The organism is Halolamina sediminis (assembly GCF_001282785.1).
In the GTDB taxonomy this organism is placed as follows: domain Archaea; phylum Halobacteriota; class Halobacteria; order Halobacteriales; family Haloferacaceae; genus Halolamina; species Halolamina sediminis.
The window spans coordinates 2,714,063-2,769,195 of record NZ_CVUA01000001.1 but is presented as its reverse complement, the minus strand read 5'-3'; the positions used below and the strand labels follow the sequence as shown (position 1 = coordinate 2,769,195).

56 protein-coding genes, 1 tRNA gene and 1 pseudogene are annotated in these 55,133 nt (G+C 68.1%); 31 read left to right on the top strand and 27 right to left on the bottom strand.

Annotation, left to right across the window (positions count from 1 at the left end; all coding sequences use genetic code 11):
• Positions 1-62 precede the first annotated feature (62 nt).
• Positions 63-1,274, top strand: a complete 1,212-nt coding sequence (gene ilvA / locus BN1959_RS13885) for a threonine ammonia-lyase (protein WP_053949212.1) — start codon at positions 63-65, stop codon at positions 1,272-1,274.
• On the opposite strand, the gene BN1959_RS13880 is transcribed toward ilvA, so the two are convergent.
• Positions 1,271-2,149 (bottom strand): hypothetical protein, encoded by an 879-nt coding sequence (locus BN1959_RS13880; protein WP_053949211.1) that lies wholly within the window; start codon positions 2,147-2,149, stop codon positions 1,271-1,273. The genes ilvA and BN1959_RS13880 overlap by 4 nt on opposite strands.
• 86 nt (positions 2,150-2,235) lie before the next feature.
• Here BN1959_RS13880 and BN1959_RS13875 point away from each other — a divergent pair, with 86 nt between their 5' ends.
• The 4 genes from BN1959_RS13875 (at position 2,236) to BN1959_RS13860 (ending at position 3,482) form a co-directional block, all read left to right on the top strand.
• Positions 2,236-2,745 carry a M50 family metallopeptidase gene (locus BN1959_RS13875; protein ID WP_053949210.1) on the top strand — a complete coding sequence of 170 codons (510 nt, stop codon included), beginning with the start codon at positions 2,236-2,238 and terminating at the stop codon, positions 2,743-2,745.
• 39 nt (positions 2,746-2,784) lie between these two features.
• Positions 2,785-3,165: a Rid family detoxifying hydrolase gene (locus tag BN1959_RS13870; RefSeq protein ID WP_053949209.1), complete on the top strand. Its 381-nt coding sequence runs from the start codon at positions 2,785-2,787 to the stop codon at positions 3,163-3,165.
• A gap of 1 nt (position 3,166) precedes the next feature.
• On the top strand, positions 3,167-3,373 hold the full coding sequence (locus tag BN1959_RS13865) for a hypothetical protein (RefSeq protein WP_053949208.1): 207 nt from the start codon (positions 3,167-3,169) through the stop codon (positions 3,371-3,373).
• A gap of 27 nt (positions 3,374-3,400) precedes the next feature.
• Positions 3,401-3,482, top strand: a tRNA-Ser gene (locus BN1959_RS13860).
• A gap of 731 nt (positions 3,483-4,213) precedes the next feature.
• On the opposite strand, the gene BN1959_RS13855 is transcribed toward BN1959_RS13860, so the two are convergent.
• Both BN1959_RS13855 and BN1959_RS13850 read right to left on the bottom strand, forming a co-directional pair.
• Positions 4,214-5,395, bottom strand: coding sequence for a 3-dehydroquinate synthase II (locus tag BN1959_RS13855; protein WP_053949207.1), 1,182 nt, complete (start codon positions 5,393-5,395; stop codon positions 4,214-4,216).
• Between the two features lie 58 nt (positions 5,396-5,453).
• Positions 5,454-6,752, bottom strand: coding sequence for an MFS transporter (locus BN1959_RS13850; protein ID WP_321164393.1), 1,299 nt, complete (start codon positions 6,750-6,752; stop codon positions 5,454-5,456).
• 259 nt (positions 6,753-7,011) lie between these two features.
• On the opposite strand from BN1959_RS13850, the gene BN1959_RS15165 reads away from it, so the two are divergent.
• On the top strand, positions 7,012-7,182 hold the full coding sequence (locus BN1959_RS15165; protein WP_202594695.1) for an HVO_0758 family zinc finger protein: 171 nt from the start codon (positions 7,012-7,014) through the stop codon (positions 7,180-7,182).
• 42 nt (positions 7,183-7,224) lie between these two features.
• Here the strand turns inward: BN1959_RS15165 and BN1959_RS13845 are convergent, their stop codons facing one another.
• Positions 7,225-8,136: a PhzF family phenazine biosynthesis protein gene (locus BN1959_RS13845; RefSeq protein ID WP_053949206.1), complete on the bottom strand. Its 912-nt coding sequence runs from the start codon at positions 8,134-8,136 to the stop codon at positions 7,225-7,227.
• A 92-nt stretch (positions 8,137-8,228) separates the two neighbouring features.
• On the bottom strand, positions 8,229-8,423 hold the full coding sequence (locus BN1959_RS13840; protein ID WP_053949205.1) for a DUF7312 domain-containing protein: 195 nt from the start codon (positions 8,421-8,423) through the stop codon (positions 8,229-8,231).
• Between the two features lie 97 nt (positions 8,424-8,520).
• On the opposite strand from BN1959_RS13840, the gene BN1959_RS15390 reads away from it, so the two are divergent.
• The gene (locus BN1959_RS15390) at positions 8,521-9,120 is read left to right on the top strand and encodes a winged helix-turn-helix transcriptional regulator (protein WP_053949204.1); all 600 of its coding nucleotides are present in this window, start codon (positions 8,521-8,523) and stop codon (positions 9,118-9,120) included.
• Between the two features lie 70 nt (positions 9,121-9,190).
• The gene (locus tag BN1959_RS13830) at positions 9,191-9,487 is read left to right on the top strand and encodes a DUF7577 domain-containing protein (protein WP_053949203.1); all 297 of its coding nucleotides are present in this window, start codon (positions 9,191-9,193) and stop codon (positions 9,485-9,487) included.
• Between the two features lies 1 nt (position 9,488).
• Here the strand turns inward: BN1959_RS13830 and BN1959_RS13825 are convergent, their stop codons facing one another.
• Positions 9,489-9,737: a DUF7123 family protein gene (locus tag BN1959_RS13825; RefSeq protein WP_053949202.1), complete on the bottom strand. Its 249-nt coding sequence runs from the start codon at positions 9,735-9,737 to the stop codon at positions 9,489-9,491.
• A 205-nt stretch (positions 9,738-9,942) separates the two neighbouring features.
• On the opposite strand from BN1959_RS13825, the gene BN1959_RS13820 reads away from it, so the two are divergent.
• Positions 9,943-11,817 carry a flippase-like domain-containing protein gene (locus BN1959_RS13820; protein WP_079978713.1) on the top strand — a complete coding sequence of 625 codons (1,875 nt, stop codon included), beginning with the start codon at positions 9,943-9,945 and terminating at the stop codon, positions 11,815-11,817.
• Positions 11,818-12,546: 729 nt separating this feature from the next.
• Here BN1959_RS13820 and yjjX read toward each other — a convergent pair.
• Both yjjX and BN1959_RS13810 read right to left on the bottom strand, forming a co-directional pair.
• Complete coding sequence (yjjX, locus tag BN1959_RS13815) at positions 12,547-13,065, bottom strand: inosine/xanthosine triphosphatase (RefSeq protein WP_053949201.1); 519 nt, start codon at positions 13,063-13,065, stop codon at positions 12,547-12,549.
• Between the two features lie 44 nt (positions 13,066-13,109).
• Positions 13,110-13,859: a cobalamin-binding protein gene (locus BN1959_RS13810; RefSeq protein ID WP_053949200.1), complete on the bottom strand. Its 750-nt coding sequence runs from the start codon at positions 13,857-13,859 to the stop codon at positions 13,110-13,112.
• A gap of 79 nt (positions 13,860-13,938) precedes the next feature.
• On the opposite strand from BN1959_RS13810, the gene BN1959_RS13805 reads away from it, so the two are divergent.
• Positions 13,939-14,631 (top strand): type I 3-dehydroquinate dehydratase, encoded by a 693-nt coding sequence (locus BN1959_RS13805; RefSeq protein ID WP_053949199.1) that lies wholly within the window; start codon positions 13,939-13,941, stop codon positions 14,629-14,631.
• A 24-nt stretch (positions 14,632-14,655) separates the two neighbouring features.
• On the opposite strand, the gene BN1959_RS13800 is transcribed toward BN1959_RS13805, so the two are convergent.
• Complete coding sequence (locus tag BN1959_RS13800; protein WP_053949198.1) at positions 14,656-15,237, bottom strand: DUF7344 domain-containing protein; 582 nt, start codon at positions 15,235-15,237, stop codon at positions 14,656-14,658.
• A 456-nt stretch (positions 15,238-15,693) separates the two neighbouring features.
• Here BN1959_RS13800 and BN1959_RS15305 point away from each other — a divergent pair, with 456 nt between their 5' ends.
• The 4 genes from BN1959_RS15305 (at position 15,694) to prs (ending at position 19,087) form a co-directional block, all read left to right on the top strand.
• The gene (locus tag BN1959_RS15305; protein ID WP_237560350.1) at positions 15,694-16,440 is read left to right on the top strand and encodes a hypothetical protein; all 747 of its coding nucleotides are present in this window, start codon (positions 15,694-15,696) and stop codon (positions 16,438-16,440) included.
• Positions 16,441-16,486: 46 nt separating this feature from the next.
• Positions 16,487-17,119 carry a hypothetical protein gene (locus BN1959_RS13790; RefSeq protein ID WP_237560349.1) on the top strand — a complete coding sequence of 211 codons (633 nt, stop codon included), beginning with the start codon at positions 16,487-16,489 and terminating at the stop codon, positions 17,117-17,119.
• A 187-nt stretch (positions 17,120-17,306) separates the two neighbouring features.
• Positions 17,307-18,167, top strand: a complete 861-nt coding sequence (locus tag BN1959_RS13785; RefSeq protein WP_053949196.1) for an HVO_0234 family beta-propeller protein — start codon at positions 17,307-17,309, stop codon at positions 18,165-18,167.
• A 53-nt stretch (positions 18,168-18,220) separates the two neighbouring features.
• Positions 18,221-19,087: a ribose-phosphate diphosphokinase gene (gene prs, locus BN1959_RS13780; protein ID WP_053949195.1), complete on the top strand. Its 867-nt coding sequence runs from the start codon at positions 18,221-18,223 to the stop codon at positions 19,085-19,087.
• 1 nt (position 19,088) lies between these two features.
• Here the strand turns inward: prs and BN1959_RS13775 are convergent, their stop codons facing one another.
• Positions 19,089-23,123 carry a pentapeptide repeat-containing protein gene (locus BN1959_RS13775; RefSeq protein WP_053949194.1) on the bottom strand — a complete coding sequence of 1,345 codons (4,035 nt, stop codon included), beginning with the start codon at positions 23,121-23,123 and terminating at the stop codon, positions 19,089-19,091.
• Positions 23,124-23,296: 173 nt separating this feature from the next.
• Here BN1959_RS13775 and BN1959_RS13770 point away from each other — a divergent pair, with 173 nt between their 5' ends.
• Positions 23,297-23,887: a YqhA family protein gene (locus BN1959_RS13770; protein WP_053949193.1), complete on the top strand. Its 591-nt coding sequence runs from the start codon at positions 23,297-23,299 to the stop codon at positions 23,885-23,887.
• Between the two features lie 3 nt (positions 23,888-23,890).
• Here the strand turns inward: BN1959_RS13770 and BN1959_RS13765 are convergent, their stop codons facing one another.
• Positions 23,891-27,298, bottom strand: coding sequence for a pentapeptide repeat-containing protein (locus BN1959_RS13765; RefSeq protein WP_053949192.1), 3,408 nt, complete (start codon positions 27,296-27,298; stop codon positions 23,891-23,893).
• A gap of 171 nt (positions 27,299-27,469) precedes the next feature.
• Between BN1959_RS13765 and BN1959_RS13760 the strand changes: the two genes are divergently transcribed.
• Entirely contained in the window at positions 27,470-27,892 is a 423-nt protein-coding gene (locus tag BN1959_RS13760) for an HIT family protein (RefSeq protein WP_053949191.1), read from the top strand.
• A 9-nt stretch (positions 27,893-27,901) separates the two neighbouring features.
• Here BN1959_RS13760 and BN1959_RS13755 read toward each other — a convergent pair whose 3' ends face one another.
• Positions 27,902-29,068 carry an acyl-CoA dehydrogenase family protein gene (locus BN1959_RS13755; RefSeq protein WP_053949190.1) on the bottom strand — a complete coding sequence of 389 codons (1,167 nt, stop codon included), beginning with the start codon at positions 29,066-29,068 and terminating at the stop codon, positions 27,902-27,904.
• Positions 29,069-29,141: 73 nt separating this feature from the next.
• The gene (locus tag BN1959_RS13750; RefSeq protein WP_053949189.1) at positions 29,142-29,540 is read right to left on the bottom strand and encodes a universal stress protein; all 399 of its coding nucleotides are present in this window, start codon (positions 29,538-29,540) and stop codon (positions 29,142-29,144) included.
• Between the two features lie 127 nt (positions 29,541-29,667).
• Here BN1959_RS13750 and BN1959_RS13745 point away from each other — a divergent pair, with 127 nt between their 5' ends.
• From BN1959_RS13745 to BN1959_RS13715, 7 genes are all read left to right on the top strand, one after another.
• A complete protein-coding gene (locus BN1959_RS13745; RefSeq protein WP_053949188.1) occupies positions 29,668-30,915 on the top strand; it encodes an ABC transporter substrate-binding protein in 1,248 nt (415 codons plus the stop codon).
• Positions 30,915-31,757 carry an ABC transporter ATP-binding protein gene (locus BN1959_RS13740; protein WP_053949187.1) on the top strand — a complete coding sequence of 281 codons (843 nt, stop codon included), beginning with the start codon at positions 30,915-30,917 and terminating at the stop codon, positions 31,755-31,757. Before BN1959_RS13745 ends, BN1959_RS13740 begins: the two co-directional genes overlap by 1 nt.
• A complete protein-coding gene (locus BN1959_RS13735; protein WP_079978751.1) occupies positions 31,757-32,593 on the top strand; it encodes an ABC transporter ATP-binding protein in 837 nt (278 codons plus the stop codon). The genes BN1959_RS13740 and BN1959_RS13735 overlap by 1 nt, the downstream gene beginning before the upstream one ends.
• Before the next feature lies 1 nt (position 32,594).
• The gene (locus BN1959_RS13730) at positions 32,595-34,640 is read left to right on the top strand and encodes an AMP-binding protein (RefSeq protein WP_053949186.1); all 2,046 of its coding nucleotides are present in this window, start codon (positions 32,595-32,597) and stop codon (positions 34,638-34,640) included.
• Positions 34,640-35,593 carry a branched-chain amino acid ABC transporter permease gene (locus tag BN1959_RS13725; RefSeq protein ID WP_053949185.1) on the top strand — a complete coding sequence of 318 codons (954 nt, stop codon included), beginning with the start codon at positions 34,640-34,642 and terminating at the stop codon, positions 35,591-35,593. Before BN1959_RS13730 ends, BN1959_RS13725 begins: the two co-directional genes overlap by 1 nt.
• A gap of 102 nt (positions 35,594-35,695) precedes the next feature.
• A complete protein-coding gene (locus BN1959_RS13720; RefSeq protein ID WP_053949184.1) occupies positions 35,696-36,739 on the top strand; it encodes a branched-chain amino acid ABC transporter permease in 1,044 nt (347 codons plus the stop codon).
• An 84-nt stretch (positions 36,740-36,823) separates the two neighbouring features.
• The gene (locus tag BN1959_RS13715; protein ID WP_053949183.1) at positions 36,824-37,969 is read left to right on the top strand and encodes a phenylacetate--CoA ligase family protein; all 1,146 of its coding nucleotides are present in this window, start codon (positions 36,824-36,826) and stop codon (positions 37,967-37,969) included.
• 15 nt (positions 37,970-37,984) lie between these two features.
• Here BN1959_RS13715 and BN1959_RS13710 read toward each other — a convergent pair whose 3' ends face one another.
• Together BN1959_RS13710 and BN1959_RS13705 are read right to left on the bottom strand one after the other, a co-directional pair.
• On the bottom strand, positions 37,985-38,476 hold the full coding sequence (locus tag BN1959_RS13710; RefSeq protein ID WP_053949182.1) for a PaaI family thioesterase: 492 nt from the start codon (positions 38,474-38,476) through the stop codon (positions 37,985-37,987).
• 71 nt (positions 38,477-38,547) lie between these two features.
• On the bottom strand, positions 38,548-39,396 hold the full coding sequence (locus BN1959_RS13705; protein ID WP_053949181.1) for an amidohydrolase family protein: 849 nt from the start codon (positions 39,394-39,396) through the stop codon (positions 38,548-38,550).
• Between the two features lie 142 nt (positions 39,397-39,538).
• Here BN1959_RS13705 and BN1959_RS13700 point away from each other — a divergent pair, with 142 nt between their 5' ends.
• The gene (locus tag BN1959_RS13700; protein ID WP_053949180.1) at positions 39,539-40,321 is read left to right on the top strand and encodes a hypothetical protein; all 783 of its coding nucleotides are present in this window, start codon (positions 39,539-39,541) and stop codon (positions 40,319-40,321) included.
• Here BN1959_RS13700 and BN1959_RS13695 read toward each other — a convergent pair.
• Entirely contained in the window at positions 40,318-40,815 is a 498-nt protein-coding gene (locus BN1959_RS13695; protein WP_053949179.1) for a DUF7858 family protein, read from the bottom strand. The two genes, BN1959_RS13700 and BN1959_RS13695, sit on opposite strands and share 4 nt — an antisense overlap.
• A 169-nt stretch (positions 40,816-40,984) precedes the next feature.
• Here BN1959_RS13695 and BN1959_RS13690 point away from each other — a divergent pair, with 169 nt between their 5' ends.
• Positions 40,985-41,839 carry a transcription initiation factor IIB gene (locus BN1959_RS13690; protein ID WP_053949178.1) on the top strand — a complete coding sequence of 285 codons (855 nt, stop codon included), beginning with the start codon at positions 40,985-40,987 and terminating at the stop codon, positions 41,837-41,839.
• Positions 41,840-41,853: 14 nt separating this feature from the next.
• Here BN1959_RS13690 and BN1959_RS13685 read toward each other — a convergent pair whose 3' ends face one another.
• From BN1959_RS13685 to BN1959_RS13655, 7 genes are all read right to left on the bottom strand, one after another.
• Positions 41,854-42,510: a P-loop NTPase gene (locus BN1959_RS13685; RefSeq protein ID WP_053949177.1), complete on the bottom strand. Its 657-nt coding sequence runs from the start codon at positions 42,508-42,510 to the stop codon at positions 41,854-41,856.
• Positions 42,507-43,238, bottom strand: a complete 732-nt coding sequence (locus tag BN1959_RS13680; protein ID WP_053949176.1) for a DUF7857 domain-containing protein — start codon at positions 43,236-43,238, stop codon at positions 42,507-42,509. The genes BN1959_RS13685 and BN1959_RS13680 overlap by 4 nt, the downstream gene beginning before the upstream one ends.
• Before the next feature lie 38 nt (positions 43,239-43,276).
• The gene (locus tag BN1959_RS13675; RefSeq protein WP_053949175.1) at positions 43,277-44,101 is read right to left on the bottom strand and encodes a DUF7856 family protein; all 825 of its coding nucleotides are present in this window, start codon (positions 44,099-44,101) and stop codon (positions 43,277-43,279) included.
• On the bottom strand, positions 44,101-44,439 hold the full coding sequence (locus tag BN1959_RS13670) for a DUF7855 family protein (protein ID WP_053949174.1): 339 nt from the start codon (positions 44,437-44,439) through the stop codon (positions 44,101-44,103). Before BN1959_RS13670 ends, BN1959_RS13675 begins: the two co-directional genes overlap by 1 nt.
• A 26-nt stretch (positions 44,440-44,465) precedes the next feature.
• Positions 44,466-45,116 (bottom strand): DUF7504 family protein, encoded by a 651-nt coding sequence (locus BN1959_RS13665; RefSeq protein ID WP_053949173.1) that lies wholly within the window; start codon positions 45,114-45,116, stop codon positions 44,466-44,468.
• 71 nt (positions 45,117-45,187) lie between these two features.
• Entirely contained in the window at positions 45,188-45,463 is a 276-nt protein-coding gene (locus BN1959_RS13660) for a DUF7854 family protein (RefSeq protein WP_053949172.1), read from the bottom strand.
• 196 nt (positions 45,464-45,659) lie between these two features.
• Positions 45,660-48,308: a hint domain-containing protein gene (locus BN1959_RS13655; RefSeq protein ID WP_053949171.1), complete on the bottom strand. Its 2,649-nt coding sequence runs from the start codon at positions 48,306-48,308 to the stop codon at positions 45,660-45,662.
• A gap of 133 nt (positions 48,309-48,441) precedes the next feature.
• Here BN1959_RS13655 and BN1959_RS15385 point away from each other — a divergent pair, with 133 nt between their 5' ends.
• Complete coding sequence (locus BN1959_RS15385; protein WP_272913568.1) at positions 48,442-48,573, top strand: hypothetical protein; 132 nt, start codon at positions 48,442-48,444, stop codon at positions 48,571-48,573.
• A gap of 50 nt (positions 48,574-48,623) precedes the next feature.
• Here the strand turns inward: BN1959_RS15385 and BN1959_RS13650 are convergent, their stop codons facing one another.
• The gene (locus BN1959_RS13650; protein ID WP_053949170.1) at positions 48,624-50,021 is read right to left on the bottom strand and encodes an MATE family efflux transporter; all 1,398 of its coding nucleotides are present in this window, start codon (positions 50,019-50,021) and stop codon (positions 48,624-48,626) included.
• A gap of 157 nt (positions 50,022-50,178) precedes the next feature.
• On the opposite strand from BN1959_RS13650, the gene BN1959_RS13645 reads away from it, so the two are divergent.
• Positions 50,179-50,520 carry a hypothetical protein gene (locus tag BN1959_RS13645; protein WP_053949169.1) on the top strand — a complete coding sequence of 114 codons (342 nt, stop codon included), beginning with the start codon at positions 50,179-50,181 and terminating at the stop codon, positions 50,518-50,520.
• A gap of 67 nt (positions 50,521-50,587) precedes the next feature.
• Here the strand turns inward: BN1959_RS13645 and BN1959_RS13640 are convergent, their stop codons facing one another.
• A complete protein-coding gene (locus BN1959_RS13640; protein WP_053949168.1) occupies positions 50,588-51,892 on the bottom strand; it encodes an RNA-guided endonuclease TnpB family protein in 1,305 nt (434 codons plus the stop codon).
• 60 nt (positions 51,893-51,952) lie between these two features.
• On the opposite strand from BN1959_RS13640, the pseudogene tnpA reads away from it, so the two are divergent.
• The 4 genes and pseudogenes from tnpA to BN1959_RS13620 all read left to right on the top strand — a co-directional run bounded on the left by tnpA (position 51,953) and on the right by BN1959_RS13620 (position 53,745).
• Positions 51,953-52,335: pseudogene (gene tnpA, locus BN1959_RS13635) on the top strand (IS200/IS605 family transposase).
• A 76-nt stretch (positions 52,336-52,411) separates the two neighbouring features.
• Positions 52,412-52,888, top strand: a complete 477-nt coding sequence (locus BN1959_RS13630) for a TRAM domain-containing protein (protein ID WP_053949167.1) — start codon at positions 52,412-52,414, stop codon at positions 52,886-52,888.
• Between the two features lie 56 nt (positions 52,889-52,944).
• Positions 52,945-53,187 carry an amphi-Trp domain-containing protein gene (locus tag BN1959_RS13625; protein ID WP_053949166.1) on the top strand — a complete coding sequence of 81 codons (243 nt, stop codon included), beginning with the start codon at positions 52,945-52,947 and terminating at the stop codon, positions 53,185-53,187.
• 48 nt (positions 53,188-53,235) lie between these two features.
• A complete protein-coding gene (locus tag BN1959_RS13620; RefSeq protein WP_053949165.1) occupies positions 53,236-53,745 on the top strand; it encodes a Tfx family DNA-binding protein in 510 nt (169 codons plus the stop codon).
• Between the two features lie 22 nt (positions 53,746-53,767).
• Here BN1959_RS13620 and BN1959_RS13615 read toward each other — a convergent pair whose 3' ends face one another.
• Both BN1959_RS13615 and BN1959_RS13610 read right to left on the bottom strand, forming a co-directional pair.
• Positions 53,768-54,793, bottom strand: coding sequence for a mannose-1-phosphate guanylyltransferase (locus tag BN1959_RS13615; RefSeq protein WP_053949164.1), 1,026 nt, complete (start codon positions 54,791-54,793; stop codon positions 53,768-53,770).
• A gap of 60 nt (positions 54,794-54,853) precedes the next feature.
• On the bottom strand, positions 54,854-55,132 hold the full coding sequence (locus BN1959_RS13610) for a DUF7091 family protein (RefSeq protein WP_053949163.1): 279 nt from the start codon (positions 55,130-55,132) through the stop codon (positions 54,854-54,856).
• Position 55,133: the final 1 nt, after the last annotated feature.

The window sequence follows — 55,133 nt, the reverse complement described above, 5'->3', positions numbered from 1 at the left end:
TTTCCCCCCTTTCCCTTTCAGCATCGAAACGCCTTAGCGCCAGCCGTGGGACTGTCGAGGGTATGCTCTCGCTCGCCGATATCGAGGCGGCACGCGACCGCGTCGACGAGGTCGCACGGACGACGCCGCTCGAGTACTCCCACAGCTTCTCCCGGATGACCGGCGCGGACGTGCGCCCGAAGCTCGAGAACTTCCAACGCACCGGCTCGTTCAAGATCCGTGGCGCGGCCAACCGGATCGCCACCCTCTCGGAGGCGGAGAAGGCCGCCGGCGTGATCACCGCCAGCGCCGGCAACCACGCACAGGGCGTCGCTCTCGCGGCGACCCGGGCGGGCGTCGACGCCAAGATCGTGATGCCCGAGCACGCGCCGATCGCGAAAGTCGACGCCACCGAAAGCTACGGCGGGGAGGTGATCCTCTTCGGCGCCGACTACAACGACGCACAGGACCGCGCCCACGAGATCGAGGCGCTCGAGGACCGGACGTACGTCCACGCGTTCGACGACGAGTACGTGATGGCCGGCCAGGGGACGCTCGGCCTCGAGATCGCCGAGCAGTGTCCCGACGCCGACACCGTGGTCGTCCCCATCGGCGGCGGCGGACTCATCTCCGGGGTCGCGACGGCGCTGAAGGCTACGCTCGACGACGTGCGCGTGATCGGTGTACAGGCCGAGGGCGCTTCGAGCGTCGCCCGATCGCTGGAGAAAGGGACGCGACACGAACTCGACGCCGTCGACACGATCGCCGACGGGATCGCCACCCGGTCGGTCGGCCAGAAGCCGTGGGAGATCATTCAGGAGCGCGTCGACGAGGTGGTGACCGTCTCCGACAACGAGATCGCGCTGGCACTGACGTACCTGCTCGAACGCTCGAAGACGCTGGTCGAGGGCGCCGGCGCGGTGGCGCTGGCGGCGGTGCTGAGCGAGGCGTTCGCGTACGACGACGAGGAGACGATCGTCCCGGCGCTCTGTGGCGGCAACATCGACCTCAACGACCTCACGACGGTCGTCGTCCGGGGGCTGGTCCAGATGGGGCGGTACGTGAAGGTCCGGACCGAACTCAAGGACAACCCCGGGTCGCTGGAACGCCTGGTGGAGATCATCGCCGACCACAACGCGAACATCTACGGCATCCAGCACGACCGCACCTCCCGCGACGTGGCGATGAACGCCGCGGAGGTGGTGCTGGATCTGGAGACCCACGGCCACGACCACGTCGACGAACTGCTCGCCGCGATCGAAGCCCACGGCTACGAGACCGAGAGGCTGGTCTAGGCGCGCTCGATCTCGTACTCGACGGTGAGAAACGGCTGTCCGAGTAGCCACATCTCGTGGGTCGCGCGGAGCCGTGGCTCGCCCTCGGTCTCGCTGTCCACGGGCCACACGTCGAAGCGCTGGCCGCCCGGCACTGCAAACGGGCCCGCGGGCGTCCGGAGGAACAGCCCCGGATCGCCGGCTACCTCGGTGGTGAGGCGGATGCCGGTGCCGCCGTCGACTCCCTCGACGGGCAGGTTCTCCGGGCGCAACACGGTGTCGACGCCGCCGTCCGGCACCGGCACGGAGATGTTCGCGAAGCCGTCGCCGTCGCGGTGATGGGTGGCGTAGAGGGCGACGAACACCGCCTCGTCGGTCTCGGGATCGGTGCGGATCCACGCTCGCACGTCCTCGCGGGCGGGCTCGGCGGGGTCGTCGTCGATCGCGACCGAGCCGGGCTCCCGGACGTCGAGAAACCGGCTCTCCAGCCGGTGCCACGACTGGTCGCCCGGCCCCGGCAGGTTGAGCTGCTCGATCCGGCTCGTGAGCCGGCTCGCGACGGCGGCGCCGGTCCGGAACGGCCGGTGCCAGTTCGCCCGGTAGCGCATCTCGGACGCCGCGGTGCGTTCGTAGAACCGACGCACTTCAGGGTGGAGTCGGTCGGGATCGAACGCCTCGCCGGCGAAATGGGCTACGTCGGCGACCTCGCCGGCGGGCTCCTCGCCCGTCGTCAGTCCCTCGCGTTCGACGAACCCCGACCCGACGTACCAGCCGGCGGTGATCGGCGAGAGCGGGACCTCGCGAGCGCGCTTCCGGGCGCGCCGGAGTGCGAACGCGAGGAGGGCGACGACGGCGAGCGCCGCTGTACGGAGGGCGCCGGCGACCGTTCGGTTCACGGCCGTCGTTGGCGCGCTATCGTACTTGAAACGTCGGTCGCGGCGCGCCGACAGCTATTTGCCCGTGCTGTGTCTGCTCCCGCCCGATGGATTCGGTTTCGACCCCTGCCGTCGTCGTGCTCTGTGTACTCCTCTACGTCGGGGTGCTTCCGGCGCTGGTCGCAGTCCACGAACTCGGCCACGCGGCGGTCGCGCTGGCGGTTACTGACGGGTCGGTCGGGATTGTACTCGGCACGGAGGCCGACCGCGAGTGGACTGTCGGTCGACTCACGATCGGTGTGTCGGCGCTCAGTGGTTGGGTCGGCTTCTACCGCGCCGCTGGGGAGATGACACTCCGGCAGCGTACCCTCTGCTCCTTCACCGGACCGTTGACCTCCCTGTCTGTCTGTCTCGTGGCGCTTGTGACGCTCCGGTCGGTCGACGTTAGTCCCGTCTCGGAGCTCCTCGTTACCGGCGTCGCGCTCGGGGCCGGTTGGCAGTTCGTGGTCACTGCCGTGCCGGTCCGCTACCCTGACTGGTGGAGCAGCGCCTACGCCGGGCGCCCAAGCGACGGCTACCGGACGGTGCGTTCGCTCCGAAAGCTACTCGGGTCGTAGTCGAGAGGAATTAAGGGTCGTCACACCGGAGCAACGGGTGTGAAAGAGACTATCCACACCGACGACGCCCCCGAAGCGGTGGGCGCGTACAGTCAGGCGACGACTAACGGCGAGATCCTGTTCACCGCGGGCCAGATCCCGATGACGCCCGAGGGCGAACTGCTGGACGACGAGGACATCGCGACCCAGGCCGAGCAGTCGCTCTCGAACCTCGAGGCGATCGTCGAGGAGGCCGGCGCGTCGATGGACGACGTGCTCAAGACGACGGTGTTTCTGGCCGACATCGACGACTTCGAGGAGATGAACGAGACGTACGCGAGCTTCTTCGACGCCGAGCCGCCGGCCCGCAGCGCCGTGCAGGCCGGCGCGCTCCCCAAGGGCGTCGGCGTCGAGATCGAGGCCGTCGTCAGCGTCGAGTGAGGTGACCCCGCGAACGAAGTCGGCGCTGCTGTGGGGGGCGGTGGGCCTGCTGGCCTTCCTCGCGGCGGTGCAGGGGTACCAACTGCTCGTCGCTCCGGTGCCGGTGTCGATCCCGGCGATCGGTGCCGTCGCGGTCGGCGTCGGACTGCTGACCGCCGGCGTGGCGTACGCGACGGAGCACCGCCTGCGGACGAAAGGAAGGACTTAACCCACACAGGGCGGTAGATTCGACCGAGCCAGGATGGCCGAACGGTAAGGCGCACGCCTGGAAAGCGTGTTCCCTTATGGGATTCTGGGTTCAAATCCCAGTCCTGGCGTTTCTGTCGACGCCAACCGCGAGCGGAGCGAGCGCTGGCGTCGACGAACCGCTGTCGGATTTGAACCCCTATCAGTCGCAGCGACCGAGCAGCGCGAGGTCGACCGTCTGATTCCGGTTCAAATCCCAGTCCTGGCGTTTCTCCCGTACTCCTGCGTGAGACGTAGCGCTTCGTACAGCGACCACGAACGGCACCGCGGAGTTCCCATGACCACTTGTGACCGCAGTGCGCCGGACACGAGGGCCGTCATCAGAAACCGGAGATTTCTGATTGTCACCGGAAGCCGACGGCTTCCGGGTGCCCGAGGGACGGAGTCCCTCGATGGCTAACGGGAGCTTCGCTCCCGTGAACGGCGCAGCGCCGAGTCCCTACCCCTCCCCCCGCGCCGTCGACGAGAATCGCAGATTCTCGTCTGCCAACCAGAACGCTTCGCGTTCTGGTGACGGCGACAGGTCGCCGACGCGAGGCGTCCACCGCTACCGCACCGCGGTCGCTGTCGGCGCGAAGCGCACGCAGCCTCGTGCCGCGTGTCAGCGCGAGGGACGAGTGACTGAGCGATAGCGAAGGAACGAGTCGGTTGGGGAGGTTCGAGGACTGTACTGGGCGGTGCGGTCACAAGTGGTCAACGATCAAGTTGCCGTTGCTGGGCGAGTCGCTGCCTCCGCAGTCAATGATCCCGACACCTCCGACCACCTCGGACCAACCTGACCGAAAAGATCCGACAACCGAACCTACTTCTCGATGATGCTCTCCTCGATCTTCTCGCCGAAGTGGCGCCCGCCCGCCTCGTAGTACAGCAGCACCTCGTCGCCGGCTGCCAGATCCGTCACCGCCTTCCGGCCCTCCTTCGTCGCGACTTTCACCGTCTCGGCGTTCTGCAGCAGCGTCTCGACCACGTCCGGGCCGTCCTCGGTCTCGACTTCGGCCTGCACGCGGAACATCGGGCGCCGCTCGATCTTCACGCGGCCGACGATCGCCTCGCGCGTGTGGCCGGCGGTGTCGGCGACCTGCACGCGGTCGCCGGACTGGAGTTCGGCGAGGTACTTCGTCTCGCCCTCAGGCGTCCGGACGTAGGCGTGGACTGCGCCGGCGTTGACTCGGAACGGTCGGGAGGCGACGTACGGCGAGTCGGCGGTCTCGCCGTGGACGAAGAAGAGGCCGCGGGAGAGCGAGCCGACGAGCATCCCCTCGTCGTCCTCGAGCAGCGAGCCCGTGTCGATGCAGACGCGGTCGGCGGCGCCGGTCTCCTCGACCTGCTGAACCTCGGCGTAGCGCAGGTCGAGCCGCTCGCGCTCGCTGCGGTCCCGGACCTCGACGGTCTCGCGGATCACGTCGGGGTCGTCGGTGTCGAGCAGCACGTCGTCGACGCCGATCTCGAGCGTCTCGAAGGCGGTCGCGGCCTCGTCGGCGGAGTCGACGCCGGCGACGAGATTCGTCGTTTTGCCCACGCGGGCGATCAGGTTCTCCAGCGGGATGATGTCCCAGTCCTCGGTGGCGACGATAGTGTACTCGGCGTCGCGGGCGGCCTCCTCGGCGAACTCCTCGTAGTCCTCGTCGAACACGCGGACGTAGGAGCCCTGCGCGCGGTCGTCCGAGCGCCGGAGCGTCGTCAGATCCGCCGAACCCGAGAAGTCCGAGGGGAGGTCGACCGTCCCGTCGCCCTCCCCCTCCTTCCCGACGACGGAGATGTCCGGTTCGGTGTCGCGGCTGGCGTCGACGATCTCCGCCTCGTGGTCACCGGCGCCCTTGAACGCGGCGACGTTGACGCTGCCGAGCTCGCGAACCCGCCCTACGTCGGCCTCGTCGACAAGCACCCAGTCCACCCCGGCTTCGAGGCCGGCGGTGATCCGTCGCTTTCGCGCTTCCCAGTCCCCGACCGCGTCGTCGGCTTTCAGCCACACGGAACGCGTCATGTCGGGACACTCTCCGTGAGGCGGCTTGAACGTGGCGAATCCTGTAGCCTGCCCGACCTCAGTTCGGCAGCCGACCCGCCCACTGGAGCGCCAGCAGCAGGACGGCGACCCCGCCGACGACGGCGGCCAGCCCGCGGAACGCCGTCACGTAGGCGACGCCGGACTCCGCGAGCGTCCCGACGAACCACGACCCCGGCGCCTGTGCGAGCATCATCGCGCCGCTGTACACCGCGTAGGCGCTGGCGCGGTTGTGGTCGGGGAACGACCCGAGCAGGAACGAGTCGATGACGGGGTAGATACTGTGGACCGTATACCCGAGCAGGGCCGACACCGCGAGTAGCGACGCCGTCCCCGGCGCGAGGGTGAGCGCGAACACCAGCACGACGAAGGCGGTGACCAGCCCCAGCAGGTACGGCACTTTCGGGAGCCGATCCGCGAGCGAGCCGCTGACGGCGAACGCCGGGACCCCGGCGACGAACACGAGCGTCAGCGTGTTCCGAGCCACCCCGGGCGCGACGCCGCGGGACTCCATGAACAGCTGGTAGAAGTTGAACACGCCCTGCCACGCGAAGCCGAGCGTCCCCATCACGGTGACGCCGAGCAGCACCGTCCGCCATTCAGCCCGGACGGCACCGACGAGGTCGCGGTCGGCGGCGCCGGCGTCGGGGAGGTCGACGCCCCGGGAGAGCACGAACGCCGCCGCGGTCGTGAGCAGCCCGCCCGCCGCGAGCGCGACGAACACCAGCCGCCAGGGCTCGTCGACGGGGAGCCCCAGCACGGCCAGCACGGGCGTCCAGTCGACGGTCGCACCGACGGCGAGTGTCACCACGGGCGCGGCGATGGCGGCGGCGACCTGGTTGGCGGTGCCGTGGATGCCGATCATCCGGCCCACCCGGGCGGGAAACAGCTCGCTGACCAGCGTGTTGCCCGTGACGAAGTAGAGGCCCGAGGCCAGCCCCGCCAGCCCGGAGCCGAGGATCAACAGCGGGACGCTTCCGGCGACGGCAGCGACGCTTGCGCCGACCGCGAGCACGAGCCCCGCCGAGAACACGACGGTCAGCCGCGACAGTTTCGTCAGCAGGTAGCCGGTCGGGATCCGGGGGAGCGCGCTGCCGATCCACGCCGCCGAGGCGACGAGCCCGGCGGTCCCCTCGCCGACGCCGAACGTCGCGATGAACACGCTCACCAGCGGCGCCATCACCACCCGCGCGAAGTTGACGAGGAAGGCGTAGCCACAGAGCGCACCGAACAGCCGAGAGCGAGACACACGCGTCGCTTGCTGGTGGGTGGGGTCAAGCGTTCCGGATCGCTCGTCGTCGTCGATCGATATCGAGGTGTCGTCGTCTGGCTCGTGCATTCGTATCAGCCTCCGATCGGGGGCCGACGTGCCGTCACCTGCTTTCCGCCCGCTACAGCGTTCGCTTCGTTCGAAATCCGTCGTGGAAAACCGAAAAACACCCCTCGAACTTTCACACAGTGAAAAGAATCGAATGTGTTCGTCCAACGCCGTTCGCGTCTCGATAGCGCGGCGGTGTCAGTTCGAGTCGATCGACCGGCGCCCGAGCGAATGGGAATCCGTGCGGGGCCTTTTTGCGTTGGCACCCGAACCGGGAGGTATGAAGAGCACGCGGAAGGGGCTGCGAAACGACGAACTCTACAAGGACACCTACCAGCGGCTCAACTGTGCGGGGTGTGAGAAGACGCTCGCCACCGAGAACCCACCGGACGAGGTGTACAACGTCCGGAAATGCCCGGACTGCGGGACGGAGTGGAAGGAGCTCCCTTAGCCCGAACCGGCCCGCCGACGGCGGCGGCACACCGAGCAAGCCTCAGGCTTCGATGATCTCGTCCTCGTCGTACTCGGGTACCGTCAGCGATCCGTCCAGCGACACGATCGCGTCGCCGCCGACCTGCACCGTCCGGCCGTCAACGCGCACGCCGACGTAGCCCGGCCGGTCGAGGAAGTGGCCCTGCTCGAACGTCATCCGCTCGGGGAACTCGTCGTCGAACGCCGCGAAGTGGTCGAGGTAGGCGCCGCAGGCGCCGGAGGCGGTGCCGGTGACGGGGTCCTCGTCGACGCCGAGGCCGGGGACGAACGCCCGGCCGTGTAGCGTCGAGTCCTGACTCCGGCCGATCGCGTCGAACGTGAACGTGTAGATCCCCTCGGTGTCGTGTTTCGCCGCCAGCGCCTCGACAGCCTCGAAGTCGGGCTCCATCGCCGAGAGGTGTTCGAGGAAGTTCACCGGGAGGATCAGGAACGGCAGCCCGGTCGAGGCGTACGCGGGCGGGAGATCCGCCCCGACGTCCTTGAACGCGGCCTCGTCGATCCCCAGCGCGTCGGCGGCCGCGCCGTAGTCGAGGTCGATCTCGATGACCTGCGGGGCGTTCTGGGTCATCCACACTGCGCCCGTGTCGGTCACCTGAATCTCCAGCACGCCGACCTCGGTCTCGAGCGTGTAGCTCCCGGCGTCGATCGTTCCGTCGTCGAACAGCGCGCCGTGGGCCGCGATCGTCGCGTGGCCACAGAGGTCGACCTCCTGTGTCGGCGTGAAGTAGCGCACCTTCCGGTCGGCCGCCGTCGAGGGGAGGAGGAAGGCGGTTTCGGAGACCGACAGCTCGCGTGCGATCGCCTGCATCTGCTCGTCGCTCAGCCCGGCGGCGTCGGGCACCACCCCGGCGGCGTTGCCCGCCAGCGGCTCCGTCGTGAACGCGTCGACGAGAAGCGTCCGGTAGCTCTCCATGAGCGGAGGTCGGTCCGGCCCGGTTTAGACGTGACGGGCCGTGGGTCCGCCGAGGCCGCGGCGGTCGTGTGGTCGCCGCAGGTGTGGCGGGCTCAGAAACCGGCGAACAGGAGCACGAGCGTCAGCGCGGCGCCGAGAACGACGAACCCCACGCCCTCGGCCGTGGGGTTACCGGGCTCGATCGGCCCGGGCTCGTACCGCGCCCCCTCCTCCTCACCCTCTTCGAGGTCGGCGAGGCTGATCGCCCATTCCTCCTCGCCCTCGTCGGTATCGCGGGCGTCGCTCATCGACCGAACGGAGGCCGTCGGCGCGGAAAGCCGTTTGGGTGGCGGCCGTTCCCCGGGCGTCGAAACCTCTTTGTCCACCAACATCCCAAGAGAACACGTGACACGCGGCGTCGACGAGAAGAAACGGGCGACGCTCAAGCGGTTCGCCGCCGCCGGCGCGGCCGCGCCGTTTGCGGCGTTCAGCGGCGACGCCGGCGACAGCGACACCCGGGACGCCATCGTCGGCTACGTCGCCTCGACGCCCGGCGCGCACTTCTCGAAGCTCCGGGACGACCTCCAGTTGGGCACCGGCGAGACCCAACACCACGTCGAGCGCCTGCTCTCGGAGGGGAGCCTCGTCTCCCGGCGTGACGGCGACTACCGGCGCTTCTACCCCGCCGACCGCTTCTCCGAGTTCGAGCGGACGGCGCTGGGCTACCTCCGGCGTTCGACGCCTCGCGGGATGGTGATCGCGCTGCTCCGGGACCCCGACGCGACGGGCGCCGACCTCGCGGACGAGCTGGGGGTCTCCCGGGCGACCGTCAGCAGCCACGCCGCCGCGCTGGAGTCGGCGGGGCTGCTCTCCCGGGCGGACGGCTACGCGCTCGAAGAGTCCGAGACGCTGCTCTCGCTGCTCGTGCGCTACGCCGACTCCTTCGACGCTGCCGCGGACGCGTTGGCGGCCGATGCGGCCGACTTGATCAGCCACGACCCGTGACCGCGGTCGAACGTCTCTCCGTGTGGACAGTTCCCAACCGATAAGACAGTGGCTCTCTTATCGCCCACGTATGCCCGACACAGCCGTACTCTGGCTGTTGTTGGTGATCCCCATCGCGATACAAGTGCCGCTGCTGTGGTTCATGATGTCCCGGATAGAGATCGACGAGGCGCCGGATCAGGCCGGCTCCGAGATCTGGGGCGGCGAGGACGAGGACGGCGCGGCGTACCGGCGGCGGCTCTCCGAGAGCGGCCCCGCCGCCGCCCGAGAGGCCGCCGCCGAGGGCGGGACCAGACGCTGCAGCCACTGCGGGACCGAAAACGATCCCGCCTACCGCTACTGTCGTGGCTGTGCGCGGCAGCTCTGAGCTACTCCGCCCGCGTGACCTTCCACGTCGTGCCCGAAGAGTAGCCCCACTTCTCGATCTCGAGGCCGTGGTCCGCCGCGAGCAGCGCGCGCATGTTGGCGCCGACCTCCTTGGCGGTCATGTCCAACTCCTCGGCGACCAGCCGTGACTTGAAGTACGTCCGCTCGCCGGCCGCCGATCGCAGGTGGTTCAGGATGCGGGTCTGCTTCTCCGAGAGCTCCGCGGTCGCCGCCACGCCTGCTTGGCTCATACCTCCACGGTCGGGCCGTTCCCCCTTCAGGGGTTTGGTACGGCGGATTAATCCCACTGCAGTCGTGCGGTTTTCGCCCCAACCACGGCCACTCCGACCGCCCTCGTGGCGCCGTCAGGTACGCTCGGCTAACGGCCGGCCGGTCGCGCTCCCCGTTTCGGCCCCGTTCAGAAGCTACTTACCCGCGCCCCGGCCAACGTCGGCCATGAACGACCCCGCCGACGGGAGCGACGCCGCCGAGCGGGCGGCGGGGGCCGACGGCGCGGCGCCGCCCGAGCCGACACGGGTCGAGGTGAGCGTCGTGCTCCCGGCGTACAACGAGGCGGACACGATCGAGGGGACGGTTCGGACCACCGTCGACACGCTCGAAGCGTTCCTCGACCCCGGAACGTTCGAGGTGATCGTCGCCGAGGACGGCTGCGAGGACGACACGCCCACGATCGCCGACCGTCTCGCCGACGAGATCCCCGGAGTCAGACACTTCCACAGCGACGAGCGGCTCGGCCGCGGCGGCGCGCTGGAGCGCGCGTTCGACGCCGCCCACGGCGGGACGCTGGTGTACTTCGACACCGACCTCGCGACGGACATGAAGCATCTCGAAGAGCTGGTGAACACCGTCAGGCACGGCGAGGCAGATGTGGCGACGGGCTCGCGCTGGATGCCCGACAACGTCGCCGACCGGCCCGCGAAGCGCGGCATCCCCTCGCGGGGGTACAACGCCGCGACGCGGCTGTTCCTCCGGACCGGCCTGCGGGACCACCAGTGCGGCTTCAAGGCGATCTCCCGCGAGGCGTTCGACGCGGTTCACGACGACGTGGAGGACCGCCACTGGTTCTGGGACACGGAGTTGCTCGTGCGCGCCCAGCGCGCCGGGTTCGAGGTGCGGGAGTTCCCGGTCGACTGGGAGCCCAAGGGTGACTCGAAAGTCGACCTCGTGCGGGACGTGTTCGGGATGGGGAGCCAGATCCTCCGGACGTGGTGGCAGCTCTCGGTCCAGCCGCGGGTGAACAAGTGGGTGACGCTTGGCGCCAGCGCGCTGCTGGTGCTGTTCGCGTTCCTGCTCTCGACGCTGTACATCGACTACGGGACGGTGCTGGACCGCATCTCCGACGCCGACCCGACGCTGATCGCGGTCGCGGCGGTCGTGTACGCGCTCTCCTGGCCCCTCCGGGGGCTCAGGTACCGCGACATCCTCGCGGAGCTGGGGTATACGGAGAAACTGGGCTTTCTCACGGGTGCGGTGTTCATCTCCCAGACGGGGAACCTCGTGTTCCCGGCCCGCCTCGGCGACGGTGTGCGGGCGTACGTCGTGAAGGCCCGCCGGGGCATCCCCTACCCCTCGGGCTTTGCGTCACTGGCGGCCGAACGCGTGTTCGACCTGCTCACGATCACCGTCCTCGCGGGGCTGGTGCTGCTGGGCTACGCAGCGACGGGCGATCTGGCCCGCGTCGCCGAGTCGGTGACGGGGGCGTCACAGAGCGGGCAGATCGCGGTGCTCGTCGCGGTCGGCATCGCCGTGGTCGCGATCGCCGCCGTCGCGGGGATCGTGCTCTCGGCGCGCTCGGACCGCAACCGTATCCGGGGCCTCGTCGAGCGGTTCTCCTCGGACTCCTACGCGGACTACGTCGCGGGCGCGCTGGAGCGGTTCGTCGGCGACGTCCAGCAGGTCGGCGGCGACCCGAAGGCGTTCACCCGTGTCGGCGCGACGAGTCTGGTGATCTGGACGCTCGACGTGATCACCGCGGTGTTCGTGCTCGCGGCGTTCGGGACGGGACTGGAGACAGCGACGCTGGTGACGATCTGTTTCTTCGCGGTGTCGGTCGGCAACCTCGCGAAGGTGCTGCCGCTGAGTCCCGGCGGCGTCGGGCTGTACGAGGCCGCCTTTACCCTGCTCGTCGCGGGGCTGACGCCGGTGACGGCGTCGGTCGCGCTCGGTGCGGCGATCGTGGATCACTTCCTGAAGAACGTGGTGACGATGATCGGCGGCGGCGTGTCGATGCTCGCGCTGAACGTGTCGCTGACGACCGCGGTGGAGGAGGCCGAGGAGATGGAGGAGGTCGAGTCGGTGGACTCGGCTTGATTCGGATACTGGCTTTTCAGAGGTTTCGTTGTGGTTTGGTTCGTTGATGGCGGCGTTTCTGCTCGGTTCGAACGTTTCGGGAGAGGGGTCAGCAACACCGTGAAAGCCCCTGTCCGCTCCGGTCGGGGGCCTCGCTGCGCTCCTCGGTTCGCTTCGCTCACCTGCGGTGCTTACGTCGGCCGCCTTCCCGGAGCGGACAGCCCCTTTCAGTCCCACCCAGACTGCACAGCCCACGAGCCTCCCCAGCCGACTCGTTCGCTCCCTGCGGTCGCTCACTCGTCCCTCGCGCTGAGGCGTCGACGAGAGCGAAGCTCTCGTCTGCCAATCAGAAATCGAAGATTTCTGATGACGCGGCACGAGGCCGCGCCCGCTTCGCGCCGATCCGCGGTGGCGCGTGCGGGCAGCCGCTCCGTCAGCTGCCCGAGTACGCGCGAGGTCCTCGTGAGTGGAACGAACGAGGGCACGAGGGAGCTTGCTCCCTCGGAGGACGCTGCCCGCGCCGGCGAACCCTCGTGGTGAGCCGCCAGCGCGGCAGCGTCGGCTGGGGAGGGTGTGGCCGCGGTTACGGGCGGGACTGAAAGGGGCAGGGGCTTTCACGGTGTTGCTGACCTCTGAAACAAGCGAGAAATGTCCAAGCCGGGCCGGGCGACCGAGGTCTCTAACAGAGCTGCTGCTCCCAAACCTGACTGAACTCACGAAAAAGCCGACTCCGACGCACCCAACCCAGACTCAGTACCGATCCGTCACGAACGGCCCCATCGCCGCCGCCACCCCCGCGGCCAGCGCGTCGTCGCGATCCACCACGCCCGCCGACAACGCCCCCGCGGCGCCCTGCTTCTCCGCCACGTCGTCCTCCCCGAGCACGTCGTCCATCACTGGACCGAGCTCCTCGCCCGCGGCCACGCGGTCGCCGATCGACGCCGGCAGGCGGAACGCCGGCCCCGAACCGAGCCCCACCTGCTCGCCGTCGGTCACCGCGACCCACATGATCAGGAACAGCCCCTCGGTCTCGGGCACCTCGGCGACGCCGCCCTCCAGCCCGACGCCGAGATCGTACTCGCCCGCCGCGAGCGCGTTCCGGGCGCGGTTCTTCGCCCCAGCGACGGTTTCCTCGCGGCCGCGGGGCTGCTCGCTCACCCCGGAGTCGACGGAGACTGCCTCGACCGTCGAACCCTCGAGCGTCCCCTCGATAGCCTGTTCGACTGCGCGCCGCTTCACCGGGTTCCCGCTGCCGACGGCGAGTCGCATGGGTTCGCTCGGGGACGGGGGGACGTTTCCTTTGTGGCTCCGGTTCAGTCAGCCGGCTCGTCGATCCCGTGCAAGATCCCGGCCAGTCGCTCGACCCCGGCGAGCAGGTTCGGGCTCGGCTGGTTCAGCAGCGAGTCGTCGACGACGTGGATCTCGGCGTCGAGCCCCCAGTCCCGCTCGCGGAACTCGTCCGGATCCGCGCGGTCCCCTTTCCCGCAGGGGTGGAGAATCACGTACTCGGGGTCGGCCGCGGCGACCTCCTCTCGGCTCACCTCCCCGGAGCGCTCGCCCGGGTCGGCGAAGGGGTACGCGCCGCCGGCCGCGTCGACCGCCTCCGGCACCCAGTTCCCCGCGGCCATCGGCGGGTCGGCCCACTCCTCGCAGTAGACGGTGGGCCGCGGCTCGTCGGCGACGGCCTCGCGGACGCGTCGGAGGCGCTCGCGCGCGTCGGCCGCGAGCCGTTCGCCCGCCGCGGCGTGGTCCACCGCGCGACCCAGCGCAGCGAAGCCGTCGACGGCGTCGTCGAGCGTCTCCGGTTCGGCGTGGTAAACCTCGAGTCCGCGCTCGCGGAGGTCGTCGCGGGTGTCACGCTGGAGGGGGTCGCTGGTGAGCACGAGATCGGGGTCGAGCGCCGCGACGGCGTCGAGATCCGTGTTGAGCCAGCCGCCGACGCGCTCCGGCGCCACGGCCGCGTCCGAGAGGTCGCAGTGGTGCGTGACGCCGACCAGTTCGTCGGCGGCGCCCATCGCGACGAGCGTCGCGGTCGCGCTCGGGGCCAGCGAGACGAGTCGCATTGGCGGTGGTGGGGGCCGGATCGGGAAATACCCCGCGGGAGCCCGAACCCGTATGATCCCCCGGCCCCACTCCCCGACCGTGTTCGACTCGTTCACCCGCGTCGCCGCCACGGCCGACCTCGCCGACGAGCGGGCGGCCCGCGGCGTCGCCGACCTGGTGGAGTTCCGGATGGACCTCGCGGCCGACCCCTTCGAGCAGCTGGCGGCCTACGACGGCGAGCTCCCGCTACTGGTGACGAACCGTCCTGCGTGGGAGGGCGGCGAGGCCGACGGCAGCGACGCGGCGGCGGAGGCTGCCCGCCTCGACGCGCTCGCCGACGTGCTGGGCAACGACGCCGTCGCGGCGGTCGATATCGAACTGGCCGCACTCCGACGGTCCGAGCGCGCCGTGGCGGTCGCCGACGAAGCAGAGTCCCGCGGCGTCAGTGTGGTCGTCTCGGTCCACGACTTCGAGCGGACCCCCTCGGAGCGGGCGATGGGCTCGCTGCTCTCGGCGGCCGCGGCCGCCGGTGACGTGGGCAAGCTCGCGGTGACAGCGACGGATCGGGAGGACGCGCTGGCGCTGCTGTCGGCGACCCACGCCGCCGACGCCGCGGGCGAACGTGTGGCGACGATGGCGATGGGCGAGGCCGGCCGGCACACCCGCGCCGTCGCGCCGCTGTACGGCTCGAAGATCGGCTACGCGCCCGTTCACGCCGCGGACGCTACCGCACCCGGGCAGTACGATCTGGAGACGCTGGCGGCGCTGGTCAGCGGGCTCCAGTCGGAGTAGCGACGCCGCGTGGGGGCCGCCGCCTCACTCCCGTTCGCGTAGTTCGGGCGGTTTCTCCGTGCTCCCGAGACGGGTACGCCGGCCAACGACGTAATGCACGACCGACGACACACCGAACACGGTCGTGACGAACACCCCGACGCGAACCGAATCGAGCGCGGCGAAGATGGGCGTCCCGGTGACGACGGCGAGCAGCAGCGCCGCGGCGACGCCCGCGAGCCCAACGTAGTAGAGGCTCCAAGGGATCTCCCGACTGTCGAGGACTTCGACGTAGACGTCGAGATCCTCCAGCGCGGGCGTCGGCTCGACGAGATGGGCCTCGTCGTCGATCGCCACGACGTTCTTCTCCGCTAACTTCGGCAGGTGAGTTCGTTTGAGCGTGCTGTACACGTTCCGCCGGTCGTCGTAGGTGACTCGGGTCGGTTCGACGCCGAGCTCCCACGCGGTGACGTCGGTGGAGAGCTCCGAGATCTCCACCGGCCCCTCCGCGTGCTTAAGGGCGTGGATGACGAAGCGCCGACGGCGGTTCGAGAGCATCTCGAAGACGTCGTCCTCGGATAGCTCCGCCCGCTCCGACTCCGCCCCGTTTGCGGTGATGGACACCATTGGTTTCGACCTCCCCGCCAGAAACCGGATCTCCCCAGTCCGGAACCGGCGAATCTCTCGAGTAAGTGTGTGAAGAGGTACCATAAATTGATTGGATAGTTTAACTGTTAATCTATGTATAGTGAGAGGAGATGGGCCCCCTCGTCGCCCCCAAGAGGAGCCGTTGATCAGTTGTACGTATTCACCGAGGGCGTCGCCGTCTCTCCCTTCCAGTTTCAGCCTGGACTGTTGATCCTGACGAGCGGCCCCTTCGAGTCAACACACTGCCTCAGTGTCCCCTCGCTGTCGCCGACGAGAACGGCCCGTCATCCAGCGATCAGGCCCTGCCATCCATCGAGCCAGCCCAGCGAACATGTTGAGGATCTCATAACCAAGTGTCACCCTCCATATGGGTTATTCGAGCACTTCCGGCCCGGATGTCCGGGTCCCGGGGGTGCGCGAACACAGGTGAGAGAAATGGAACGACGCAAATTCGTAATCGGACTGGGTGCACTGGCTTCGGGCGCCGCGGCTGCGACGGGTACGGGAGCGTTTACCGCCGCAGAGATCCGTGGACGGGAAGCGAATATCAACGTCGAGAACGACACGAACAGCCTCATCGGACTCAAAGCAGGCACCACCGAGTTCGTCACCAACAACGGCGGCGGTGGCGAGAACGAGCTGATGATCGACTTCAGTTCGGGCAATGGCGGTGACGGCATCAACCCGAACTCCACGTACCAAGTCGGTGGACTCGGCGGGCTCGACAGCAATAACATCTTCCAGGTCCCGGGTGATCCGACGACGTCCCCGTCAGTCGGCGATGTCGCCATCGACACGACGACAGATATCACGGGCGAGTACGCGTTCAAGGTGATGAATCAGACGAACAGTGCGAAAGACATCGAAGTCTCCTACGGCGCCAACGACGAGCCGTTCCCCGATGGCACGCGACTGTTCCTTGTCGCGTACTACCCTGGCGGGGACGACAACTCCGAACAGGAGGAGGGGCTCGCTGTCGGTGACTACACGAACAACAACGAGAAGGCCGCCAGCATCATCTTCGACGACGATCAGGATTATTCCGCGTCCATCGGTTCGGGCGAGGAGTTCTACGTGACGATCCTCGTCGAGGTCGGTGATGCCGACACGGGTACCGACCTCGGCGGCGACCTCACCGTTCGTGCAGGGAGTCACGACGACTTCACCGACGCCGACGATTAACGGGTGACGCTAACGGGAGAACGCTACCATGAATCGACGTGATGTCGTGGTCGGGCTGGGAGGGCTCGTCGGTGCGGGAGCGCTGGCTTCCGGAACCGGCGCCTTCAGCGCTGCGGAGGTCTCTCGGCAGGCGGAGATCGAAGTCGTCGACGACAGTGATGGCCTGGTCGGACTGGTCGCGAACGAAGCGATCTCGGGCGTGCAGTCGGACACGGGCGGCGAGCTCACGATATCGATCGGCGGCGACGACCCCGGAGTGAATGTCAGTTCGGTGTATCAGTTCGGCGCGTTCGTCAGCGACGACGGCGTGGACGACCTCCCCGGAGGAACGTTTTCCGTGGTCACGGACGACGACCCCTCGGATCTGAGCGACGGTCAGAACTCACTGGAGTCCGCATTTGCCATCGTCAACCAGGCTGCGGACGATTTCCTCGTCACGGTCGACTTCGAACTGAACGACGATGTTGAGGGCGGAACCGAGTACGCCTTCGAACTGCAGTCTTCCAAGGGCGGAAGCGGTACACGGGAAGGACTCGCGACGAGTCCGATAACGGGGCAACTGACCACTCAGTTGGCTACCGGCGAGTCGATTGGAGTCTCGTTCATAGTCAACGCGCTCGAAGGCGTCACCGAAGACGAGATCTCCGGGAGTCTGAGTCTCTCGGCGACAACCGCCTAGCGACACGCATTTTTTGTGGGCGATCAGCACGCTTCGCGGAGTGCCTGGCCGCTACCGCTTCGAGGGGCCCGACCTGCGTTCCTCACGCAACCGACGACGACGCTGACACAGCCGCTCGCATCACTCATCTCCCAGTAACCGATAAAGAGGGGACCGTTTTTGCCGACCGGGAGCCGAACTCGTGGGTATGCCCACCATCAGAGAGAAACGGGTGTACGACGAGGCGGCCGTCCCGACGCCCGTGTTCGTCGCCGCCGAACAGGGGCTGGTGGTCGCCCAGCTCTCGGACGACGCCGTCGGCGAGTTCTCGCTGGCCCACCGCTGTACCGCGCAGGACGTCGCGGTCGGTCCGGACGGAACGCTCGCGCTCGCGACCGACGAGTCGCTGCTGCTTGCGCCCGACGCCGACCCGGAGCGGTTCCACGAGACGGGGTTCGGACCCGCGACGGGCGTCTCGCTCGTCGACGGCCCCGAGCGGTCTGTCGCCGCCGTCGACGATTCGGGTGGGATCGCGCGGTTCCCGCTCCCGCCCGGCGAGTTCGAGGCGTCGATCGCGGACGCCGACTGGCTCGACCTCGGGAGCGTCGACGACCCCCGTGCTCTCGACGGCCGGCTCGTCGCCGCCGCCGACGGTGTGCATCGCCTCACTGTGTCCGGCGTCGACCACGCCGGCCTCGACGACGCGCGCGACGTTGCTGCCCGCGGCGCGCCGCTGGCGGCGACGGGTGAGGGGCTGTACGAACTCGGCAACGGCTGGATGCTCGCCCGCGAAGGGGAGTACGAGGCGGTCGCGACCGACGGCGAGCAGGCCCACGCCGTCGCTGTTGACGAGACCGTCGTCGGCCGCTCGACCGACGGCGGCGAGTGGACCGAACTCGACGTGCCGACTGACGGCTGGATCACGGACTTCACCTACACCGCCGAGGCCGTCGTCGCCGCCACGGGATCGGGCTCGATACTCGCGAACGCCGGCGAGGGCTGGCGGTCGCGCGCGATCGGCGTCACCGGGGTTCGCTCGATCGCGGCCGGGCCGCAGTCCACCGAGTAGCACGCTCGGAGCCAACGGAAACGTGTTTACCGGCGCGGGCGCGAGGCTCGCGCATGATACTCCCGGGCTCGCACTCCCAGTCGCTCTCGGCGCGGCTGGCGGCGGCGACCGACCACGACCTCGCGAGGGTGACCTACGACCAGTTCCCGGACGGCGAGCGCTGTACGGCGCTGATGGAGGCCGACGCGGACGCGCTGGCGGGCGAGCACGCGGTCGTCGTCGCGTCGACGCTCACAAGCGACGCCCACCTCGAACTGCTCCAACTCCAGGACGCCGCCCGCGAGGCCGGCGCGACCGAGGTGACCACGGTACTCCCGTACATGGGGTACGGCCGGCAGGACGAGGCGTTCTCCCCGGGCCAGCCCGTCTCGGCCCGCGCGGTCGCCCGCGCGATCTCCACCGGTACCGACCGCGTGCTGCTCGTCTCCCCCCACGAGCCGGACGTGGCCGACTTCTTCGACGTGCCCTGCGAGACCGTCGAGGGGGCGCCGCGGCTGGCCGAACCGCTGCCCGACGACCTCGACGACCCGGTGTTCGTCGCGCCCGACGAGGGAGCGATCGCGATCGCCGAGCGGGCTCGGGACGCCTACGGCGCCGGCGACGCGGACTACTTCGAGAAGGAGCGGGACTACGACACCGGTGAGGTCGAAATCTCGCCCGGGAACGCCGACGTGGGCGGCCGGGACGTGGTGCTCGTCGACGACATCGTCGCCACGGGGTCGACGATGAGCGAGGCGATCGACGCGCTCCACGGTCGCGAGGTGGGGCGGGCGTTCGTCGTCTGTGTTCACCCGCTGCTGGTCGGCAACGCACGGACGAAGCTCGAACGGGCCGGGCTGGCCGGCATCTGGGGCACGGACACGGTCGAGCGCGACGTGTCGGCGGTGTCGGTCGCGCCGTTGCTCGCCGAACTGGTCTGACTTACCGGGCCACGCGCCGGCCGAGGACGAACACGACGAGCGCGATCAGCAGCGCGCCGAAGTACGCCTCCATGCTCGCGAGCCAGCGCGTGAGCTCGCTCGAGGGCGAGCCGACGTACTCGAGCGTGATGAACGTCGCCGTCGAGAAGTAGAGGTTCTCCGCGATCACGAGTAGTCCGTCGACCGACGCTAGGTGGCCGGCGTCCTCGATCCCCTGGAGCGTCCCCGTCTCCGACGTGGTGGTCGCGGTGAGGGTGTAGAGGATCCCCCAGAACACGACGGCGATCGTGGAGATGTAGACGATCCGCCAGAGGCGCTCCCCGTAGCCACACGTCTGGTAGAGGGTGGTGTTGCCCGCCCACTTGCCGAACGCCTTGAGCCGGGTCGTGACCCGGGTCCGGTCGTTCAGGTCGCTCGCGATGGTCGCGACGTCGACGTCCCGACGGGCGGAACTCGCCGTCTCGTCGTCGTCGCTCCCGAAGGCGACGTGCCAGTGTTTCTTCCGCCGGTACGTCATCTCCCGGAGGAAGAACTCCGCGGCGGCTTTGGTGTCGCCGTCGGCCTTCGCGCACTTCTTGGCCTTCATGTACGTGTTCTCCAGCGTCGCCGGGTCGGTGATCGTCGCTGCCTCGCCCGTGGGTAGCAGCGACGGGTCGGCGGCGAACTCGTGGATCACCCAGTTGTTCCGTGCGAGGTGGGCCTTGTGGGCGCTGAAGTCGAACCCCACGAAGTCGGTGTTGCAGAACCGGAAGTGGTCGAACAGCGGATGCTCGCAGTGGCTGTCGTCGAGTCGAACGTCGTGGATCTCGCCGCCGGTGAAGTCGTAGAACGCGACGCTGTCCTCGGTCTGCCCGAGCACTCCGCCGCCGACCACCGCGCGGTTGAACGAGAGCAGCGTCGGCTCGCCGTCGCTGGTGCGGGGCCGGAACGTCGCCGACTGCTTGAACACGACGCGTCTGAACGTCGCGCCGGCGTCGAACGTCGTCTGGGCGAACGTCGCGTACTCGAAGCGACTCTGGGCGAAGTTCGCCTCGGCCTCGAACGCCGCCGCCCGGAAGTTGGCGTCGTCCTCGTGCATGTTCGCCGTCGCCTGAAATTCGGTGGCGGCGAACGCCGCTGGCCCCTCGAACCGCGCGCCCTCGAACGTCGTCTCGTCCTCGAACACGGCCTTCACGAAGCGAGCGTCGTCGCCGAACACCGTCTCGGAGGCGTCGAGCGTGTCCTCGAACGTCGCCTCGGCGAACGAGGCCTCGCCGTCGAACGTCGCCCCCTCGAACGTCACCGTGTCCGAGAACGCTGTCTCCGTGAACTCGGTGGTCGCCTCGAACGCGGCGTCGGCGAAGCTCGCCTGTCTGAACTCGGTGTAGCTGAACGTCACGTCGTCCCGGAACCCCACGCCCTCGAAGTCGGCGTCCTCGACGGTGTAGGCGCCGCCGGTGAACTCGCTGCCGCGGAACCGTGCGGGCCCCTCGAACGTCGCCGCCGCGAAACAGACGTCGCTCTCGTAGCGGACCTCGTCGAAGTCGGCGCTGGCGTCGAAGCGGGCGTCGCGGAAGTTGGCGTGGCGGCCGAACTCGGCGAACGAACAGTCCGCCGGCGCTCCGAACTCGACGCCCTCGAAGTTCGCCGACCGGAACTGGCCGCGGTGGAACGTCGCCGGCACCGCGAACGCGGCGTCGACGAACCGGGCGTCGTCCTCGTCGACGTTGTCGCCGCCGTGGAACTCCACCCCGCGGAAACACGCCTCGGGATCGCGCTGGCCGCCGATCTCCTCCTCCGGCGGCGACTCCGTGTACCAGACCTCGTCGCCGTCCCAGTCGCCCTGCACGGTCACCCCCTCGAAGGAGGCGTCGTTGCGGAATCGTGCCTCCGTGAACCAGACGCCGGCGTCGAACCTGACCGACTCGAACACGGCACCCGCCTCGTAGACGGTGTCCTCGAAGTCGGCCGCCGCGTGGAACGTCGCCCTCGTGAAGTCGACGTAGCGGAACTGTGCACCCTCGAAGTCGACGTGGCTCTCGAACGTGGCGTCGACGAAGCGCACGTCGTCTTCTTCGACGTTGTCGCCGCCGTGGAACTCCGCGCCGCGGAAGCAGACCTCGCCCGCGAACGTCGCCCCCTCGAAGGAGGCGTCCTCCCCGTAGCGCGTCTCGTTCAGGTCCACGTCGCCCCGGAACTCGACGCCCTCGAAGTACGTGTCCTGTCCGAACCGGACGTTCTGAAAGACGGCGTCGTCGCCGAAGGCGGCGCCGGAGAACTCCGCGTACTCGAAGGCGGCGTTCTCGAACGTGGCATCGGCCGCGAACGTGGTGTTCGCGAACGTTACGTCGTCGTCGCGGGCGTTGTCGCCGCCGCGGAACTCGACGCCCTCGAAGTTCGCGGAGCCGCCGACGGTCACCTCGTCCAGCGCCACGTCGGCGTTACACCGCGCCTCGGCGAACACGAGCGCCCCGTCGAACGACGCGCCCGTCAGCGTCAACTCCCCGTCGAACACCGCCTCGTCGAAGTCGGCGTCGCCGGCGACTGCGACGTCCTCGAAGTTGGCGGATCGGAACGCCGCCCGCTCGAACGTCACGTCGCCCGCGAACGTCGCGTCGGTAAAGCGCAGGTCGTCGGTCCGGATCCGCGCCCCACCGTGGAACTCCGCGCCCCGGAACGAGGCGTCGCCGCCGACGTCGACGGCGGCGAAGTCGACGTCGTCCTGGAAGCGGGCCTCCTCGAACTCGATCGCGTCGGCGAACGTCGCGTCCGCAAACCGCGCGTCGCCAGCGAACGTCGCCGCCACGAACGCCGCCGTCGATTCGAACTCGACCGACCGGAAGTCGGCGTACCGGAACTCGGCGGCGTGGAAGTCGACGGGGCCCGCGAAGGCGGCGCCCTCGAAACTCACGTCGTCGTCGTCGACGTTGTCGCCGCCGCGGAACTCGACCCCGCGGAACGTGGCCTCGCCGCCGACGGTGACGCCCGAGAGATCGGCGTCCTCGCGGAACCGCGCCTCCGTGAAGTCGAGGTCGCTCTCGAACGCGACCCCGCGGAAGTCGGCGTCCTCGTCGAACGCGGCCTCGGTGAACAGCGTCTCGCCGGCGAACGTCGCCCCCGCGAAGTTCCCGAGGGCGAACTGCCCGTTGGTGAAGTCGGCGTCGCCGCCGAACGCCGCGCCGCTGAAGTCCGCGTCGTCGATCTCGACGTTCGTGTCCCCGCGGAACTCGACCCCGCGGAACGAGGCGTCGGCCTCGAACCGCGTCTCCCGGAACTCGCCGTCGCCGGTGAACGTCGCCTCGTCGAAGTCGGCGACCCCCTCGAAAGTGGCGCCGACGAAGTCGGCGTACCGGAACTCCGCCTTCCGGAAAGAGGCGCGGTCGTGGAACACGGCCTCCTCGAGACAGGCGTCGTCGTCGAGCAGGTTGGCGTCGCCGCGGAACTCGACCCCGTCGAAGACGGCGGGCTCGTCGTACTCGGTGAACCGGAGGCAGGTGTCGCCGTGGAACCGTCCCTCCTCCAGCGAGACGGCGCCCTCGAAGTGGGTGCCGATCAGGTCCACGTCCCCCGCGAACGTCGCGTGTGCGGCGTCGAACTCCCCCTCGACCGTCGCGTCGGAGACGTCGACGGACTCCCGGAACACGGCCTCCTCGAACGCCACGTCCCCGATCGAGGCGTGCCGGAGGTCAAGCGGCTGACGGAACTCCGCCGTCGCCAACGACAGCGTCCCGGAGACGGTCGCGTGCCGGAGGTCGAGCGGGAACTGGTCGCCCGTCTCCACCACCAGATACGAGAGATCCAGATCCGCGAAGTTCCCGCCGATCAGCTGTTTCCGCTCGCGCCCTGCCGACTCCGCCGTGCGTTCGACGGCTGCTGCCACATCGCGGTCGTCGACGCCGCGCTCCTCGCGCTCCTCGGGCGGCATGTGGACCACGCAGTACTCGCTCTCGTCGTGTGCGTCGTGGGGACAGGACCACGGTTCGGTGAGTGAACTGTCACGGTCGGCGGACCGTGATGCCGAATCCGGGTCGAACGTGTACGAGCAGTCCCCGCGCATACGCGTATGGCGTTCCTCTCTTGACACAAAAAAGTACGTGGCTATTTGACATGGGTCGCCCGCCCCGTTCGGGACCGGCCGTCGCCGCGACTGCCCTCCCCGATCTCGACAATATATCAGGCCATCGACTAATCACTACTATAATGATGGTGCATCGAAAACTCCGAGCCACCATGGCAAACGGAGACACGGTCGAGGCCGGCGAGCACGGGACCCACGCGTCCGACGGCGGGGAGGAACTCGAGATGGGCAGCAGCGAGCAGTGGCTGAACCGACATTTCGAGTCGCGGTTCTTCGCGCTCAGGTACACGCTCCTCGTCCCCGTCATCGTCGCGTTCATCGGCTCGACCGTGATGTTCGCCAACGGCACCTACCACACCGCGAAGGCGATGTCGGCGCTGGTCATCGGCCAGCACCTCGGGAGCTCACAGGAGGTGACGCTCCCGATCATCAAGGCGCTCGACGCGTTCCTCGTCGGCATCATCCTCGTCATCTTCTCCTTTGGCATCTACGACTTCTTCATCAGCGAGCTTGACCCGGCCGAGCGGTCGAGCATCCGCCCCGACTGGTTCAAGTTCGAGTCGACCGGCGAGCTCAAGAACAAGCTCATCGAGGTCGTCCTCGTCATCCTCGCGATCAAGTTCTTCGAGCAGATGGTCGCAAATGCCGACCAGATCACGGAGATCGAGCGATTCCTCGTGATCCCCGCCGGCGCCGCCATCCTCGCGTTCAGCCTCGGCTTCTTCAAGTGGGCGACGGAGTGACTCTCAGCGGGCCACACGCCGACCGAGGACGAACACGACGAGCGCGACGAGCAACGCGCCGACGAACGACTCGATGCCGGCGAGCGTTCGGGCGACGGTGCCCACGGGCTGGACGTCGCCGTAGCCGAGCGTCGTGAACGTCACGATACTGAAGTAGACGTTCTTTCCGAGGGTGATGACGCCGCCGGGGGTGAACAGCGCCAGCGGCCCTTCGAGGGCGTTGGCTTCGACCGCGCCGGTCGTCCCCCGGGTAAACAGGGTGTAGAACACCCCCCACAGGAACACGAGCACGCTGGAGACGTAGACGACCCGCCAGAGGCGCTCCCCGTAGCCACACGTCTGGTAGAGCACCCAGTTGCCGAGCGCCTTCCCGCCGGCAGTCAGGCGGTCGCGGACCGTCCCCCCGCCGTGGGTGAACGCCCGGACGTTCTTCTTGCGGCGGTAGGTGAGCTCCTTGATGAAGAACTCGGCGGCGGCCTTCCGGTGGCCGAACGCGCCGGCGCTGTTTTTCGCCTTCAAGTACGTCGATTCGAGCTTCGAGGGCGACTCGACTGGGCCGATACTACGGTTCGGCGTCCGTATCGACTCCCCGCCGTCAGTGACTCCTCGGGGCTCGCCCCCCGAGCCGTCGAACCTGAACTCGTGGATCGTCCAGTCGGTCCGTGCCAGCTCCTCGTTGTGTTTCGAGAAGTCGAAGTCTTCGAACTCGGTGTGACAGAACCGGAAGTAATCGAACAGTTCGTGCTCGTCGGTCCCCGCATCGTTCCTTTCGAGCTTGACGTCCCGGAGCACGGCCTGTTCCATGTCGTAGAACACCGCTCCGTCGGCGGGCTGGGCGATCCGCCCGTCCGCGAACGAGACGCCGGACATGTCGACGACCGTCTCGGCGTCGACCGGTTCGATGGTCAGATCGAACGTCTCTTCGAACCTCGATCCGGCGAAGGTGACGCCGGCGCCGAAGGCGGTGTCGTCGAACTCGACCGGCCCGAACTTCGCGTCCGCGAACGACACCACGTCGTCGAACGTCGTGTTCTCGAACGCGACCATGGAGCCGTTGAGTGCCGTGTCGCCGCCGAACGCCGCGTCGGTGAAATCACACGGCGCGTGGAACGTCGCGCCGTCGACTGTCACGGTGCCGTCGTACTGTGCCTCCGTCGCGTCGAAGCGGCCCGCCACTTCGGCGCCGTCGAAGTTGGCGCCGGCTTCGTGGATCGCCTCCGTGAACTCGACTCTGCCCCCGAACGTCGCGTCGGTGAAGTTCGCGAACCGGAACCGCGCGCGGGCGAACGTCACGCCGTTTTCGAACGTCGCCCCGCCGAACGACGAGTCGTCCTCCACGACCGTCTCGCTCCCGTGGAAGCTCACCCCTTTGAACGTCGTCGTGCCGGCGAACGTCGCGTTTTCGAAGCTCGCGTTGTCCCGGAACTCCGCCTCGCTGAACTCCGCGACGCCCGCGAAGGTCGCCCCCTCGAACTCCGCACTCGCCACGAACACCGCCCGCTCGAACGTGGCGTTCCCCCGGAACTGCACCGTCTCGAACGTCGCGTTGTCGGTGAACGACGTATCGGCGAACGAACAGTTATCGTGGAACTCCGCGTCGTCGAACACGGCGAAGCCGAACTCGGCCCGCTCGAAGTGGATGACCCCGCGGAAGATCGCGTTCCGGAAGCTCACGTCCCCCTCGAGGATCCGTGATCGACCCTGGAACTCGACTCCCTGGAACCACGCCTCGGCCTCGAAGACGGCGTCGACGAAGTCCGCGTCGCCCCGGAAGCGACTCTCGTCGAAGCGGGGCTCGTCCTCGAACGTGCACTCGTCGAACGTGGCCGTTCGGTCGAACACGACCGACTCGAAGTCGGCCTCGTCGCCGAACGTCGCGTCCGCGAACGTCGCGTCACCGCGGAATCGACAGTCGTCGAACGTCGATTCGCCCTCGAAGGTACAGTCCGCGAACGTGGCTGCTCGGTCGAACACGACCGACTCGAAGTCGGCCTCGTCCCCGAACGTCACGCCCGCGAACGCCGCGGCGCGGAAGCGAGCCCGGTGGAACGACGCCTCGCCGTCGAACGTCGCGTTCTCGAAGGTGCCGTCCTCGTCTTTCGTGTTGGCGCCGCCCTGGAACTCGGCGCCGTCGAACGTCGCCGTCGCCTCGAAGCTGGCGTCGTCGAAGGCGGCGTCGTCACGGAACCGACACTCCAGGAACGTCGCAGGCTCGCGGAACGTCGCCCCGGTGAACACGCCGTCGTCGTCGAACGTCGTCTCCCCGAAGCTCGCCGTCCCCGCGAAGGTGGCGTCCTCGAACGTCGCATAGCGGAACTGGACGGCGTCGAACGTCGCCTCCCGGAACGTCACTCCCTCGAAGCTGGCGTCGTCGTCGACGACGTTGTCCCCGCCCTCGACTTCGGTGCCGAGAAACGTCACGGTCGACTCGAACGCCGCCCCCGCGAAGTTCGCGTCCTCGCGGAAGCGGACCTCCTCGAAGGAGGCCTCGCCCTCGACGGTCGCGTCGGTGAACACGCCGTCGCGGTCGAACTCGGTCGCGTCGAACGTCACGGACCCCTCGAAGGTGGCGTCGTGGAACGTCCCGCCGTCGAGATAGGCGTCGTCGAACTCGACGGCCGCCTCGAAGTGGGCGCCGACGAACTCGCCCCTGCCGTCGAACACGGTCTCGGCGAACGACGCGGACGCCCGGAACGTGACGCCGCCGAAGTCGGCGTGCTCGAACTCGGCGTTCGCGAACGACGCCGCCCCGTCGAACTCCGCCGCCTCGAAGGAGATGTCGTCGTCGAGGTGGTTCGTCTCCCCGTGGAACTCCGCCCCGCGGAACTGCGCGTCGTCGCGGAACCGCGCCCCGCCGATCGCGCCGTCGCCCTCGAACCGTGCCTCGTCGAGGGTGACCGGCCCTTCGAAGGTGGCGTCCCGCCAGTCCACGTCACCCTCGAACACCACTTCCACCCCCTCGACGGGGCCGGTACAGCGGCCGTCGACGAACTCGAACTCGCCCTCGACGGTCGCGTCGCGACACGCGAGCGTCCCGATCTCGGCGCCGTTCAGCCGGATCGGCTGGCTGACGACGGCGTTCCGGAGATCGAACGTCCCCTCGATTGACGCGTACCGGAGGTCGATCGGGTGCCGGTCGTCGGCGGCGACGATCCGCCGCCGCAGGTCCATCTCCCCGAACTGGGCGCCGACGAACTGCTTGGCTGCCTCGCCCGATCCGAGCGCCCGATCCAGAAACGCATCGACCACTGCCTCGTCGTCGACGCCGAGTTCGCCCCGCTCGCCCGGCGTGAGGTGGAACACACACCGCTCCGCGTCCGGATGAGTCTCGTGTGGACAGGACCAGCCGTCGAGCGACTCCGGCGCCTGTTCCGCCGACGCTCGATCGAAGGTGAATCGACACTCTCCCATTCGTTTTCTCAATGCACCAATAGATCGGTGACGAATAAGGTTTTCCCCGGATCGCGAACCGGTGTGCTCACCCCCGAAGGCGGCGGATACCGAAAGGGAGATCGTGTCGCGGGGCCGCCGGCGGTCGGGCTGGCCCGAGGTTTCATGGCCCGAGCCGTCCAACGCCCGTCCATGGCCGAAGACTGCATCTTCTGTCGCATCGTCGCCGGCGACATCCCCGGCCGGATCGTCGAGGAGACCGACCACGCCGTCGCCTTCCTCGACGCGAACCCGCTCGCGCCCGGGCACACGCTCGTCGTCCCCAAGCAGCACTACGGGCGGCTGCACGACATCCCGGGCGAGGCGGCCGCCGAACTGTTCGACGCGGTCCACGAGCTCTCCGCGGCCGTCGAGGACGCCGTCGACGCCGACGCGGTCTCGATCGGCATCAACGACGGCGAGGCCGCCGGGCAAGAGATTCCCCACACGCACGTCCACCTCGTCCCGCGGTTCGACGGCGACGGCGGCGGCTCGTTCCACACGATCTCCCCGGCGAGCGAGTCGCCCACCGACGAGGAGCTCGACGAGATCGCCGCGACGATCCGCGGCGACTGACGTGGCGGCTCAGTAGGACTTCGGGAAGCCGAGCTCCTGGCCGATGTGGTTGTACGCCATCTGCTGGCTCACCGGCGCCAGCCGCGTGAGGTTGATCTCGCGCCACCAGCGCTCGACGTCGTACTCCGTGGCGTACCCCCAGCCGCCGAACGCCTGCATCGACTGTTTGACGGCCTCGATCCCGGCCTCGACGGCGGTGGCCTTGGCGACGTTGGACTCGTAGCCACAGTCCTCGCCCTGATCGTAGCGCCACGCTGCCTTGTCGCGCATCAGCGCGGCCGCCTCCATCCGGGCGTAGGCTTTCGTGATCGGGAAGGAGACCGCTTGGTGGCCGCCGATCGGCTGCCCGAACACCTCGCGGTCGTTGGCGTACTCGATCGCGGTCTCGGCCGCGAGCTTCCCGATCCCGGTGCCGGCGGCGGCGAACCCGATTCGCTCGGGGTTGAGCATGTCGACCAACGGCCACCAGCCACGATCCTCCTCGCCGAGCAGGTTCGCCTCGGGGACTCTGACGTCCTCGATGAACACCTCACAGGACTTCGAGTAGTTGATGCCGTGTTTCGGGATCGGGACCGTCTCGATCCCCGGATCGTCCATGTCGACGACGAAGAGGCTGATCCCATCGGTGCCGCGATCGACCTCCTCGCGGGGGGTGGTCCGCGTGACGAGGATCATGTTGTCGGCCCGGTCCGAGAACGTGATCCACGCTTTCTGCCCGTCGAGCACGTACTCGTCGCCGTCCTTCTCGGCGCGGGTCGCGACGTTCAGCGTGTTCGTTCCGGCCTCGGGCTCGGTGATCCCGATCGAGAAGTTGCGGTCCCCGGCCGCGATGTCGGGCAGGTAGCGCTCCTTCTGGGCCTCGGTGCCGTGCTCGCGGATACCGACCGCCGCCATCCCGGCCGTGAGCACGAGATACCAGGTGCCGGCCATCCCACACCCCTCCGCACACAGCGTCTCCATCGCCACCCCCATCTCCTGCATCCCCATCCCGGCCCCCTCGTACTCCGGCGGGATCAACAGCCCGTGGAACCCCGCCTCGCCGAGCTCGTCCCAGAACGCCGCCGAGAACTCGCCGTTCTCCTCCTTTTCGCGCCAGTGTGCCGGCCCGAACTGGGACGCGATCTCGCTCGCGGTCGAGCGGATCATCGCCTGCTCGGAGCTACTGTCGAAATCCATGGTTGTGTTTCACATACTCACAGGCACCCCCGGTACATTAGTACTGGTTTTGCGGCCGTCAGCAACTCCCGTCTCACTCCTCGTCGGCGCTACAGACGAGGACGGGCCGCTCCGTGTCGAGGATGACGCTCTGTGTGACGCTGCCGAAGAGGACTTTCCCCGTCGGCGTCCGCTTCCGCCCGGCGAGGACGATCTGGTCGGCGTCGTGCTCCTTCGCGACGTTGAGGATCGCCCTGACGGCGTCGCCGCCGTACCCCTCCAACTCGACTTCGATGCCGGCGTCCTCCAGCTGGTCTCGTGCGAGACGGACGGCCTTGACCTGTTCGACGGTGCTCCCCTTCGTCTTCTCCTCGAAGGAGTGGACGAGAACCGCACGCACCGCGTCCGCCTCCAGCGGGAGTTCGGCGAGCGTTTCGGCCTGTGCGAGCGCTCGGGATTCGTCGGCGTCGATTCCTACGAGGAACGTGTACATATCCCACGAAATGGGCGGGGGAGTGTTTTACTGTTTCCCCGCGGTGAACCCCGGTTCACGTTCACGTCGGCGTATCTCAACCCAACCATTAAATATGATGTATACTTCCATTGTTGCGTGTTACATAATGCCACGTAACGACGAGAACACGTTCGAGACGACGGTGGGACGGCGACGGCTTCTGAAAGGTGCGGCAGCCAGCGGGGTCGCGCTCACGCTTGCGGGCTGTGGCGGTGGCGGCGGAAACTCCAATGCGGTCACAGTACCGGGGATCTACGACGAGAGCGGCGGCACGTCCGACGTCGGGCGGCCGGCCGCGATCGGCTCCCGGGATACGATCGCGTACATCAACGAGAACGACCTCCTCTCACGGGAGATCGACCACCCCAACGAGGACTACGCCTACGAGGTACCGGAGGCCCAGCAGCTCTACCAGGAGTACACGTCGGGCGAGAACCCGCCGATGATCATCGGGTGGGGGACCGCGGACACCGAGGCGCTCTCGGGCACGGTCGCCGAGGACGAGATCGTCTACATCTCGGCGTCGTACTCCGCGAACTTGGTGACCGAGGAGGCGCCGTACAACTTCTTCGGCAACCTCGACTACACGAGTCAGGCGCGGGCGCACCTGAAGTGGATCGCCGACAACGACCCCGAGGCGAAGATCGCGTTCATCTTCTCGAACACCCCGTTCGGCCAGTCCCCGGTCGAGGGCGGGAAGCAGTACGCCGAGGAGCTCGGCCTCGAGGTCGGCTCCGACATCAACCTCCCACTGACGGCCAACTCGGCGACGACCCAGCTCCGGCAGGCCAAGGATGGCAACGTCGACTACCTCATCCACCAGAACACGTCCGCCCCGATGCGGGTGCTCCTACAGGACAAGGAAGACGTGTACCCGGACGTGACGGTGTGTGGGCTCACCTACACCGTCGACGAGCGTGTCGTCTCCGAGTCGCCCGAGCTGTTCGAGGGCGTCCGCTACGTCAACGCGTTCAAGACGTTCCAGGGAGCGCTCGACAGCGGCGGGCTCGGTGCCGACATCATCGAGGCCAACTTCGAGCGCGAGGACCGGAGCATGGACAACACCGAGGTGGCCCAGCTCAACTACGTCCGCGGGGTCATCCACGCGCTGCTCGCGCTGAAGGGGCTCCAGAACGCCATCGACAACGACGACGACCTGACCGGCCCGAACGCCCGCAACGGGATGTTCGGCATCGAGGACGACGACATGGAGGGGCTCGCCGAACCGTACACGTTCGAGGAGGGGGACCGCCGGCCCACTATGACCGGGCGGCTGTTCGAGGTGACCGACGGCTCGCTCAGCTTCGACACGACCGTCGAGCTCCCCCGGCGTGACGAGTGGATCGGACTGTGATGCCGGCCGAATCGCACGCGGCGGGGGCCATCGAGTCCGACGCCGAACGGGCCGTCGTCGAGCTCGACAACGTCGAGATCGTCTACGACGACCACTTCCTGGCGGTGCAGGGCGTCTCGATGTCCGTCGACGAGGGGAACATCGTCGCGCTGCTCGGCCCCAACGGCGCCGGGAAGTCGACGATCCTGAAGATGATCAGCGGCATCGGGCGGACCGAACGCGGCGAAGTCAGCCGCGGGAAGGTGTTCTACCGGGGCGAGGACGTGACCAACTTCGGCGCCAACGAGATGGTGAACCGCGGCATCACCCACATTCTGGAGGGCCGCCGCGTGTTCGAGGACCTCACCGTCGAGGAGAACCTCCGGTGTGGCCTCTACCGCGGCGGCCGGCGCTTCCGGTTCGACGAGGACGACTACGACATCGCGTTCGACTACTTCCCGCAGCTGAAGGAGATCATGGACCTGAAAGCGGGCTACGCCAGCGGCGGCCAACAGCAGATGCTGGTGATCGCCCGGGCGCTCATCCACCGGCCGGAGCTGCTCCTGCTCGACGAGCCCTCGCTGGGGCTGGCGCCGAAGCTCGTGCAGGACATCTTCGAGACGCTCGTCGAGATCAACGAAAAGGAGGACATCACCATGATCGTCGCCGACCAGAACGCAAAGCGAACCCTCGACATCGCGGACTACGGCTACGTCATGGAGAACGGGCAGATCGAACTCCACGACCCGGCCGACCAGCTGGTCCAGCGCGAGGAGATCAAGGAGTTCTACCTCGGAACGTCGAGCGAGGACTCCCGCTACACCGACATCCGGCACTACAAGATCCGTAAGAGGTGGACCTGATGAGCACCGAGGACGCGACCGCCGACCAGCGTGCGGCCTCGCTCCGGGAGGGCGCCCACGTCCGCCCCGAGGAAGCCGTCATCGGCTGTCGCGACGTGACGAAGACGTTCGGCTCCATCACCGCCGTCGACGACGTGACGATCGGGATCGACAGCGGCGAGTGGGTCTCCATCGTCGGCCCCAACGGCGCCGGCAAAACGACGCTGTTGAACATCCTCAACGGCTTCTACTCGCCGGACCCCGGCGGGGTCGTCTACCTGAACGGCGAGGATGTGACCGGCCGCCCGTCCCACTACCGGGCGCGACAGGGGCTGGCCCGGACGTTCCAGGGGCTCGAACTGTTCGAGGAGGAGAACGTTCTCGAGAACGTGATGACCGTCCGTGCGGTCCACGAGCGGCCGAACCTGCTGTCGGCGCTGCTGTTCTACGGTCGGGGTCGGCAGGTCGAGGCCCGGAACATGCGCCGGGTCGAGGAGATACTCGACTACCTCGAGCTCTGGGAGCACCGCCACGCGACCGTGTCGGCGCTCCCCCTCGGCGTGCAGCGCCGGGTGGATCTGGCGCGCTCGCTCGCGCTCGAACCCGACGTCCTGCTGCTGGACGAGGCGATGAGCGGCCTCACGTTCGACGAGAAGTACGACATGATCCGCTTTCTGACCGACCTCCACGAGGAGGAGGGGATGACGCTGGTGATGATCGAACACGACTTGGAGGTCGTCACCGCCGTCTCCGACCGGATGATCGTGATGCAGAAAGGCGGTGTCATCGCGCGGGGGCCGCCGGAGGCGGTCACCGAGGACCCCGAAGTCGCCCGCGTCTACACGGGGGTGGACTGACGTGGCTGAGGACGACGCCGAGGGGCTCACCATCGACCGCGTGCTCACGGCGCCCGACGACGAGACCGTCGAGATCGTCTCCGACCGGGCGCTCCCGGAGATCCTCGTCGACCACGCCGAGGAGCACCCCGAGGACACCGCCCTGCGCTGGAAGCGCTACGGCGTCTGGCAGGAGTTCACCTGGGAGGAGTACTACGAGCGCGTCGAGCAGTTTGCGCTCGGGCTCGAGGAGTACGGGTTCGGCGACGAGGACGTGCTGTTCACCATCGGCTACAACCGCCCCCACCAACTGTGGGCGTGGATCGCCGCCCAGTCGCTGGGTGGCATGGCCGCGCCGAACTACGAGGACATGCTCCCCGAGGATATCGAGAAGCAACTCCAGCTGCTGGAGCCGAGCATCGTCTACGCGGAGGATCAGGAGATGGTCGACAAGCTGCTGTTGGTCGCCGACAGCGTGCCGTCGCTCGAAACCATCATCTACCGCGACGAGAAGGGGATGTTCCGGTACGAGAACGGCGAGAAGGTCGGCCCCGACGACCCCGAGATCGTCGCCTACGACGACATCGAGGCCCGCGGCGAGCAGCGACTGGCGTCGGGCGACGTCGACGACGACTACCTCCACCAGCAGATCACGACCGTCGACCCCGAGACGACGGCGATGCTGGCTCCCACCTCGGGCACCACCGGGATGCCCAAGCGCGTCCGGCTTTCGCACTTCAACTTCGTGAACCTGGCCAACGCCGCCATCGACATCGACCCGCTGCCCAAGGAGTCGGACTACTTCTCCTACCTCCCGATGGCGTGGGTCGGCGAGCAGATGATCCTGCTCGCGGCGGCGTTCGTCGGCGGCTGGACCGCGAACTTCCCCGAACAGCCCGAGACCGAGGACGAGGACCTCCGGGAGATCGGCCCCGAGATCATCTTCTCCTCGCCCAACCGCTACGAGGCGTGGGTTGCCGACGTGAAGGCGAAGATCGAGAACACGACGCGGTTCAAGAAGTGGGTGTACGACAAGGCGATGAGCATCGGCGAGCGGTACGCGGAGTACGTCATCGGCGACAAGAACGACGAGGAGCCGCCCGCCACCCTGCGGGCGGCCCACTGGCTCTCCTACTGGGTGGCCTACCGCCCGATCCTCGACAAGATCGGGCTGAAGCGGGCGAAGAACGTCTACACCGGCGGCGGCCCGCTCGGCGAGGACCACTTCGAGTACTACCACGCGATGGGCGTCCCGCTGAAGCAGATCTGGGGCCAGTCGGAGGTCTGTGGGTTCGTGACGATGCACCGCGACGACGACGTGCAGGTCGAGACCGTCGGGGAGGTGTTCCCGAACATCGAGGTGGGGATCACCCCCGAGGGCGAACTGGTCGTCCGCGGCCCGGTGGTCACCTCGGGCTACTACGGGATGCCCGAGAAGACCGAGTCCGCCATCGAGGACGGCTGGCTCCACACCGACGACTTCGGCGCGCTCACCGACGACGGCCACGTCAAGATCTTCGACCGGATGGACGACGTGATGGAGATGCAGGACGGCACCGCGATCGCCCCCATCAGCGTCGAGACGAAGCTGAAGTTCAACCCCTACCTGAAGGAGGCGATGGTCGTCGGCGACGGCCGCGAGGACCTGACGGCGGTGCTGAACATCCGGTTCAACAACGTCGCCGAGTGGGCCGACCAGCGGGACATCCAGTACGCCGGCTACCGCGACCTCACGCAGAAGCCCGAAGTGCTGGAGCTGATGCGGGACGTGGTCGCCGAGACCAACGAGGAGCTCGACAACCCGATCCAGCGGTTCATCGTCCTGTTCAAGGAGTTCGACGCCGACGACGGCGAGCTCACCCGGACCGGGAAGCTCCGGCGAGAAGTCGTGATGGACCGGTACGACGACGTCGTGGAGGCGCTCTACGACGGCAGTGACAGCGTGGAGATGGAGATAACGATCACCTACCAGGACGGGCGTGAGTCCGACGAGCGCGGCGTGATGCGCGTCGTCGACGTGGACGAACCGATCGACGAGGACGCCGACCTCGGGGTGGTGATGGAGTAATGGTGGATCTCACCACCTTCTTCGACATCGCCGTCTCCGGCATCGGCCTCGGCGCGCTGTACGCGCTGGTCGCGATGGGCTTTTCGCTCATCTACAAGGTGACTGGCGTGCTCAACTTCGCACAGGGCCAGATCGCGATGGTCGGCGCCTACAGCGTCGTCATCTTCGGGACGGCCGCGATCCTCCCGACGGCGCTGCCGGCGTGGGCCGCCGTCGTGCTCACGATACTCGTGGGCGTGGGGCTCGGCCTCGCGCTCGAACGGGTCGTGTTCCGGCAGTTCATCGGCGAGCCGGTGCTCTCGGTCATCATCGTCACGCTGGCGCTGGGCGGGATCTTCGAGGGGTTCATCGCGTTCCTGTTCGGCCGGAACTTCAAGGCCTACCCCGCGGAGCTGGCGTTCGACTGGTCCGTCGGGCTCCCCCTCGGTGCGTCGATCCAGGGCGCCTACGCGGTCGCGGTCGTCATCGCCCTGATCGTGGTCGGCGTGCTGATGCTGTTCTTCCGGAGCACCGTCACCGGCTCCATCCTCCGGGCGTCGGCGAGCGACGAGCAGGCGGCGATGGTGCTCGGCGTCTCGATCGAGCGGACGATCGCGCTGGCGTGGACGCTCTCCATCGCCGTCACCGCGATCGGCGGCATCCTGCTGGCGATGTCCAGCGGGGGCGCCGCCTTTTCAATCGAGACGACGGGCATCATCATCTTCGCGGCCGTCGTCTTCGGCGGGCTGGACAGCATCCCCGGCGCCTTCATCGGGTCCATCGTGGTCGGACTCCTGCAGGAGCTGGGTTCGTACTACCTCGAGGGCGGGACCGCCGTCGTCGTCCCCCTGCTGGACGTGCAGGCGAACTTCGGCGCCGGCTTCGGGGAGATCCTCCCGATGATCTTCCTCCTCGTGGTGATCATGGTGAAACCGTACGGCCTGTACGGCACCGAGCGGATCGAGAGGCTCTGAGAATGGCAGGACACGATCCCCTACGCGCCGTCAGGCGCACCGACGACGTATCGACGGCCCGACGGCGGGCCGACACCGAGCCCGCAGGACGGAGGTGGTGCGATGCCCTGCGGTGAGTACTTCACCGACTACACCTCCCGGATGGGGCTGGTCCGCTGGCGCACCCAGAAGATCGCGCTGGCGCTGGGCCTCCCCCTCCCGTTCCTCGCCCCGCTGCTGTTCGAAGGGGGGACGTTGACCCTCCTGTCACAGGCGTACATCTTCGGGATCGCCGTGCTCGGGTTGAACATCATCCTGGGGTACGCCGGCGAGATCGTCCTCGCACAGGGGGCGTTCATGGCGATCGGCGCCTACTCGACGAGCCGGCTGCTCGAGGCGGGCGCCGGACTGTTGCCGGCGCTGGTCATCGGCGGCGTCATGTCGGCGATGGTCGCCGTCGGGTTCGGCCTCCCCTCGTTCCGCGTCAAGGGGTTCTACATCGCCATCTCGACGCTCGCGCTCCAGTTCATCTCGGAGTGGTTCTTCAACAACGGGCAGGCCGCGTTCATCCACGGCGGCTCCCAGCAGCAGTTCCCGTCGAGCGTCGGGCTGCTCGGCCCGGTCGCCGACGTCGGGAGCACCTTCGACAAGTACTACCTGGCGCTGGTCGCGGTGCTGCTGTTCGCGCTGCTGTCGCTGAACCTCTCCCGGACCGGGATCGGGAAGACGTTCCGCGCGGTCCACGAGAACGACCTCTCGGCGGCGGTGCTGGGGGTCAACGTGTTCAAGAACAAGCTGCTCGCGTTCGGCATCGGGGGGTTCATGATCGGCGTCGCCGGCGGCCTCTACGGGTTCCAGATCGGCTTCATCAGCCCCGGCTACTTCACCCTCTCGCTCACGCTCGAACACTACGTGATGCTGCTGTTCGGCGGCCTCGGCCGCGTCTGGGGCGCGCTGCTCGGCGTGGGCGTCGTCACGCTCATCCGGGACAACCTCCGCGAGGTACTCGGCATCGTCAGCGACGCGACCGGGCTGAACGCCACCGCGACGGTGCCGGTGTTCTTCGGCGTCATCATCATCGTCGTCCTCGCGGTCGAGCCCAAGGGGGTGTTGGCTGCGCTCGGCAAGATCAAGGAGTACTTCCGCAAGTGGCCGTTCGCCTACTGACCGGCCCGCTCCCCTCTGCCGTCGCACCACCCCGAGTGTAGCCCGGACGGAAATTTATGTGACCGTAGACCCCTACTCCACTCGATGTACGACTCCGACACGCTCGCGGCCGTCCGCGAGCAACTGACGCGGGCGACCGACCACGAGTTCTACGCCGACATCGATCCCGACGCCGTCGACTCTTGGGACGCGTTCCGGGAGCTCCCGTTCACGACGGGCGAGGAGCTGGTCGACGACTTCGAGGCCGACCCGCCGACCGGCTCGCTGTACGACGGGGCCGCGATGGTGACGTTCTCCCCGATGGGCGAGGATCTCCAGCCGGTGTTCGACACCAAGGGAGATCTGGAGCACCAGGCCGCTGTCAACGCCGAGGTGTTCGAACGGGCCGGTATCGAGCCCGGCGACCGCGTGATCAACACGTTCGGCTACCAGCTGTTCGGCACGGGCTACGTCGTCCACCGGGCGCTGGAGGAGCTCGGCGCGGAGGTGTTCCCGCTCGGCCCCGGCGACTCCGAGCAGGCCGCCGACATCACCCACCAGTTCGACGTGGACGCGCTCATCGGGAACCCGAGCTTCGCGTTGAAAGTCGGGGAGGCGGGCGGCGAGGTGGACACGTTCGTCGGCGCCGGCGAGCCGTTCACCTCCATCCCGGGCCGGCGCGAGGCGGTCAAAGACGCCCTCGGCGCCACGACGGCGACGGACTACTTCGGCACGCGGCACATCATGCCCGTCGCCGCCGAGACCGAGGCGGAGGACGGGCTCCACGTCGTCACCGACTACGCCGTCGTGGAGATCGTCGACCCCGACACGGGGGAGGTGCTCGGAACGGGCGAGCGCGGGGAGGTCGTCGTCACGCACGTCCGGAAGGAGGGGATCCCGCTGATCCGCTACCGCACGGGTGACCTCGCGGAACTGGAGGAACGCGACGGCGAACTCGTCCTGCCCGACGGCGTCATCGGACGAACCGACGAGCGACTGAAAGTCAAGGGCGTGAAGGTGTACCCCGAGAGCATCGAGACGGTGCTTGCGGGGTTCGAGGGGCTCACCGGCGAGTACCGTATCGAGGTCGACCAGCCGGAGACGACCGACCGACTGACGGTCGTCTGTGCGGGCGAGGCCCCCGTCGACGAACTGCGGGCCGCGCTCGGCGACCGCCTGCTCGTCACGCCCGACGAGGTGACGCTGGTCGCGGAACTCGACGAGACCGGGGTCGTCGACAACCGCTACTGACGGTCGCGGCGGCGTTCAGTCGCTCAGCTTGTACACCCCGGTGCCCGTCGCACAGACCGCGTCGCCGGACTCGACCGCCACGCTTGCGACGCCGATGTTCTCGCCGCGGCGCTCGATGGTCGCCGTCGCGTACAGCGGGTGTTTCCCGGCGGCTTCCAGATAGTTCACGCGCAGGTCGACCGTCGGCGTGTAGTCGCCGCGGTGGCCGATGAACACCGCGGCGCCGGTGAGATCGACGATGGAGCTGATGATGCCGCCGTGGAGCACCTCGAGATCGGGGTTGCCCACCAGCGAGCCGTCGAACGGGATCCTCGTCTCCGCCTTCCGGGGGGTCACCGCGAGCACCTCCAGCTCGAGCTCCCGGTGGAACGGGATCGCGTCGTACAGCTCCCGGACGAGCGCCGTCCGGTCGTCCTCGTCGCCGGTCCCCTCGGTTCCTCCGGCTGTGGCGTCGTCGCTCGTCGATCCCTCACCGTCCGTGACGAGCCGCCGGCCTCGCTCTCCCATACTGTGTCAGCGTTCACCACAGGCCGACAAAAAACGTCGGATGGGGGCGGCCCCCACTGGATCCGCCGAAGTCAGGCCTCCCCCAGGAACCGACGCGCCGTCCGCGAGAAGATGTCCCGCTGGGTTTCGATCGGGAGCTCGCGCGCCAGCAGGTGTGCCCGCTCCTTCTCGTAGGAGTACGGGATGTTCGGGAAGTCCGAGCCGTACATGACCGACTCCGAGAGCTTGATCAGCGTCTCGTCGGCGACCGAGTCCGGGTCGAACGCCATGTACTCCTCGGCGACGGCGGACATGGAGAACGTCGTATCGAGGAAGACGTTCTCGTTGGTCCGGGCCAGTTCACAGAACGCGTCCACGTCGTACGCGCCCATGTGGGCGGCACACACCCGGAGATCCGGGTAGGAGTCGAGGAACGAGCGGAACCGGTCGACGCCGACGTTCGGGTCGTCCCGAAACATCGGCGCGGTCCCCGCGTGGACCAGCAGCGGCAGGTCGTTGGCGGCAGCCACCTCGTACGCCGGCTCCAGCCGCGGGTCGTCGACGGGGAACCCCTGAACCGGCAACTGGAACTTCAGCCCGCGGGCGCCGGCGTCGACGGCCCGCTCGACGATCCCGCCGACGTCGTCGTCGCCCGCGTGGACGGTCGCGAACGGCACCACGTGTTCGGCGGTCGCGGCCGTCTCGCAGACCCACTCGTTCAGCTCGTCGGCCATCCCCGGCCGGTGGGCGTACGGCAGCGCGAAGAACTCCTCGACGCCGGCCGCCCGGAGGATCTCGGTCATCGCCGCCAGATCCGTCGGGTGGTCGAACGTCCAGCCGGCAGCGTCGCCGAGCGCGTCCCGGATCGCCCGCATGAGCCGGTCGGGCATCAGGTGGACGTGTGCGTCGACGACGCTGTCGACCGGGAACTCAGCCGTCATCGCTCACCGTGACGCCGTCCGTACTCGGTCGTCCCATTGGTTCCGTATGGGGGTCGCTGACGCGGATAGTAAAAATACCGACAGCGGCCTGTGCCCGAACGGTGCCGAAGATTTTTCTGAAATAAGGAACGGAAAGAAGCGTATGGCGCTCTCGACTGCAGCGCTCGTCGGCGCGACCGGCGGCGCAGGCACGACCCGGACCTGTCTCGAACTCGCCAACGCGCTGGCCGCCGGCGGCGACGACGTGGCGGTGCTCGACACCGCCTACGACACGCAAGGGCTCGCCCGGCACCTCCCGGGCCGGATCGACCCGGACGCGACGACGCTCGTCACCGACGGGAGCGACAGGCCGCTCTCGGCGGGGACGATCGAGTACGACCCCGACCCCGACCGTGCGGCGCTCGACGCCGAGGCGCTGCCCGAACCGGGCCGGATCGTCTGCCTCCCCGCCCGGGCGCCGTTCGAGCGCCTCGCACGGGCGAAGGCCCCCGAGGCCGCACAGGAACTGGAGCAGCGGATCACGGCGGCGGCGACCGCGTTCGACCGCGTACTGATCGACACGCCGCCGCTCGGGAGTAACCCCGCGGTCGCGGCGGTGACGGCCGCCGAACGGGTGGCCGTCGTCGCCCCCGCGACGGAGCGCGGCGTCGACGCGGTCCAGACGATCCGCGGCCGCCTGCAGGACGTGGGGACGAACGCCGACGCCGTCCTCGCTACCGACCGCGCGGGGACGGGGGCGTTCCCCGAGGCCGACGCCGACGCGATCCTCCCGCAGTTCGATGGGGAGGCGCCCGCCGGCCTCGAGACGGAGGCCGGGGTCGACGCGCTCGCGGCCGCCGCCGACGTCGTTCTCGGCCGCGAACTCGACTTCCCGTTAGCGGAAGACGGGCTCGTGGCAGCAGTCGAATCGCTGCGCGAAAACTAGAACAGCTCGTCGACGTCGCCGACCGCGTCGGTGAGCGGATCCTCGTCCGTGGGGCTGCCCACGTCCGCGACCGCGGCCGACAGCGCAGGGTCGGCGTCGTGGCTCTCGATGTAGCTCCCCAGCGCGAACTCCGCCTCGCTTGCGCCCGTCAGCTCGACGGCTTCGGCCCGGGAGAGCTCGCCGGCCTGCCAGTCCCGAACGATCTCCCGAGCCATCGGCGACAGCGGCGTCACGCCCGAGACGCCACAGCGGTGCAGCGCCTTCGCGGCCGTCACGGGCGCGATCCCGGCCTCGCGTGCGCTCTTGCCCACGCTCGTTCCCGCGGCGTGTGTCTCGACGACGGTCGCCGCGGCCTCGGGCGTACAGGGAAGCGCGCCCGCGTGCGGACGGAGACGCTCGACCAGCGCCTCGCCCGTCTCGTCGGCGGCGGCGACGCCGCGGGCCTCCTGCTCCGCGGTCACCTCGATGCCGGCGGCGATCTCTTCGAGCGTCATACGCGGGCGTTCTTCGCGATATAGTTTAATAGTTTTCACTATTGAACTATACCTAGAGAGTAGCGGTGAGAGAACGTACCGGTTATCGGTACGTTCGACCGACGGGAGCGGGATCGAAACCCCGGGAACCACCCGGGTTTATGTATCCGATCGGGACCGATCTTCGAGTATGAGCACGACGCGTGCGACCGGCTGTCCCGAGTGCGACGGGCGACTGACCGCCGACGGCGACGAGACGGTCTGTGAGGGCTGTGGGCTGGTCGTCTCGACCGACCGGCTCGACCGTGGCCCCGAGTGGCGCAGCTTCGAGGACGACGACCGCAACCCGGCCCGGTGTGGCGCACCGCTGACGCGCTCCCGGCACGACCGCGGGCTCTCGACGGAGATCGGGCGCGACGGCCGCGGGAAGAACCGCAAGTGGTCCCGCCTGCGCCGCCAACACCGCCGGACGCAGATCCGATCGAAGCGTGAGCGCAATCAGGTGTACGGCTTCACCGAGATCCGGCGGCTGATGGGCGCGCTCGAACTGCCCGACCGTATCCGCGATCAGTCCTGCTCGCTGTTCGAGTCCGCACAGAGCGAGGACCTCCTGCGCGGGCGCTCGATCGAGGGGTTCGCCAGCGCGGCCGTCTACGCCGCCTGCCGGGTCGCGGGCGTCTCGCGCACGACCGAGGAGGTGCTCGACGCCGCGAAAGCGACCGCCGCGGAACACCGCGCGGCCTACGACGCGATGAACCGCGAACTCGGCCTGCCCGTCTCGGCCGCCGAGCCCGCGGAGTTCGTCGCCCGCTTCGCCAGCGAGCTCGATCTGGGGCAGGCGGTCCGCCGGCGCGCTCGCGAACTCGCGGAGGCGGCGGTCGACTCGGGCCACGCCAACGGCCGCAACCCCGGCGGCGTCGCCGCGGGCGCGCTCTACCTCGCCGCCCGCCGCGAGGGGCAGACGGTCACGCAGGCCGAGGCGGCCGACGTGGCGGACGTGACCGCGGTCACCGTCCGGACGACGTATCAGGCGCTACAGGACTGAGAACACCACTTTCCTCACTCGCTTCGCTCGACTCGCTCGGCCAGCGACGCGAAGGCGGCCGCCGGCTCGCTTTCCGGCGCGGCGTCGACGACCGGCGCTTCGGCCTCGATCGACCGGCTGAGCCGTGGGTCAGCCGGCACCGACGTGACGGGCGCGCCGAGTGCCGAATGCACCGTCGGCGTCGGCGGATCGTCGACGACCCTGTTCAGCACCACCGCCGACAGCGGCGCGTCGAGTTCGCGAGCCAACTCCCGAGTCCGGAGCGCGTCCGCGAGCGCGAACGGCTCCGGCGAAGCGACCACGACGGCCGCGTCGGCGACGGCCAACGGCACACCCACGTCCGCGCGGAGTCCGGCTGGGCAGTCGATCACGACGATCCCGTGGTCGCGCTCGATGGGTTCGAGCGCGTCGCCTAGCTCCGTCACGTCGGCCGCGCGGGCACCCGCGAGCGACCGGCCGCAGGGGAGGACCGTCACTGGGCCCGCCTGCATGGCCTCACGGGCGCCGGCGCGCCCGGCCAGCACGTCGTGTAGCGTGGGTCCGCAGTCGGCGGGGAGGTCCGCCATTCCGAGGTCGCCGTCGACGACGACGCCCTCCAGCGCGCCCGCGAGGTTGTACGCGACCGTCGACTTGCCGACGCCGCCCTTCCCGCTCGCGACGGCGAGGATCACGACAGCCTCCGGAGCGCGTCCGTCGGCGGCGCCGTCGCCGCCGCGCGGGCGGCCAACGCGTCCGCGGCCCGGGCGAGCGCACGGAGCTCCCGCGCGTCGGCGTCGAGGTCGGCCGCGAGCGACTCGACGCCGGCGAGGCTGCCGTTCGCGTCGAGCAGTGCGGTCGCTTCGACGACCCCGGCGGTGTTTAGCGCTTCGGCGGTCCGGATTCGCGTTCGATAAGGTGCGAGCAGCACCCCGGCTTCGTCGGGGAGTGACGCGTGTCGCGCGGAACGCCCGTCGGTGGTGTCTCGCTGATCGTCGATCGTGTCCGCGGTTCGATCGACGACCGAACGCTCCCCGCCCGTTTTGCCCCTGTCGCTCTCGCTCTCCCCGCCGAGCACTGCCCGCGGCGGTCGGTGATCGCCGAGTTCCCTGACGGCTGCCTCCGACGTGCTGTGGTCCGACTCCTCTTCGACGCGACCGACCTCGTCGATAGTCACCGGCGGCGCCGTCGTCGGTGCTGGCGAGGCGTACCCCAGCGCCACGGTTTGGTTGGCGGGGACGACTTCCGTCACACCGTCGCGGTCCCAGCCAGCCGCCGGCACTCCGTGGCGTCGCGGCGGCAGGACGGGGCCGTCGAGCCGGTTCCGGAGGCGGACTCGACGGTCGGTCGCACGCTCGTTCCTGAGGCGGACGCGGACCAGCGTCACCCCTGCGGCGGATTCCTGTGTCCAGTCGAGCTCCATCTGCGGGGGTGCCCGCCCGCTCGTTCAAAAGGTCGGGGTCAGAGCCGGATCACGGGCGCGCCGAGCGCGTCCGCGGCCGCCGAGGCGCTGTCGAACCGCCCAGTTGCGTCGAGCACGGGCGCGTGGAGGTCGGCAACTCGGGCCGCCGCCAGCGCAGCCGTCACGTCGCCGCCGTCGACTTTCAGCGGCTCCGTCGAGAGCGTCGCCTCGCCCGGGACGGCGTCCACGGCGGCCGCGAACTCGTCGGCGACCGATACGGCGAGCGCGCGTCGGGCTTCCCGCCGGCGGTTCGCGACGCGGTCCTGCAGTCGGAGCCGTCGTTCGCGAGCGTCGCGAGCCTCGCGCACCCGTCGCTGCGCGTCCTCGTGGGCCTGTTCGGCGGCGACGCGCTCGGTTTCGGCCTCGGAGAGCCGTCGGGTCGCTTCTTCGAGCGCCGCCTCGGCCTCAGCCGTGTCCGCGCCCGTCTCCCGCCGGCTCTGGAGGCGTCCACGGGCGGCGGCGACCTCCTCTCGAAGCCGTTCCACCTCGGTCCCGGCGTCGGCGAGCTGTCGGCGCGTTGAGGCGGTCGACACCGCCTCGACCGTGAGCTCGCGGAGTTCACGCTCGGCGGCCGCTAACGCTCGCTCGGTCGGTGATCGGCAGCCTCGGGCCCGCGCGGCGGCGACGAGCCGGCAGAGCGGCTTGGTTCCGTCGTCGGGAACGGCGAGCTGCTCCCACCACCGCGACGGGGCGAGACAGTCGATCGACAGCGCCGTCTCCGCGCCCTGTATCGCTGCCCGAACCGTCTCCGACGAGTACGGCTCCCCGCGGAGATCGATCGCGTGCCCCTCGCCGACGACTCGGCCGTCCTCGACGACCCGCATCAGAGCTCCCGGCCCTGCATCGCCGTTGGCTCGGGGTGATCGGTGCCGGATGCGAACTTCGGGTACGGCGTGCTCGGGTGGTCCCGTTGTTCGTACGCCGCTGCGGCCTCGCGGACCCGTTCCGGGACGGACTCGTACTCGTTCAGCGGCTCGGTGCGCTCGATCTGGACGTCGGCGCCGTGTTTCTCCCGCAAGCGGAGGGCGAGAAACGCCCCGAACTCGGTGTCCGCCAGCAGCGCTGCCCGGCCGAACTGCCGGACCGTGGCCTCCTCGTGCCCCCGACAGACGTTCCGCAGGCTCGTCCGTGCCTCGCGAGAGTACGTCGCGACCAGCAGCATTTGGTTGCTGCTGTGTTCGTAGAAAATTAAGACTTGCGCGCCCGGATATGCTCTTCGCCGCTCGCATCGACCTCGACGACCCCGTCCATCAGGCTGGTGATGATCTCGACGGTCTGATCGTCGTGCGCATCCGGATCCATGTGAAAGTGGGCGAACGCGTCGGTGTTCGCCATTCGGCCGGTGATGATGTGCAGGAACTCGTAGGCGGTCTCGAGTTCGACGTACTGCAGGAGCGCGGTCAGCGAGTCGAAACAGACGACGGTTCGGTTGTCGTTTTTTTCGTCCCAGTCGGTGAGGAACTCGGTGATACGGATGCCCAGCCCGGTCAGGTCGTTGGGGCTGTTCACCGTCTCGATGGGCGCGTTCGTCTCCGGGAGCGACGGGCCCCCGGGACCGCTGCTGCCTCCTGTCTCGGCGGCGACCGAGCGCGTCGAGTCCTCGACGCTTACGATCCCCATCTCCGCCGGCCGCTCGTCGGTGTGCTCGCGCCATCGCCGGAGCTGCTGGTCCGGGGATTTCGTGTAGGACACCCAGAGGACGTTCGTCTCGGCGGGGTCGTCGGGGTGCAGGAGCTCCGTACAGTGCCGTTCGTCGGTGAACGACGAGGTGAGGAGCAGGGTGCTGTTCGCGCCCGTCAAGCGTTCGGGTATCGTCTCGGCTGTCTGCGGTGCAGTCACGGGCGTGCCTCTCTACCTAACGTACATACGGTGGTAACATAGCCTTTTCGACTTCTCAATAGTGAGAACAGTCAGAGCGGTTCGACGTCGAACGACGAGCTTTCGGCGTCTGTGAGTTCTAATACTCGCGTTTTTGCCGTTTCCACGTCTGGCGCGACGACGACGACGCCGTCGGCGGGCGCCTCGCCGTGGGCTCGGTAGGGTCGGCGCTCCTCGGCCTCGAACTCGGTAGCGTAGCTCTGAAGCACGGACTGGACGCGCCGCTGGGTGGTCGCCAGGTCGGCCTCGCCGTTCTCGAACGCCCGCAACGCCTCCTCGACGTTGCGCAGCGCGGAGATGTGGTCCACGTCGCCCGGTGGTGGCGGCCCCGGGACCATAAGCGTCCCGAGCGGTAGTCGGCGTAACACAGTCACGGCAACACGCTCCGAGCGCCGAGCCGAAGCTCGGCGCCGGTCACGAGCGGTAGTCAGTGCAACACAGTCACGGCAACACGCTCCAAGCGCCGAGCCGAAGCTCGGCGCCGGTCACGAGCCGTGACTGGTGTCACGTCGTCCGGAGGTGGCCCTGTACGGGCTCGTACAGCTCGCCCTTCTTGCGCAGGCTCTCGATCTCCTTCTCGGCTTTGTCCTCGTCCATCCCGACCTCGCCGGCGCGGTCGAGCACTTCCTCGATCGGCGCACCCTCGTCGTACTCCTCTTCGATGTCGCCGATCAGCGCCTTCACGCTCTTGATCCGGTCGCGCTGGGACTTGCTCGTCCCCGTCTCGATCACGTCGGCGTCGAACTCGCCGGTCTCGGGATCGACGCCGATATCCTCCAGGCTGTCCCGGACGATCTCGATCACCTTGTCCGCGTCCTGCTCCTCGACGGTGTCCGAGAGCCGGACCCGCGCGGAGGCCTCAGCGAGCCGAACCAGTGCCTCCAGCTTCCGGGCGGTGACGGGGACGGGGGCGTCCTCGTCGGCGCCCTTCGAGCGCAGGTCGACGTAGAACTCCTCGATCGCGTCTTTGGCCTCGTCGGACATCGTCGGGTAGACGTTGCGCTTGGCGTAGGCGATGTACTTCCGCAGGAGCTCGGCGTCGATGTCCGGCGCCACCTCCTCGGTGACGTTCTCGACCTGCTCCTCGGTGAACTCCGAGTTGGGGTTCTCCTCGCGCTGGGTGTGGAGCTCCCCCGCGTAGTTCGTCTTGAGGATGTGCTCGGCCAGCCGGCTGTCGTGCTCGGGGTCGGGCTGGTCGGTGACGGTAAAGATCAGGTCGAACCGCGAGATCAGCGCCGGCTCGAGGTCGATCTGCTCGCCGATGGGCTCGTACTGGTCGAACCGGCCGTACTTCGGGTTCGCGGCGCCGAGTAGCGAACACCGGCTCTTGAGTGTCGCGTTGATGCCCGCCTTGGAGACGGAGATCTTCTGCTGTTCGAGCCCCTCGTGCATCGCCGAGCGGTCCCCCGAATCCATCTTGTCCAGCTCGTCGATGGCGGCGATCCCCTTGTCCGCGAGCACGAGCGCGCCGGCTTCGAGCGTCCACTGCTGGCCGTCGCCGAAGTCGTCCCTCACAGCCGCCGCAGTAAGGCCCGCAGCGGACGATCCTTTGCCTGAGGTGTAGACGGAGCGGGGGGCGACCTGTTCGACGTAGGAGATCATCTGGGAGTTGTGCGAGACGACACCGTTCGAGAGGTAGTTGTGGGTCCCTTCGACCTCCAGATCGTACACCCAGTCGTCTTCGGGCTCGACGGGCTCGATGGACTCGATACGGTCCCAGTCGATGTCCTCGACAGTCGACGGGCCCGTGGATCGCGTCCCAACTGTGGCCGTACCACCGTCGGTCAGTGCTGACTGGCCCTCTTGGACTGTTGCGACGAACTGTCCCGTCTCCAGTTCGGCTGCTCGAACCGCGCTTGGACCTCGGCCACCGGGGACGAACAGCGGATGTGACGGTGTGACTTCCAGTTCACGCCCGCTCGCAGTACTGATCCGGTAGAGCTTCTCGGGCGCCTCACGCTTCCAGACTTTCGTCGCACGCTGTTGTTCGATACGTCCGTCCGACTGCATCGACGGTACCTCGAAATCGACCTCGTCCCAGACGCCATCGTCGACGGGTTTGGGGTCGTCGAGGTTCTCCTCGACGAGTTCACGGATCGGCCGCTCGCGCCCATCAGATAGTGTCGCTTTTGTGTCACCTTTGAGGCACTTCCCGGTACCCGGATCGCCTATCAGCAGCAAGTGCAGGTCTCCGCGAATCCGCGAGCCGTCCGGCAGATGCTTCGTCACGCCGGAGAACAGCTGGAGCACCATCGCGAGCTTCTCCTCGTCGTAGCCGTAGATCGCCGGCGCGATGGAGCCGACCATCTTCTCGTAGATCTCGGGGTCGTTGGAGAGTTCGACGATCTCGGCGATGTCCTCGTCGGTGATGTCCATGTCCTCGAACTCCTCGTCCTCGATCTCGATCGTCACCCCGTCCATGTAGAGGTCGAACAGGGCGGTCTTCTCCTGGCCCTGCGTGACCTGTTCGATGTGGAGGACGCCTGTCACGGTCACGTGATCCCCCGCAGTCACGTTCCCGGTGATGTCGTCCTCGACGTCGACGTCGATGCTCTGGGGGGTCTCGCCGCCGCGCAGCCCCTCGGGGCTCTCCTGGACCCGGAGCTTCTGGGAGTCGACGAACTCCGACTGGTCGTGGTTGACCGAGAACGGGCCCTGTCGCTCACAGCCCTGACACTCGTGGGGCTCCTGAAAGCCGCCGTCGCTCTGGGGGATGTAGCTCATCGTCCCGCAGCGCTGACACTCGAAGGCGGCCTCGGTCACTTTCGGCCGCACGTCGGTCGCCTTGCGGACGATCCCCTGGACGGCGATCATCGAGCCGATGTGGTCGTCCTGCACCCGCAGATCGCGGATGTCGACGGTCTGCTCAGACGGGAGCGCGCGCAGGCGGACGTGGGCCTGCCCGAGGCTCACGTCCGCGGGCAGGTCGTACAGCCGGAGCGCCTCCTCGGCGTACTCCTGCATCTGTTCGGGCTTGGCGAGGTAGTCCTCCGCCAGATCGCGATCGAACGTGAACAGGTCGTTGTAGTCGACGTAGAGCGAGCGGCGCTCGTTGGGGTACTCCTGTGCGAGCCGCCCCACCTCCTCCCGGTAGTAGTTCCGGTAGAACTGGATGAACCGCTCCGTGAGTTCCTGGTTCCCCGTCTGAGCCATCGTACGAGATGTATTGTCCTCATGGGTTAAGACGTATCGCCTCCACCGCCCCGCCGAGGGGTCCATTTCTCCTTTTCAGCGTTGGGGTTCCGGAGAAACGCTTATCTCCCTACGGTGCGTGGTGACGACTGTCATGGCCATTAGTGCCGAAGACCTGCGGCGGAAGACCGGCTTCGAGCGCGTGCTCTCGTGGTTCGAAACCGAGGACGAGGAGATCGAAGCCGCGACCGCCTACAAGGCGCTCGAGGACGAGTACCTCTACTGATCGCGCCGCCCGGTTCGACACCGGCGACCGGTCCGATAGCCTGCTCCTTCTCACCACGTCGATACGTCCGAGCCGCGCTCTTCAATCATCTCGGCGGCGCGGTCGGCCCAGCCCGTGAAGTGGAAGCCGGCGGCGACGACCAGCGCCATCCAGACGTAGGTGGCGCCGATGCCGACGTACGCGCCCAGCGGCCCCCAGCCGAGCACGACGCCCAGCAGGAAGGTGAGCCCGAGCTGGAGGCCGAACACGCCGCTGGTGCGGGCGACGAGGGGGATGCGGGTCTCGCTCGCGCCCTGGAGCCCGCCGGAGAGCACCGAGAACACGACGAGTGCGGCGCCACAGATCCCGTACACCTGCGCGAACGCGACCGCGTAGCCGACCGTGTCGGCGTTGTTCGTGAATAGCGAGACGAACGTGTCGGCGGCGAACACCAGCCCGACGCCGACGCTGCCGACTGTGAGCAGGCCGAGCCCGGCGACCGCCCAGCCCTCGAAGCGCGCGCCGTCGGCGTCGCCCTCGCCCAGCCGCTGGCCGACGACGACGCTGGCGGCGACGTTGTACCCCCGAGAGAGCGGGCCCGTCACCTGCTGGTACATCCGGCGGCCGATCTGGAAGCCGGCGTTGACCGGCTGGCCGAAGCCGAGGAGGATCGCGTTGAACGGGAACTCCGCGGCCGTCGAGGCGAACCCCTCCGCGACCTTCGGCGCGCTGACGACGACCAGCTGTTTGGCGATGATCCAGTCCTCCGGCAGCGCGAAGTCGGCCTCCGACCAGTCGGTCCAGATCGCGAGACAGAGCATCGACGCGGTGAACACGTTCGCGGCCGCGGTCGCGAGGCCGACGCCGACGATCTTGAGTCGCGGGATGCCCAGCGGCGCGAACCCCAGCCCGAACGCGACGCTGCCGAGGATGTTCAGCGCGTTCGCGACGACGTTGACGTACATCGGCGTCCGCGTGTCGCCGGTGCCCTGCAGCGCCCGGGCGGCGATGAGCGCGACGTGGCGGGCCGGCGCGGTCGCGAAGATGATCGCGAGGTAGGTCGACCCCAGTGTCACCACGCGATCGAGGTTCTCCACGTCCTGCCCGGCGCCGAACACGCGGATCGCCGACTCGCTCAGGAAGAAGCCAAAGAGCACGAACGGGATGCCCAGCAGCGCGCCGAGCAGGATCCCCTGCGTGATCGCCTCGTCACGGTTTGCGTCGGCGGCGGCGCCGCTGTCCTGCGAGGAGAGCGCGATCGTGCCGCCGCCGAGGCCGAGCCCGATCCGGAGGGGGAGCCGGGCGTACAGATCCGCTAGCCCGATCGCGACAACGCTCGCGGGGTTGAACGTCGCGGTGACGACGATGTCGACAGTCCGCATCAGCGTCCGGAACGTCTGCTCGGCCATCACCGGCCACGCCAGCGAGAGGACCCGCTTCCACACCGCACGGATCCGGGGCCAGTCCATGCTTCGTGGCTCTCGCGGGCGGGGTTTGACGCTGACGGAAGCGGCCACTCGGAGAGGGTCACAGTCAGGCTCCAGGGCCGCCAGTCGGTGGCGTCGTCAGGAGCAAACGACGCCGCCAGTCGGTGGCGTTTTGCCCTGTGGCCCACGAACACCGTTCGTGACTGACGAGGACTGGCGCGAGCGGTTGGCCGAGGCGGGTGAGCTCACCCCCGAGGTAGCCGGCGCCATCCTCGACGCCCACGGCGATCGCGGCTCCAGAGCCATCGAGGCAGTCTCGGAGGGGCGAGTGAAGGAGTACCGCGACTTCACCGTCGTCGTCGGCCACGAAGACGAGTACGTGGTCGAGGACGGCGGCTGTACCTGCGCTGACTCGGCGTACAACATCGACGAGGACGCGGGCGAGCGCTGCTGGCACGCGCTCGCGGTCGACATCGCCGAACGCGTCGGCGCCGTCGACCACCACGACATGTGGTACTCCGAGGTCCGGGAGTTCATCTGAGCCGCCCCGCGAACCGGGAACGTGTAAACAGCCTCGGGCCATCGCGCCCGAGGCTTTTGTAGTTCCCTCAGCCGTGCACTAGCACTCCCTGTTCCGCGAGGGATCGGGATGAGGTTGGGCGGCTTACACGCCCCGACCCGGACAGACGCACCAACCGAACCTGCGGTTGGGTTTTGTGAGTCCGGTAATTCGATTCGTTACCGTCGAGTTTCGCCGTCTCGCGCCACGCGATGTTCACCGACGCGTTCCGGTCGGCGTGGTCTTGCGCCACGTCACACTCGTCGTTCGTACACCGGAACCGCCGTCCCTGCCGATACCCACGCTCGCCACAGCACGAACACGTCTTCGAGTTGTAGTAAGCGTCCACCGTATCCGTCGGAATCTCCCGCCACGTCGCCTTGTACGATACAAATCTCTCGAACTTGTGGAACGGGAGTTTGTGCAATCGGCGGTTCATATATGACCCGTACTTGATTTCGTCGCGGATACCGGTCATATCTTCGAACACGATAACCGGATTCGAGAACTGTTCTGCGAACTCCACGACAGCACGGGAGATTCGATGCAACACCCACTCGGTGAATCGCTCTTCCTTGTCACCGTGTTTCCGGTGGATACTCGTCTTGCCGTGTTCCTGACAGCGAGTGGTTATCGTGTGGTAGCGTTGGCGTTCCTGTTTGACTCGTCCATAGTCGAGGACGAGCGTGCCCTTCGTCCGAATCGACTCACGGTCAAGGGCAGTGAGAGCGATGTTACGCTCGTTGATGTCCACGCCGACCACAGTATCGGCGGTATCAGGTTGGGGCACGTCGAACTCGCGTGTGATCGTGACGTGTAGGTAGTACACGCCATCGCGGTACAGGAGTTCGGCCTGCCCCACATCCGCCTCATCCGACGTGATAGCGTCTCGAAGCACGCCCATTGCGTCAGGTTCGCCGCGCAGGTGGCCTTTCACCTTCTTGTATGGTTTCGGGCTGATGCGGACTTGGACGCGGTCTGTGTCGTCGTCCACGGTGAGGCGGTAGCCTTCCGTGTGCGCCATCACAAGCGGGTACGCACCAGATTTATCCGTACTCGGCGGCGTCGGCTTGCCGCCATCAGGGTCGTCTTCATTCTCCCACCACTCTTTGAGTGATTGGTAGGAGTCCCACGTTTGGAGGGCTTTGCCGACGACCGCGCACTTGTTGTTTCGCAAGAGTTCGTCGCGATCAACCTCCCGCTGTATCTCGGTGCGATTGTCTCCTTGTTGTTTGAGTCGGATGCTGTCGTTGAAGATCTCGCGTGAGGCGAGCCGGGCATCGTGAAGCCACGATCGTTCACCAGACGCTACGTGAAGGCGCGTCTGAATCGTCTTTGTGGCTTCCTCACCCATACTTTGATAATTGTCTCTTACTATCATAAATGTAGGGATTAGGGAGTAGAGGAGTACCGCATTCATGCGTATTCTGTTAGTTCCTGCAAGTTTTACTTCGTCTAGTGCCCCAACTACCCTAACCCTGTACTCGACGTAGTGGAAGACGATCTGCTAGAGTTGTTTGGTGAGGCTGCTGACCACTTTGGGCACGAGATTCTGGCGTTGGAGATTGCGGACAATCACGTACACCTGTTCGTGCAAACGGACCCAAAGCACAGCCCGGCGGACATCGCCCGGCAGTTCAAGTCGTACTCTGCCAAGCACTTGCTGGGGTGTATCCCGAGATTCGGGAGTCGTATTTGTGGGGTGGAGGATTCTGGAAGGTCGGATACGATGTGGGAACGACGGGTGCGGTGTCGGAAGAAGTGGTTGGACGGTATATCGAGGAGACAGAGCACTAAGCCGGACGTCGGGCTTCGGTGGGTCGGAGAACTCGCCCTCGAAACCGTTTAGAGCGTCGGCTTGCTACGCTCCTGTATGCCGGACTGTCCGTTAGCCGACGACTGCCCCAGCTTCTCCGAGCGGATCGAGGGCATGGGCTGTCAGCACTACGGCGACAGGGGGGGTGCCGAGTGGTGCAACCATTACGACATGCCCATCGACGATCTCAAAGAGCAGCCCGTGAAGCCGGGGGAGGAGGTCGTCGTCGACGTGACGGACATCCACGAGAGCGGCGCCGGTGTCGGCCGAACCGAGGACGGGTTCATCATCCTGATCGACGGCCTGCTGCCCGACTGCCGGGCACGGGTCCGCATCGACCGGGTGAAATCCAGCCACGCCACGGCGAAGAAAGTCCTCGAGAAGATGCCACTCGACGAGGAGGCGGAGGACGCCGACGGCGACGAGCTGGACGGGGAGGGGGTCGAACCCGACGACGAGGACGGTCGCCCCGACCGCACCGACCGCGAACGGCTCGGCTCCCGGGACAACTTCTGGGGCGGCGACGGCGCCTGAGACGAGCAGCCGACCCGCAACCACTGTTTAGTTGCTGCGACGGGAACCTCTTGGTGATGCCCGAGGAACAACTCTTCAAGACCGAGGAGGTCCACTCACGTGCAGAGATCGCCGACGTGCTCGCGACGGCTGCCGAACAGCTCGAGGACGGGACCGTCGCCCTCGAGGGAGCGACCGAGACACGGGCGGTCGACGTCCCGGAGAACCCCCGGCTCGAGGTCGAACTCGAACGCCTCACCGACTCCGAGACCGGCGAGCAGCGATACGAGCTCGAGTACGAGATCCGGTGGACGGAGTAGTTCGCCACGAACTGTAGCTTTTTCAGCGGCCGGCGCTCACGAACGCCCATGACCGACGGTGACGCGCCGGGCGAGGATGCCGACGGCGGGAGCGACGTTCCGACCGCCGCGGAGCTACTCGGGCAGGCGGGGTTCGAGGCCGACGGCAACGTCCTCACGCGCCGACAGGCCGAGGTGCTCGCGCTCCGGGAGCACGGCCTGCGGCAGGCCGACATCGCCGACCGGCTCGGCACCTCGCGGGCGAACGTCTCGAGCGTCGAGGCCAGCGCCCGGGCGAACGTCGAGAAAGCCCGCGAAACCGTCTCCTTCGCCGACGCGCTCTCGGCGCCGGTCCGCGTCCGCGTCGAGGACGGGACCGACCTCTACGACGTCCCGGATCTGGTGTACGAGGCCTGCGACGACGCGGGGGTGAAGGTGGGGTACGCGGCGCCCGAACTGATGAAGGTCGTCAGCGACGCCGCCGGCGACGCCGTCCACGGCCGGGAGGTACGCGCGGAACTGCTCGTGGGCGTCACGAGCGACGGACAGGTCCGCGTACGCCGGGCGTACGAGGAGTAGCTTCTCGCCGCGGTTTCGATCGTTAGAACGCCCCCCGTTCGTCGAGCAGCGAAACGAGCTCCCGAACGCGCCCGGCCTTGTCTTTCGGCACGACCAACACGCGGTCGTCGTAGGCCACGACCGCGAGCCCCGAGACGCCGACCAGCGAGACGTGTTTGTCGTCGCTGACGACGACGTTGTCCGCGGCGTCGACGGTCGCGTGGTCGCCGATCGCGACGTTGCCGTCGCCGTCGGGGTCGAGCACGCGGTCGAGCGCGTCCCACGTCCCCAGATCGTCCCACGCGAACGCGGCGTCGACGACGGCGACGTTCTCGGCGCCCTCGAACACCGCATAGTCCACGGAGACTGGGTCGACAGCCTCGAAGCCGCCCTCGGGGTCGCCGTCCGCGAGTGCCGACACCAGCGGCGCCAGTGCCGACTCCGCCGCGGCGTCGAGAAAGCGCTCGGGCGTCCACGCGAACATGCCGCTGTTCCAGCGGTAGCCCGCCGCGACGTACTCCCGGGCGGTCTCGGCGTCGGGCTTCTCGTGGAACTGCTCGACCTCGTGGAACGCGACGCCGTCGGCCGTCTCCCCGGCGCCGGGCTCGACGTAGCCGTAGCCGGTCTCGGGGCGCTCGGGCGTGACGCCGAACGTGACGAGCCGGCCGCTTTCGGCGGCGACGCGGGCGCCGGCGGTCATCGTCTGCCGGAACGCCCCGTCGTCGCCGACGTAGTGGTCGCTGGGGAGCGCGACGATCACGAGTCGCTCGTCGTCGCTCCCGTACTGCTCCCGGATCCGGTGGGTGGCGTACGTCAGCGCCGGCCCCGTGTCCTTCCCGTCGGGCTCGACCAGCACCTCGGCGTCGGGCGCGTGGTCGTCAATCTCGTCGGCGAAGCGCGGGCGGGTCGCGACGACGATTTCCTCGGCGAATCCGGCGCGGTCGACGGTCCGGGCGAGCAGCGACCGCTCGCCGCCGATGGGGAGGAACTGTTTCGGGCGGTCCTCGCGGCTCGCGGGGTAGAGTCGGGAGCCGATCCCGCCCGCGAGGACGAGTGCGACGGTTTTCACAGGTGTCGGTTACCGCCGAGCGTGTTCAACCCTCGGGGTTCGGCGGGGCGGCTGTCGAGGCTACCACGTCTCGACGATCCCCTCGCGGACGTCCTCCGCACAGCCCCGGCAGTCGGGGTGGTCGGCGTCGAAACAGGCCGGCCGCCCCTCGCCGTCGACGATCACCGCGCGGCGGTCGGCGTGACGCCGGCAGACGATCTTCGCCCGCCCCTCGTCGTCGCTCGCCAGGTCGAACTCCCCCGGCGCCTTCCCCTCGTGGTAGGCCTCGCGGGCCTCCTCGAACTGCTCGCCTGCGCGCCGGAGTTTGGTCCGGATGAACCGTTCGAGGCGCTCGTCCATG

Bases quoted from the DNA above. Each gene is read 5' to 3' on its own strand.
- ilvA (WP_053949212.1), top strand. From the start codon at position 63: ATGCTCTCGCTCGCCGATATCGAGGCGGCACGCGACCGCGTCGACGAG.
- BN1959_RS13875 (WP_053949210.1), top strand. From the start codon at position 2,236: ATGGATTCGGTTTCGACCCCTGCCGTCGTCGTGCTCTGTGTACTCCTC.
- BN1959_RS13855 (WP_053949207.1), bottom strand. From the start codon at position 5,395: ATGACGCGTTCCGTGTGGCTGAAAGCCGACGACGCGGTCGGGGACTGG.
- BN1959_RS13850 (WP_321164393.1), bottom strand. From the start codon at position 6,752: ATGCACGAGCCAGACGACGACACCTCGATATCGATCGACGACGACGAG.
- BN1959_RS15165 (WP_202594695.1), top strand. From the start codon at position 7,012: ATGAAGAGCACGCGGAAGGGGCTGCGAAACGACGAACTCTACAAGGAC.
- BN1959_RS13845 (WP_053949206.1), bottom strand. From the start codon at position 8,136: ATGGAGAGCTACCGGACGCTTCTCGTCGACGCGTTCACGACGGAGCCG.
- BN1959_RS13840 (WP_053949205.1), bottom strand. From the start codon at position 8,423: ATGAGCGACGCCCGCGATACCGACGAGGGCGAGGAGGAATGGGCGATC.
- BN1959_RS13830 (WP_053949203.1), top strand. From the start codon at position 9,191: ATGCCCGACACAGCCGTACTCTGGCTGTTGTTGGTGATCCCCATCGCG.
- BN1959_RS13825 (WP_053949202.1), bottom strand. From the start codon at position 9,737: ATGAGCCAAGCAGGCGTGGCGGCGACCGCGGAGCTCTCGGAGAAGCAG.
- BN1959_RS13820 (WP_079978713.1), top strand. From the start codon at position 9,943: ATGAACGACCCCGCCGACGGGAGCGACGCCGCCGAGCGGGCGGCGGGG.
- yjjX (WP_053949201.1), bottom strand. From the start codon at position 13,065: ATGCGACTCGCCGTCGGCAGCGGGAACCCGGTGAAGCGGCGCGCAGTC.
- BN1959_RS13810 (WP_053949200.1), bottom strand. From the start codon at position 13,859: ATGCGACTCGTCTCGCTGGCCCCGAGCGCGACCGCGACGCTCGTCGCG.
- BN1959_RS13800 (WP_053949198.1), bottom strand. From the start codon at position 15,237: ATGGTGTCCATCACCGCAAACGGGGCGGAGTCGGAGCGGGCGGAGCTA.
- BN1959_RS15305 (WP_237560350.1), top strand. From the start codon at position 15,694: ATGGAACGACGCAAATTCGTAATCGGACTGGGTGCACTGGCTTCGGGC.
- BN1959_RS13785 (WP_053949196.1), top strand. From the start codon at position 17,307: ATGCCCACCATCAGAGAGAAACGGGTGTACGACGAGGCGGCCGTCCCG.
- prs (WP_053949195.1), top strand. From the start codon at position 18,221: ATGATACTCCCGGGCTCGCACTCCCAGTCGCTCTCGGCGCGGCTGGCG.
- BN1959_RS13775 (WP_053949194.1), bottom strand. From the start codon at position 23,123: ATGCGCGGGGACTGCTCGTACACGTTCGACCCGGATTCGGCATCACGG.
- BN1959_RS13770 (WP_053949193.1), top strand. From the start codon at position 23,297: ATGGCAAACGGAGACACGGTCGAGGCCGGCGAGCACGGGACCCACGCG.
- BN1959_RS13765 (WP_053949192.1), bottom strand. From the start codon at position 27,298: ATGGGAGAGTGTCGATTCACCTTCGATCGAGCGTCGGCGGAACAGGCG.
- BN1959_RS13760 (WP_053949191.1), top strand. From the start codon at position 27,470: ATGGCCGAAGACTGCATCTTCTGTCGCATCGTCGCCGGCGACATCCCC.
- BN1959_RS13755 (WP_053949190.1), bottom strand. From the start codon at position 29,068: ATGGATTTCGACAGTAGCTCCGAGCAGGCGATGATCCGCTCGACCGCG.
- BN1959_RS13750 (WP_053949189.1), bottom strand. From the start codon at position 29,540: ATGTACACGTTCCTCGTAGGAATCGACGCCGACGAATCCCGAGCGCTC.
- BN1959_RS13745 (WP_053949188.1), top strand. From the start codon at position 29,668: ATGCCACGTAACGACGAGAACACGTTCGAGACGACGGTGGGACGGCGA.
- BN1959_RS13740 (WP_053949187.1), top strand. From the start codon at position 30,915: ATGCCGGCCGAATCGCACGCGGCGGGGGCCATCGAGTCCGACGCCGAA.
- BN1959_RS13735 (WP_079978751.1), top strand. From the start codon at position 31,757: ATGAGCACCGAGGACGCGACCGCCGACCAGCGTGCGGCCTCGCTCCGG.
- BN1959_RS13725 (WP_053949185.1), top strand. From the start codon at position 34,640: ATGGTGGATCTCACCACCTTCTTCGACATCGCCGTCTCCGGCATCGGC.
- BN1959_RS13720 (WP_053949184.1), top strand. From the start codon at position 35,696: ATGCCCTGCGGTGAGTACTTCACCGACTACACCTCCCGGATGGGGCTG.
- BN1959_RS13715 (WP_053949183.1), top strand. From the start codon at position 36,824: ATGTACGACTCCGACACGCTCGCGGCCGTCCGCGAGCAACTGACGCGG.
- BN1959_RS13710 (WP_053949182.1), bottom strand. From the start codon at position 38,476: ATGGGAGAGCGAGGCCGGCGGCTCGTCACGGACGGTGAGGGATCGACG.
- BN1959_RS13705 (WP_053949181.1), bottom strand. From the start codon at position 39,396: ATGACGGCTGAGTTCCCGGTCGACAGCGTCGTCGACGCACACGTCCAC.
- BN1959_RS13700 (WP_053949180.1), top strand. From the start codon at position 39,539: ATGGCGCTCTCGACTGCAGCGCTCGTCGGCGCGACCGGCGGCGCAGGC.
- BN1959_RS13695 (WP_053949179.1), bottom strand. From the start codon at position 40,815: ATGACGCTCGAAGAGATCGCCGCCGGCATCGAGGTGACCGCGGAGCAG.
- BN1959_RS13690 (WP_053949178.1), top strand. From the start codon at position 40,985: ATGAGCACGACGCGTGCGACCGGCTGTCCCGAGTGCGACGGGCGACTG.
- BN1959_RS13680 (WP_053949176.1), bottom strand. From the start codon at position 43,238: ATGGAGCTCGACTGGACACAGGAATCCGCCGCAGGGGTGACGCTGGTC.
- BN1959_RS13675 (WP_053949175.1), bottom strand. From the start codon at position 44,101: ATGCGGGTCGTCGAGGACGGCCGAGTCGTCGGCGAGGGGCACGCGATC.
- BN1959_RS13670 (WP_053949174.1), bottom strand. From the start codon at position 44,439: ATGCTGCTGGTCGCGACGTACTCTCGCGAGGCACGGACGAGCCTGCGG.
- BN1959_RS13655 (WP_053949171.1), bottom strand. From the start codon at position 48,308: ATGGCTCAGACGGGGAACCAGGAACTCACGGAGCGGTTCATCCAGTTC.
- BN1959_RS15385 (WP_272913568.1), top strand. From the start codon at position 48,442: ATGGCCATTAGTGCCGAAGACCTGCGGCGGAAGACCGGCTTCGAGCGC.
- BN1959_RS13650 (WP_053949170.1), bottom strand. From the start codon at position 50,021: ATGGACTGGCCCCGGATCCGTGCGGTGTGGAAGCGGGTCCTCTCGCTG.
- BN1959_RS13640 (WP_053949168.1), bottom strand. From the start codon at position 51,892: ATGGGTGAGGAAGCCACAAAGACGATTCAGACGCGCCTTCACGTAGCG.
- BN1959_RS13630 (WP_053949167.1), top strand. From the start codon at position 52,412: ATGCCGGACTGTCCGTTAGCCGACGACTGCCCCAGCTTCTCCGAGCGG.
- BN1959_RS13625 (WP_053949166.1), top strand. From the start codon at position 52,945: ATGCCCGAGGAACAACTCTTCAAGACCGAGGAGGTCCACTCACGTGCA.
- BN1959_RS13620 (WP_053949165.1), top strand. From the start codon at position 53,236: ATGACCGACGGTGACGCGCCGGGCGAGGATGCCGACGGCGGGAGCGAC.
- BN1959_RS13610 (WP_053949163.1), bottom strand. From the start codon at position 55,132: ATGGACGAGCGCCTCGAACGGTTCATCCGGACCAAACTCCGGCGCGCA.